The sequence below is a fragment of the Catenisphaera adipataccumulans genome, from assembly GCF_014202755.1.
Taxonomy (GTDB): Bacteria; Bacillota_I; Bacilli_A; order Erysipelotrichales; family Erysipelotrichaceae; genus Catenisphaera; species Catenisphaera adipataccumulans.
In genome coordinates this window covers 1-57671 of sequence record NZ_JACHHK010000006.1, presented here as the reverse complement: position 1 = coordinate 57671, position 57671 = coordinate 1, and the positions used below count along the sequence as shown (strand labels likewise).

54 protein-coding genes, 3 tRNA genes and 1 pseudogene (1 of these 58 running past the window's edge) are annotated in these 57671 nt (G+C 46.6%); 8 read left to right on the top strand and 50 right to left on the bottom strand.

The features are described 5' to 3' along the window. Positions 1 to 2115 carry the 5' portion of an endonuclease MutS2 gene (locus HNQ47_RS08140; protein WP_183328904.1) on the bottom strand. 207 nt of this gene lie to the left of the window's left edge, so only the first 2115 of its 2322 coding nucleotides appear in the window; its start codon is at positions 2113 to 2115; its stop codon lies beyond the left edge, outside the window. Then, a complete protein-coding gene (locus tag HNQ47_RS08135) occupies positions 2099 to 2581 on the bottom strand; it encodes a CvpA family protein (protein ID WP_183328903.1) in 483 nt (160 codons plus the stop codon). Before HNQ47_RS08135 ends, HNQ47_RS08140 begins: the two co-directional genes overlap by 17 nt. Positions 2582 to 2624: 43 nt before the next feature. Here HNQ47_RS08135 and rnhC point away from each other — a divergent pair, with 43 nt between their 5' ends. After that, positions 2625 to 3497 (top strand): ribonuclease HIII, encoded by an 873-nt coding sequence (rnhC, locus tag HNQ47_RS08130; protein ID WP_183328902.1) that lies wholly within the window; start codon positions 2625 to 2627, stop codon positions 3495 to 3497. Here rnhC and HNQ47_RS08125 read toward each other — a convergent pair. From HNQ47_RS08125 to HNQ47_RS08095, 7 genes and pseudogenes are all read right to left on the bottom strand, one after another. Further along, positions 3470 to 3956: pseudogene (locus tag HNQ47_RS08125) on the bottom strand (deoxycytidylate deaminase). The gene rnhC and the pseudogene HNQ47_RS08125 sit on opposite strands and share 28 nt — an antisense overlap. Before the next feature lie 14 nt (positions 3957 to 3970). Then, positions 3971 to 4789: a rhomboid family intramembrane serine protease gene (locus HNQ47_RS08120; protein WP_183328901.1), complete on the bottom strand. Its 819-nt coding sequence runs from the start codon at positions 4787 to 4789 to the stop codon at positions 3971 to 3973. After that, a complete protein-coding gene (locus tag HNQ47_RS08115; protein WP_183328900.1) occupies positions 4786 to 5700 on the bottom strand; it encodes an RluA family pseudouridine synthase in 915 nt (304 codons plus the stop codon). The genes HNQ47_RS08120 and HNQ47_RS08115 overlap by 4 nt, the downstream gene beginning before the upstream one ends. After that, the gene (gene lspA, locus HNQ47_RS08110; protein ID WP_183328899.1) at positions 5676 to 6179 is read right to left on the bottom strand and encodes a signal peptidase II; all 504 of its coding nucleotides are present in this window, start codon (positions 6177 to 6179) and stop codon (positions 5676 to 5678) included. Before lspA ends, HNQ47_RS08115 begins: the two co-directional genes overlap by 25 nt. Before the next feature lie 12 nt (positions 6180 to 6191). Next, positions 6192 to 7787 carry an ABC1 kinase family protein gene (locus HNQ47_RS08105; RefSeq protein WP_183328898.1) on the bottom strand — a complete coding sequence of 532 codons (1596 nt, stop codon included), beginning with the start codon at positions 7785 to 7787 and terminating at the stop codon, positions 6192 to 6194. Then, the gene (locus HNQ47_RS08100; RefSeq protein WP_183328897.1) at positions 7765 to 7941 is read right to left on the bottom strand and encodes a hypothetical protein; all 177 of its coding nucleotides are present in this window, start codon (positions 7939 to 7941) and stop codon (positions 7765 to 7767) included. The genes HNQ47_RS08105 and HNQ47_RS08100 overlap by 23 nt, the downstream gene beginning before the upstream one ends. 96 nt (positions 7942 to 8037) lie before the next feature. Beyond that, positions 8038 to 9480 carry a leucine-rich repeat domain-containing protein gene (locus HNQ47_RS08095; protein WP_183328896.1) on the bottom strand — a complete coding sequence of 481 codons (1443 nt, stop codon included), beginning with the start codon at positions 9478 to 9480 and terminating at the stop codon, positions 8038 to 8040. A 239-nt stretch (positions 9481 to 9719) separates the two neighbouring features. Here HNQ47_RS08095 and HNQ47_RS08090 point away from each other — a divergent pair, with 239 nt between their 5' ends. Continuing rightward, positions 9720 to 9932 (top strand): cold-shock protein, encoded by a 213-nt coding sequence (locus HNQ47_RS08090; protein ID WP_183328895.1) that lies wholly within the window; start codon positions 9720 to 9722, stop codon positions 9930 to 9932. Between the two features lie 55 nt (positions 9933 to 9987). Next, on the top strand, positions 9988 to 10467 hold the full coding sequence (locus HNQ47_RS08085; RefSeq protein ID WP_183328894.1) for an HD domain-containing protein: 480 nt from the start codon (positions 9988 to 9990) through the stop codon (positions 10465 to 10467). On the opposite strand, the gene HNQ47_RS08080 is transcribed toward HNQ47_RS08085, so the two are convergent. Genes HNQ47_RS08080 through sufC form a run of 7 tightly spaced genes read right to left on the bottom strand, consistent with a single transcriptional unit; the run spans position 10464 to position 16838 of the window. Beyond that, positions 10464 to 11510 carry a hypothetical protein gene (locus HNQ47_RS08080; protein ID WP_183328893.1) on the bottom strand — a complete coding sequence of 349 codons (1047 nt, stop codon included), beginning with the start codon at positions 11508 to 11510 and terminating at the stop codon, positions 10464 to 10466. The two genes, HNQ47_RS08085 and HNQ47_RS08080, sit on opposite strands and share 4 nt — an antisense overlap. Continuing rightward, positions 11507 to 12130 (bottom strand): GDSL-type esterase/lipase family protein, encoded by a 624-nt coding sequence (locus HNQ47_RS08075; protein WP_183328892.1) that lies wholly within the window; start codon positions 12128 to 12130, stop codon positions 11507 to 11509. The genes HNQ47_RS08080 and HNQ47_RS08075 overlap by 4 nt, the downstream gene beginning before the upstream one ends. A gap of 1 nt (position 12131) precedes the next feature. After that, positions 12132 to 13535 carry a Fe-S cluster assembly protein SufB gene (gene sufB / locus HNQ47_RS08070; RefSeq protein ID WP_183328891.1) on the bottom strand — a complete coding sequence of 468 codons (1404 nt, stop codon included), beginning with the start codon at positions 13533 to 13535 and terminating at the stop codon, positions 12132 to 12134. Next, the gene (gene sufU / locus HNQ47_RS08065; RefSeq protein ID WP_183328890.1) at positions 13528 to 13974 is read right to left on the bottom strand and encodes a Fe-S cluster assembly sulfur transfer protein SufU; all 447 of its coding nucleotides are present in this window, start codon (positions 13972 to 13974) and stop codon (positions 13528 to 13530) included. The genes sufB and sufU overlap by 8 nt, the downstream gene beginning before the upstream one ends. Before the next feature lie 20 nt (positions 13975 to 13994). Beyond that, the gene (locus HNQ47_RS08060) at positions 13995 to 15236 is read right to left on the bottom strand and encodes an aminotransferase class V-fold PLP-dependent enzyme (RefSeq protein ID WP_183328889.1); all 1242 of its coding nucleotides are present in this window, start codon (positions 15234 to 15236) and stop codon (positions 13995 to 13997) included. Continuing rightward, on the bottom strand, positions 15211 to 16020 hold the full coding sequence (locus HNQ47_RS08055; protein ID WP_183328888.1) for a SufD family Fe-S cluster assembly protein: 810 nt from the start codon (positions 16018 to 16020) through the stop codon (positions 15211 to 15213). The genes HNQ47_RS08060 and HNQ47_RS08055 overlap by 26 nt, the downstream gene beginning before the upstream one ends. A gap of 2 nt (positions 16021 to 16022) precedes the next feature. Next, entirely contained in the window at positions 16023 to 16838 is an 816-nt protein-coding gene (gene sufC / locus HNQ47_RS08050) for a Fe-S cluster assembly ATPase SufC (RefSeq protein WP_183328887.1), read from the bottom strand. Between the two features lie 143 nt (positions 16839 to 16981). Between sufC and HNQ47_RS08045 the strand changes: the two genes are divergently transcribed. After that, complete coding sequence (locus HNQ47_RS08045) at positions 16982 to 18016, top strand: peptidylprolyl isomerase (protein ID WP_183328886.1); 1035 nt, start codon at positions 16982 to 16984, stop codon at positions 18014 to 18016. Next, a complete protein-coding gene (locus tag HNQ47_RS08040) occupies positions 18003 to 18941 on the top strand; it encodes a peptidylprolyl isomerase (RefSeq protein WP_183328885.1) in 939 nt (312 codons plus the stop codon). Before HNQ47_RS08045 ends, HNQ47_RS08040 begins: the two co-directional genes overlap by 14 nt. 20 nt (positions 18942 to 18961) lie before the next feature. Here the strand turns inward: HNQ47_RS08040 and HNQ47_RS08035 are convergent, their stop codons facing one another. The 9 genes from HNQ47_RS08035 to HNQ47_RS07995 form a co-directional block, all read right to left on the bottom strand. Continuing rightward, positions 18962 to 19234 (bottom strand): DUF4176 domain-containing protein, encoded by a 273-nt coding sequence (locus HNQ47_RS08035; RefSeq protein ID WP_183328884.1) that lies wholly within the window; start codon positions 19232 to 19234, stop codon positions 18962 to 18964. An 11-nt stretch (positions 19235 to 19245) separates the two neighbouring features. Continuing rightward, positions 19246 to 20034, bottom strand: coding sequence for a hypothetical protein (locus HNQ47_RS08030; RefSeq protein WP_183328883.1), 789 nt, complete (start codon positions 20032 to 20034; stop codon positions 19246 to 19248). Positions 20035 to 20176: 142 nt separating this feature from the next. Continuing rightward, positions 20177 to 20467, bottom strand: coding sequence for a WXG100 family type VII secretion target (locus HNQ47_RS08025; protein WP_183328882.1), 291 nt, complete (start codon positions 20465 to 20467; stop codon positions 20177 to 20179). Between the two features lie 7 nt (positions 20468 to 20474). After that, entirely contained in the window at positions 20475 to 20768 is a 294-nt protein-coding gene (locus HNQ47_RS08020) for a WXG100 family type VII secretion target (RefSeq protein WP_183328881.1), read from the bottom strand. A gap of 14 nt (positions 20769 to 20782) precedes the next feature. Then, complete coding sequence (locus tag HNQ47_RS08015; RefSeq protein ID WP_183328880.1) at positions 20783 to 21007, bottom strand: hypothetical protein; 225 nt, start codon at positions 21005 to 21007, stop codon at positions 20783 to 20785. Then, positions 21000 to 24341, bottom strand: a complete 3342-nt coding sequence (locus HNQ47_RS08010) for an FHA domain-containing protein (protein WP_183328879.1) — start codon at positions 24339 to 24341, stop codon at positions 21000 to 21002. The genes HNQ47_RS08015 and HNQ47_RS08010 overlap by 8 nt, the downstream gene beginning before the upstream one ends. Continuing rightward, positions 24334 to 25863 (bottom strand): hypothetical protein, encoded by a 1530-nt coding sequence (locus HNQ47_RS08005; protein WP_183328878.1) that lies wholly within the window; start codon positions 25861 to 25863, stop codon positions 24334 to 24336. Before HNQ47_RS08005 ends, HNQ47_RS08010 begins: the two co-directional genes overlap by 8 nt. Then, positions 25860 to 27215, bottom strand: coding sequence for a protein kinase domain-containing protein (locus HNQ47_RS08000; protein WP_183328877.1), 1356 nt, complete (start codon positions 27213 to 27215; stop codon positions 25860 to 25862). Before HNQ47_RS08000 ends, HNQ47_RS08005 begins: the two co-directional genes overlap by 4 nt. Then, complete coding sequence (locus tag HNQ47_RS07995) at positions 27212 to 28174, bottom strand: FHA domain-containing protein (protein ID WP_183328876.1); 963 nt, start codon at positions 28172 to 28174, stop codon at positions 27212 to 27214. The genes HNQ47_RS08000 and HNQ47_RS07995 overlap by 4 nt, the downstream gene beginning before the upstream one ends. Before the next feature lie 79 nt (positions 28175 to 28253). Between HNQ47_RS07995 and HNQ47_RS07990 the strand changes: the two genes are divergently transcribed. Continuing rightward, positions 28254 to 28778 (top strand): hypothetical protein, encoded by a 525-nt coding sequence (locus HNQ47_RS07990; protein ID WP_183328875.1) that lies wholly within the window; start codon positions 28254 to 28256, stop codon positions 28776 to 28778. A 5-nt stretch (positions 28779 to 28783) separates the two neighbouring features. On the opposite strand, the gene HNQ47_RS07985 is transcribed toward HNQ47_RS07990, so the two are convergent. The 10 genes from HNQ47_RS07985 to HNQ47_RS07940 all read right to left on the bottom strand — a co-directional run bounded on the left by HNQ47_RS07985 (position 28784) and on the right by HNQ47_RS07940 (position 40574). Then, positions 28784 to 30097: a hypothetical protein gene (locus HNQ47_RS07985; RefSeq protein WP_183328874.1), complete on the bottom strand. Its 1314-nt coding sequence runs from the start codon at positions 30095 to 30097 to the stop codon at positions 28784 to 28786. 278 nt (positions 30098 to 30375) lie between these two features. Beyond that, the gene (locus HNQ47_RS07980) at positions 30376 to 31335 is read right to left on the bottom strand and encodes a biotin--[acetyl-CoA-carboxylase] ligase (protein WP_183328873.1); all 960 of its coding nucleotides are present in this window, start codon (positions 31333 to 31335) and stop codon (positions 30376 to 30378) included. 53 nt (positions 31336 to 31388) lie between these two features. Continuing rightward, positions 31389 to 34820: a pyruvate carboxylase gene (locus HNQ47_RS07975; RefSeq protein ID WP_183328872.1), complete on the bottom strand. Its 3432-nt coding sequence runs from the start codon at positions 34818 to 34820 to the stop codon at positions 31389 to 31391. A gap of 108 nt (positions 34821 to 34928) precedes the next feature. After that, the gene (locus HNQ47_RS07970; RefSeq protein ID WP_183328871.1) at positions 34929 to 35750 is read right to left on the bottom strand and encodes a GNAT family protein; all 822 of its coding nucleotides are present in this window, start codon (positions 35748 to 35750) and stop codon (positions 34929 to 34931) included. Positions 35751 to 35812: 62 nt separating this feature from the next. After that, a complete protein-coding gene (gene buk / locus HNQ47_RS07965; RefSeq protein WP_183328870.1) occupies positions 35813 to 36916 on the bottom strand; it encodes a butyrate kinase in 1104 nt (367 codons plus the stop codon). A gap of 44 nt (positions 36917 to 36960) precedes the next feature. Next, the gene (locus HNQ47_RS07960) at positions 36961 to 37302 is read right to left on the bottom strand and encodes a DUF1284 domain-containing protein (RefSeq protein ID WP_183328868.1); all 342 of its coding nucleotides are present in this window, start codon (positions 37300 to 37302) and stop codon (positions 36961 to 36963) included. A gap of 2 nt (positions 37303 to 37304) precedes the next feature. After that, positions 37305 to 38456, bottom strand: coding sequence for a sodium ion-translocating decarboxylase subunit beta (locus HNQ47_RS07955; RefSeq protein ID WP_221248083.1), 1152 nt, complete (start codon positions 38454 to 38456; stop codon positions 37305 to 37307). 13 nt (positions 38457 to 38469) lie between these two features. Then, entirely contained in the window at positions 38470 to 38850 is a 381-nt protein-coding gene (locus tag HNQ47_RS07950) for a biotin/lipoyl-containing protein (protein ID WP_183328867.1), read from the bottom strand. Continuing rightward, positions 38850 to 39185, bottom strand: a complete 336-nt coding sequence (locus HNQ47_RS07945) for an OadG family protein (protein WP_183328866.1) — start codon at positions 39183 to 39185, stop codon at positions 38850 to 38852. Before HNQ47_RS07945 ends, HNQ47_RS07950 begins: the two co-directional genes overlap by 1 nt. A gap of 3 nt (positions 39186 to 39188) precedes the next feature. Then, on the bottom strand, positions 39189 to 40574 hold the full coding sequence (locus HNQ47_RS07940; protein ID WP_183328865.1) for a pyruvate carboxylase subunit B: 1386 nt from the start codon (positions 40572 to 40574) through the stop codon (positions 39189 to 39191). A gap of 181 nt (positions 40575 to 40755) precedes the next feature. Between HNQ47_RS07940 and rho the strand changes: the two genes are divergently transcribed. Continuing rightward, complete coding sequence (gene rho, locus HNQ47_RS07935; RefSeq protein WP_183328863.1) at positions 40756 to 42048, top strand: transcription termination factor Rho; 1293 nt, start codon at positions 40756 to 40758, stop codon at positions 42046 to 42048. A 26-nt stretch (positions 42049 to 42074) separates the two neighbouring features. Here the strand turns inward: rho and HNQ47_RS07930 are convergent, their stop codons facing one another. From HNQ47_RS07930 to HNQ47_RS07895, 8 genes are all read right to left on the bottom strand, one after another. Then, positions 42075 to 42761 carry an HAD family hydrolase gene (locus HNQ47_RS07930; protein ID WP_183328862.1) on the bottom strand — a complete coding sequence of 229 codons (687 nt, stop codon included), beginning with the start codon at positions 42759 to 42761 and terminating at the stop codon, positions 42075 to 42077. 84 nt (positions 42762 to 42845) lie between these two features. Further along, positions 42846 to 42935: transfer RNA gene (locus tag HNQ47_RS07925), tRNA-Ser, on the bottom strand. Positions 42936 to 42995: 60 nt separating this feature from the next. Further along, a complete protein-coding gene (locus HNQ47_RS07920) occupies positions 42996 to 44180 on the bottom strand; it encodes a cation:proton antiporter (RefSeq protein ID WP_183328861.1) in 1185 nt (394 codons plus the stop codon). 85 nt (positions 44181 to 44265) lie between these two features. Continuing rightward, entirely contained in the window at positions 44266 to 44808 is a 543-nt protein-coding gene (locus HNQ47_RS07915) for a chromate transporter (RefSeq protein ID WP_183328860.1), read from the bottom strand. Then, the gene (locus tag HNQ47_RS07910; protein WP_183328859.1) at positions 44805 to 45359 is read right to left on the bottom strand and encodes a chromate transporter; all 555 of its coding nucleotides are present in this window, start codon (positions 45357 to 45359) and stop codon (positions 44805 to 44807) included. Before HNQ47_RS07910 ends, HNQ47_RS07915 begins: the two co-directional genes overlap by 4 nt. Before the next feature lie 48 nt (positions 45360 to 45407). After that, positions 45408 to 46145: an NAD-dependent protein deacylase gene (locus tag HNQ47_RS07905; protein ID WP_221248082.1), complete on the bottom strand. Its 738-nt coding sequence runs from the start codon at positions 46143 to 46145 to the stop codon at positions 45408 to 45410. A 58-nt stretch (positions 46146 to 46203) separates the two neighbouring features. After that, positions 46204 to 48768, bottom strand: coding sequence for an ATP-dependent Clp protease ATP-binding subunit (locus tag HNQ47_RS07900; protein WP_183328857.1), 2565 nt, complete (start codon positions 48766 to 48768; stop codon positions 46204 to 46206). 127 nt (positions 48769 to 48895) lie between these two features. Then, complete coding sequence (locus HNQ47_RS07895; protein WP_183328856.1) at positions 48896 to 49567, bottom strand: transaldolase family protein; 672 nt, start codon at positions 49565 to 49567, stop codon at positions 48896 to 48898. 160 nt (positions 49568 to 49727) lie between these two features. Here HNQ47_RS07895 and HNQ47_RS07890 point away from each other — a divergent pair, with 160 nt between their 5' ends. After that, a complete protein-coding gene (locus HNQ47_RS07890) occupies positions 49728 to 50915 on the top strand; it encodes an FprA family A-type flavoprotein (protein ID WP_183328855.1) in 1188 nt (395 codons plus the stop codon). An 18-nt stretch (positions 50916 to 50933) separates the two neighbouring features. On the opposite strand, the gene HNQ47_RS07885 is transcribed toward HNQ47_RS07890, so the two are convergent. The 7 genes from HNQ47_RS07885 to HNQ47_RS07855 all read right to left on the bottom strand — a co-directional run bounded on the left by HNQ47_RS07885 (position 50934) and on the right by HNQ47_RS07855 (position 57520). Further along, on the bottom strand, positions 50934 to 52250 hold the full coding sequence (locus tag HNQ47_RS07885) for an RsmB/NOP family class I SAM-dependent RNA methyltransferase (protein WP_183328854.1): 1317 nt from the start codon (positions 52248 to 52250) through the stop codon (positions 50934 to 50936). Positions 52251 to 52259: 9 nt separating this feature from the next. Further along, positions 52260 to 53252: a M23 family metallopeptidase gene (locus HNQ47_RS07880; protein ID WP_183328852.1), complete on the bottom strand. Its 993-nt coding sequence runs from the start codon at positions 53250 to 53252 to the stop codon at positions 52260 to 52262. Between the two features lie 30 nt (positions 53253 to 53282). Beyond that, positions 53283 to 54446, bottom strand: a complete 1164-nt coding sequence (locus HNQ47_RS07875) for an O-antigen ligase family protein (protein ID WP_183328851.1) — start codon at positions 54444 to 54446, stop codon at positions 53283 to 53285. After that, complete coding sequence (proC, locus tag HNQ47_RS07870) at positions 54447 to 55238, bottom strand: pyrroline-5-carboxylate reductase (protein WP_183328850.1); 792 nt, start codon at positions 55236 to 55238, stop codon at positions 54447 to 54449. It abuts the gene before it with no gap. Positions 55239 to 55298: 60 nt separating this feature from the next. Continuing rightward, positions 55299 to 55374: transfer RNA gene (locus tag HNQ47_RS07865), tRNA-Thr, on the bottom strand. A 98-nt stretch (positions 55375 to 55472) separates the two neighbouring features. Next, on the bottom strand, positions 55473 to 56888 hold the full coding sequence (locus tag HNQ47_RS07860) for a hypothetical protein (RefSeq protein ID WP_183328849.1): 1416 nt from the start codon (positions 56886 to 56888) through the stop codon (positions 55473 to 55475). A 544-nt stretch (positions 56889 to 57432) separates the two neighbouring features. After that, a tRNA-Leu gene (locus HNQ47_RS07855) sits at positions 57433 to 57520 on the bottom strand. Between the last annotated feature and the right edge of the window lie 151 nt (positions 57521 to 57671).

Here is a 57671-nt window from a genome sequence, read left to right as displayed (position 1 = left end):
CACATGCATGCCGATGAGATTCAGCTCCAGCGGCATGCGTTTCTTCGACGATAGCAGATGGAGCTCGGTTTTTTTCTTCTGCACATTCGGCCGTTGGATTTTTTTCAGACGGTTCATTTTTACTTTCATCTTCATTCCGTTCACTGAAACGGTGGCTTCCTGTTTACGGATGTCGGTAATTTCGCCGTGGCTGTTCAATCCATCGAGCTGGACATAGTCGCCGACTTTTAACTTTGGTGTTTCTGCCGGCTCTTCCGGGATCGGCTCCGCCAGTGCATTCAGCTCATGGATCTTTTCGGTTTGTTCATGGAACTTCGTATTTTTCTGTTTCCGCAGTGTACGTACGATGGCATCTGCCTCATTGCGTTTTTCTTCCAGCATCTCATCCAGTTCACGGGCATAGTTTTCATCCATGTCGCGCTTTTTCGCATCCATGGCCTCTTTTTTAGCCTGTGCTTCGCGCTGGACCCGATGGGCATCTTCGATCAAGGCCCGGAAACGTTCTTTTTGTTCATGGACTTCATTCTGCATTTGTTCCAGATGTTCGATTTCTTTTTCGCTCTGCCGGGCATTTTCTTCCTTAAAAGCATAAGCGCGCTTGAGGATACTTTCTTTTAAATGATATTGTGCCGCAATATCAAACGCATAGGATGCCCCGGAAACTCCTGGAATGAACCGATACGTCGGATGCAGTGTCTCTGCGTTAAATTCCATGCTTGCGACCAAGATCCTCGCATCGGTCTGGCCGAATGATTTCACCTGATGATAATGCGTGCTGGTCAGCACGGTACATTCCCGATCCATTAAATATTCAAGAATAGCAACCGCCAGTCCGGCGCCTTCGGCCGGATCCGTCCCGCTGCCCAATTCATCCAGCAGCACAAACGAATTCCGATCACAGTTGTCACAAATACGGGCAATTTTAGAAATGTGCGCTGAAAAGGTCGATAAATTATTCTCGATCGATTGATTGTCTCCGATCACAAACCACAATGATTCATAGAACGGAATATGGGCCGTGTGGCATAAGACCGGAAAACCGGCATGCGCCAATGTCACAAACAATCCGATCGTTTTTAAAGTGACCGTCTTGCCGCCCATGTTCGGCCCGGAAATCATCATACAATACTGTGATTCGTTGAGCGTATACGTATTGGCTACGACGTTTTCCGGATCCAGCAGCGGATGCCGTGCTGCCTCCATATAAAGTTTTCGGCGGTTATTTTCCATCAATGGTACACAGCCGTCTTTTTCATACGCCCAGCGGGCCTTGGCCATCGCTTCATCCAAGTACGTCATCGTTTCCAGATCCGAAAGCAGCGCCAAAGCATTCTTCCGGACCTTTACGGACAGTTCTTTGCAGATGCGGTGTTTTTCCGCTTCGATCTCATCATTGATGTTCTGCAGACGGTTGTTATAGGTGACAAAGCTGCGCGGCTCCGCATAAAAGGCCTGACCGCTTTGACTGCTGCCATGCACCATACCGCCGAATGTATTCTTATCCTGTGCCCGGACCAATACGCACAATCGTCCCTGGATCGTAGTGGTGACGGTTTCCATCAGCTGCTGGGAATGACTTTTGATAAAGTCGCGGGCCGTGGTCTGCAGATGCATCCGGACATCGTTGTATTCACGATGTTTGTTTAATAAAAGCGGACTGGCATCGTCTTTGACCATACCGGCCGCATCAATTTGTTCCTGAATGCTGCGGACCAGCGGACGGCAAAGATCCATCGACTGAGACAATTCATTTAAATGCGGCGCTTCACTTTCATTCAAGGTCCGATGCACCGACTGGCAGGCATTGAGAAACAACCGGACCGCATTCAGTTCGGGTCCGGACAATACCATTTCTTTGCGGGCGCGGACGACCGCATCGCGGATGTCGGAACAGCCGGTAAAATTCACGTAAACAGCTTTTCGTTCTAATTCCATTCCTTCTTTGACCAATTCAAGCGCCTGCTGGATTTCATCGTGACTGTCCAGCGGCATCGCCGAAAGAATCGCATCACGGCTGCAGGAAAAAGAAGCATGTCCGGCAATCTGCTGCAGCACTTTATCATAATCGATCGCCTGATCGAATTCTATTTTACATTCCTCATTGGTTCGTCTCATGCGAAATTGTCTGTATCCTTTCTTTTGCATTATAAATCACACTTTGATCCACATAGTCTTCGCCGTTCTGGAACAGTGCCGAAGTCAGGACCCGGGACACTAATTCCAGAATGATGATCACTTTCAGCACGCCGACTGCCAGGCCAAGCAAATGATTGATCACAGAAAGCGGATTGGTCTTTTTCAGTGATGGGATCAGCAGCCGCACCACGCCGGTGATCAGACGCATGCCTAAATACAAGGCAATCATCCAAAAGACATCGTTCATCAGCGAATCATCCAAAACCTGATGGGCGGATGCCCAGGTATCGTAGGACTGAAAAGCGACATAAAAAGAAACTAAGATCGCAAGTATATCATATAAGATCCGGAAAAATCCTTTCTGATAGGAGCGCAGCAATGTCAGCGCGCAGACCAGAAACAGGATAATATCAATGACTTGATAAGCAGAACTGTTAATAATCATACAAAATATTTTATCATAATTTGAAGTGTGATACACTTCTGTTATGGGAACGATCACCAAAAAAATGAGCAGGCAGGAGATCATGGACCTGAAAAAGCGCCTGGCGCATTCGATTCGTAAAGAATCCCAGCCTGCCTATACCTATTACCAAATCAAAACAGAAGAATGCACGATCACAGCCTATACCAGCGGGAAAGTTGTTTTTCAAGGCAAGGATCTCAGCTGGATGGAACCGGAACAAGAAACATCAAACCGGTATCCGCAGGCTGGCAGCGATGAAGTCGGCACCGGCGATTATTTCGGTCCGGTAGTTGTCTGCGCCTGTATCGTGACTGCAGAAATCAAAGATCAGCTGAAGGCATTGGGCGCAGCCGATTCGAAACAAATCAATGATGCCAAGATCCGGCAGATCGCTCCGGACATTCGGAATTTGTGTCCGCATTCAGTGCTGATCCTGATGCCGGAAAAATACAATCGTGTCCATGAGCAGCACAATATGGTGGATCTGAAATGCCTGCTGCACAATCAAGCGTATGTGAATTTAAAACGCAAAGGCTTTACGCTGCCGAATTTTAGGATCGTCGATCAGTTTGTCAGCGAAGCCTCGTACTATAAATATCTTCAAAAGGAACCGGATGTCATCCGTCCGATCCATTTTGAGACCAAAGCCGAAAACAAATATCTTTCGGTCGCCTGTGCCAGCATTCTTGCCCGCGACACATTTTTACGAACCTGGGATGCTATGGAACAAAAATACGATTTTCATTTTGAAAAAGGGGCCGGTCAGGCGGTCGATGCATGTGCTGCAGAATTCATCCGTCGGTTCGGGACCGATGCATTATCCCAAGTTGCGAAGCTGCACTTTGCGAACACAAAAAAAGCCCTGCATCAGGGCTGCGGTTCCACGTCTGCCTGAACGTGAACTTTGTACGTGAGCTGTACAAGTTCCACGCCGGCGTCGCGGAACATTTTTTTACTGGCGGCATTGCTTGGGATGCCGTCATATTTATCACTTTCATACACCACACAGCGGATGCCGGACTGAATGATCGCCTTGGCACATTCATTGCATGGGAACAAAGAAACATAAATCGTGCATCCTTTCAAGATCCTGGATACTATTTAAGATCGCATTCAGTTCTGCATGCACCACATAGGGATACTTCGTGCCCAGGTATTCCCCGTCCCGTTCCCACGGATACTCATCGTCGCTGCAGCCGCGCGGAAAGCCATTGTAACCCAGTCCTACGACCCGTTTATCACTGTTGACGATGCAGGCCCCCACTTGGGTGTTGGGATCTTTTGAGCGCAGTGCACTTAAATGAGCCATGCTCATAAAATAAGCGTCCCACGACAGCACATTGTTTCGTTTCATTGATTCCCCTTCTTTCATTGTAAATTCTGCTCCAAATAAATCAAATTTTCACCGGTGGTTTCTGAATACATCCGATCGAGATTTTTGGCAACCTGTTCGGCCCAAGCGGCATTGAGATGGTCCTTTTCATATTGCAGGACATCCAGATCGGTGATCAAATAGATTTCATCAGCCGGGATCTCCCGATGGCTCCAGGCGCATATGCATAACGCTGCTGCATAAACGCAGAATAAAGCAGTCACCCGTTTCATCCGGCTGCCGTTTTCGATCAGACACGATCCGAGCAGCAGGCCTGTCAAAAATCCGCCCAGATGCCCCATGTAGGAGATCCCAGGCATAAAGTTGATCAATACGTTGATCACGATCGTCGATACCACTGCCGAACGCATACGCGGATCGTTCAGGCCGCCGAAACGCTTCAGGATCATAAAAAGCGCCGCCATCAGTCCATACAAACCGCCGGACAGCCCGACGGTGACCAGATTGCCTTGAAATGCATATATGAACAAAGAACTGCCGATCACGGATCCGAACAGCAGCAGACTGTATTTTTTTGATCCGAATAGTTTTTCTAAGATCGGCCCCATGATCAGAAATGAATACAAATTCCCAAAAATATGCCACAGATCCACATGCACAAATGCGCATGTCAACAGCCGCCAGATCTCACCGCCGGAAATCAGAGCTTTATAGTAAGCCCCAAAGATGATCGCAGTTTCCGTGCTGTTGAACCCGGTATTGACCGTATGGATCAGTGTAAATACACCCAGGCATAAAATTGTAACGGCAGCTGTGACCGGTGCCTCACGCAACTGCTGCAATGTGCGGTTCATAATATGCCCTCCCGCAGCTGTTGTAACACCTTCTGCATCTCTTCCGGCATATCGGCATGAAACGTCATCGTTTCCCCGGTTGTCGGATGTACAAAGGTCAGCTGATATGCATGTAAAAGCTGTCCGTCGGCTGGGATCGTTTTCCGATAGCCATATTTTGGATCACCGGCAACGGGGTGATCGATATAGGCCATATGGACCCGGATCTGATGGGTTCGTCCGGTCTCCAGCTGACAGCGGACAAGCGCATAATCTTTGAAATTTTCCAGTACTTCAAAATGCGTGACGGCTGGTTTTGAATTTTTTGCGGTCACTGCCATTTTCTGACGATCTTTCACATCCCGACCGATCGGCGCATCGATGGTACCGTAAAGATTGGAAAAGGGATGATGAACAATGGCCAGGTATTCCCGGCGGCAGGTCTTATCTGCCAGCTGGGCGCTGAGTGCCTGATGGGCATGATCATTTTTAGCCGCTACAAGCAGTCCGGATGTATCTTTGTCGATCCGGTGGACAATGCCCGGCCGGATCGTCCCATTGATCCCGCTGAGATCCGTACAGTGGGCCAGCAGCCCATTGACCAATGTATGTTCATAATGTCCCGGTGCCGGGTGAACGACCATGCCGGTTGGTTTATTGATGACGATCAAATCGCTGTCTTCATAGACGATATCCAGATCCATTGGCTCCGGTTTGACTTCTAGTTCTTCATCCGGCGGCACTTGAGCGAAGATCTCATCGTCGGTCTTCACTTTATAGCTGGCCTTTTCCCATTCCCCGTTCACCTTGATCAGCTGTCCGTCGATCAGTTCACGGATCCGGGTCCGGCTGCACGGCAGAACATCTGCAGCGGTTTTATCGAGACGCTGACCGGCCTGAGCCGCCGTTACTCGGAACTCATACTTTTCCATCTTCTTTTCTCCTTTATATCATCGCTCAATGAAATGATCAGAATGGCTAAAAAGCCGCATGTGATACAGATGTCCGCGACATTAAAGACAGGAAACGCATGACCGAATAGATTAAAACTGAAAAAATCACGCACATACCCGAAACGGAAACGGTCGATCCAGTTTCCCAGCGCCCCGGCAAAAACAAAAGTCAGGCTCATTTGGATGCGTACGTCTTGGGTTGTACAGTAAATATATAAAATGGCCGCTTCCGCAATGATCGTCAAGATCGTAAAAAACGGCAAACCGGCGCCTTCTAGAATACTGAAGCCGGCTCCGGTATTTTTTACATACGTTAAATCAAAAAAATTATGGATCACTTCGACCCGTGAATAGACCGAAAGTTGGTTGGCAATGGATGATTTCGTCAGCTGGTCAAGAAAGACCAAAAGTACGGTAAGGATCAAAGATAAGAACAGCGTTGTCTTTTTAACTTTCATACCTTCACCTCCCTAAAACATTTTATTCCGGCGATGCAGAAACAGCATCTTCACAAACAGCCAGATACTCATCGCAAATGCGATCATGAAACCGAGAAAACCGATAGCAGGGATGCCGAGGATGCGCGGTTCCATATTGGTCATGCATAATAACGACGAGCCGATCAATAAGGCAGCGATCAAAATGCAGACGATCAGACGATTGACCATCCGGTCCACTTTGGCAATTGGTTCTGCACTGCCCATCACATTCAGATTGAGTTTCAGCCGGCCGCGTTCTGCCAGACGCAGCAGATCGCTGGTCTGCACCGGCAGATCCATGGTCTTCATCGTGATCCGTGCACCTTTTTTAACGCCTTTTTCGAGGACATCTTTGGTGCTGACCGTCCGCCAAGAATCCTTATGGGTCATCGCTATTTTCATGATGTTGCATTGTGGATCCAGATCCATCAAAGTACCTTCCATCGTCATCATCGACCGTGCCAGCATCGATACGCCTTTCGGCAGCTGGATGCGGTATTTATGGCAGATCGCAAAGACTTCCTGGATCATCTTAGCAATGTCGATTTCTTCGAACGACTGATCGACATACTGCAGCATGAATTGTTCAATTTCCCACATCAGCTGCATATAATCGATCTCTTTTTGGCAGTTGCCCAACGTTAATATGCAGTCGGTGATCGTCAGCACGTCTTTGGTGCCGACGGCTTTGACGACTTCCCGCATGACTTCCCGCTCTTTGGCATCCAGCGTGCCCATCATGCCAAAATCGATCCATACAATTTGATGATTGCGGATCCGGAGATTGCCAGAATGCGGATCGGCATGAAAAAAACCTTTATCGATGATCTGTGTGATGTAATTGTAAGCAAGCTTGTCGGCAATTTCTTTGCAGTCATACCCTGCCTGCTCCAGGGCCATATGATTGTTGATCTCCAGGCCGTCTACATACTCCATCACCAGGACGTATTTGGTTGAATAGTCAGTGTAGATGATCGGCGCATCGATGAATTTGCAGTCTTTGTATGCCTGCTTAAAACGCTGGGCAAAGACCGCTTCGATGGTAAAATCCATCTCCTCTTTGGCGGTTTCCCAGAATTCATCGATCACCATATCCAGATCGACCACAGAACTGACCGCATCGGAAAGATTCATGACGCGGGCAGCCCGGCGCAGCAGCTTGACATCACGTTCCATGGTTTCATAAATACCCGGACGCTGTACTTTCACGACAACGGATTCCCCGGTCGGCAAAGTCGCAGCATGTACTTGGGCAATGGACGCAGCACCCAGCGGCTCTTCGTCAAAGGAAGTAAATACTTCATCCCAAGGCTTATGATAGGCTTCTTCAAGTACTTTCCGCACCGTTTCGATCGGCATTGGTTTGACATTGCTGCGCAGTTTCATTAATTCCCGGCAATAACGTTCCGAGAAAATATCCTGCCGGTTTGACAGGATCTGGCCAATCTTTACGAATGTCGGTCCCAGCTCTTCAAGAATATTCCGAAGCTTGACCGGATCCAGGCCTTCGTTCACTTTATATTTGCGCAGAATGGAAACAATCTGCAGAAAACGGGTGTTGTTGTTACTTGAATTTTTTCTTGCCATGAACGTTTCCTTTCCTGATATGAAGCGGCGTATTGGAAACGGCAGCCGGACGGACCAATGTCCGGAAGGCATCGGTCGTCGTGCAGAAAGCGTCGACTTGCAGTTTCGGTCCGATCATTAAACACTTAAACAGAAATGTTCCCCAGTTGTTCATATAAATTTCCCCTTATAGAGGTATTATAACACGGAAAATTTATTCACAAAGAAAAAACGTTATGTCCTTTATATAAAGGACATAACGCGATGATTCTCAGTCTGTGAACTTGTCGTAGAACTCCATGCTTTCCAAGACCGAGGTATCTTCGATCGGATTGTCATCCAGGCGCAGGGCTTCCAGGAGTTCCAGATCTTTCAGCGGCGTAACATCAGTGATGTAGTTTGCCTTTAATGTCAGTGACTTCAGGAAGATCAAATTCGACAGCGGCGTCAGATCCGTAATGGCGTTGTGATCCAAGCGCAGGTACGAAATATATTTCAGTTTTGACAGCGGCCGCAGATCAGAAATGATGTTGTTGTAGAGATCGACGCTGCATAAGTTTTCCAGTTTCGATAAAACCGAAATATCGCTGACATCGTTGTTCTCCAATGAAAGGATCTCCAGCTGTTTCATGTCTTTCAGACAGTTAATATCTTTGACCTCATTGCGGCCGACGTTCAGATCGACCATTTGTTTGCAGCCTTTCAAGACCGAGATCTCTTTGATGCGGTTGGTGAACAAATCCAGATGTACAAGATTTTTTGCGTTCTTCAAGAAGTTAATGTCTTCGAGCTGGCAGAATTCTGCACTGAAACCGATCAAATTGGCTGTATTTGTAAATTCATTGGTGTGTGTAAGTTCATTTTTCGAAACATTCAAATATTCCAGCGATTTCAGATTATTGAGCAGCCGCATATCCGAGAATCCGGTTTGTTCCATATACAGTTTCTTCAGATTCGGCAGTTCTTTCAGGAAATCAAAGCTGGATGGATGATTATAAGAAAGATCGAGTTCTTCCAGTTCCGGGAATTCCTTCAAGATCGAGTAATCCGTCAAATACGGACAGTTTTCTACGTTCAGTTTCTTCAGATGCTTCATTGAAAGCAGCGGACTTAGATCACTCATCAAGTTCGTCGACAGATCGAGCTCTTCAATGTTGGAAAGATAGGTCAGATCTTCCACATTGTATAAGCGCATACCGCCCATGTGCAGATATTTTAAGTTCTTCAGCGTACCTAAGATCGCATAACTGAACGGTCCGTTTTCCGTGTTGACGTAGATTTCCTCCAGTTTCTTGCAGTGTTCGACATATTCGATGCTGTCAACTTTGGCTTTCTCCAAATTTAAGGCTTCCAGATCGATCATCGCTGCAATCGCTGATACATCCATGGTATATAGGTTATTGTGGGCGATGTTCAGCCTTCGCAGCTGACGGAATCCATGCAGTGCCTGAATATCACGCAGCTGATTGATCGAAACGTCAAGGATTTCCAGGTTGCGGAGGTCTTTGATCGGTTCAAGCGTCTGCACTTTGTTGTCGGAAATGTTCAAGGATTCGAGGTTTTCGGCATATTCCAAGCCCGTCAGGTCCTGGATCTCCAGTCCTTGCAGTTCCAATTTGACCAGATTTTTCATATTTTCCGGCGTTATTTCTTCAGGTTTTACGCGCAAGGTCTGAGCAACTCTTTCGCGCAATGCATCATCTTTGATCAACATATTCCATCCTCCTTTGTGATGTTTTTATTTGTATGTCATTTCAATCAACTAAATCATAACAAAATTTTGTTCCAATGAACAGATGGAACAATTCGAAAAATGGACAAATTGGTCTAAATATGATAAATTAATGTTGGTTAAAGATTAGACTAATTTTTTGACTTTTAAAATAAGTGATTATGTATGCGGATCCTTATCCTAACAGTCAATGATGTGGCTTGATCTGGGAGGTAATTAGCATGAGCACTGGTAAAGTAAAATGGTTTAATGCTGAAAAAGGTTACGGATTCATTACCAATGAAGAGGGCAAAGATGTCTTTGTTCACTATTCTTCCATCAATGCGGAAGGTTTCAAAACGTTGGAAGAAGGCCAGACCGTGACGTACGATGTGATCGATACGGACAGAGGTCAGCAGGCGAACAACGTAACTGTCGTTAATTCAGCCGAATAGTCAGCTTGACCCGCAGGAGCACATTCGGTGCTCTTTTTTATTAGGAGTGTTTGATATGGAAAATTTTGATCGTTATGAAACCGTGCGCGAATACGTTTATGGGGAATATTCAAAAATTGGCAGCCGGGCTTTCCGGGTCGCAGCCATCACCCACACCTCAGCCGTTGACACGTGCATCACACTGCTGGCGATGAGCCGGAATTCAAAAATTGAAAAAGCGAAGATCGCTGCCTTGCTCCACGATTTTGCCCAGTATATGCAGAACTGCGCACATTCGGAACATGCCCGGCTTTCCAGCATTCTGGCGCATAAATATTTGTCCAGCACGCATTTATTCAAAGTATATGAGATCGACGATATTTGTTACGCAATTGCGCAGCACTCGCACAAAGAATCATATGATTCCCCGTTATGTGAACTGCTGAAAGATGCAGATATCATGGCACGTTTTCTAGAGAATCCGAATATGGAACTCACTGGCATAAAAAAACAGCGCCTGCTGGATGCCTGCGCTGATTTAAATGGTTCGGATTAGAACTGAAGATAATGAAGATCAACTTCCTTGATTTGTGTTTGGATCTGTTTCCAGATCTGCACAAATCTTTTTTTATCGTAAACGATACAATCAATATACGAATAACTTTTTCCGATCGCACCGCCGATCACATTGGCCGTTTGTGTCTCTGTGAACGTGCGGTCCAGTTTTTTGGACAGTTTTTGTCTGAAAACTGCATCTTCTTTGCTTCGAAAAAGATTGTTGTAGTAGATATATCCGTATTCCCCGCCTTTGGCTTTCAGATCGGAAAGGACATCATTTTTATTTTCAATGGTTTCTTCGATCAGCAGCGGATGGGTGGTAAAGATGAACTTCATGTCCTTCCGCAGTGAATCGCTCGCAAAATCCTGGATCGGCTGATAGACCGAATAAATATCGATCGGCCGATCATAGGTTCGCCAGTCCTTTTGTTCGACGATCTTCATGATCGTTTCATAAAAATCGATCAAGTTGCAGAACTTTGCGTCCTGTTTGGGTTCATCGATCGAAGCGATGCGCGATAAATAGGCTTCATAGGCACATTCACCGATCGCCGTTTCGATCAGGTACATGCTCATTTCTTTTTTACGCTCATCGTTGCCGATCAGGTGATACCCAGGACAATAGAGTTCCGCCTCCAAAGACTGGTTTTTTTCATTGATTTCATAGAAAACGTAGAAATCATTGATATAGTATTCATACTCTTTGATCTTCAGACAGGCCTGTATGGCTTTCTGCGACATCGGCGGCAGACAGGAATTGATGATCCAGCCTTTCTTGACAGATTCCGGTGCCAGTGCTTTTACATATTCGCACAAGTACTGCGTGGTCTTGTTCGGACCAGTATCAAAGGTCATTTCATAATCATCATAACCGGATTCGACAAAAAATCGGGCCCCGGTCATTTCTGAAACTTTTTCATCGAGCGTTTCGATGATTTGATTCAGCGATTCATAATTCTGTTCCGCCAGGTCTGTACGAATTTGTTCCTCTTTCGTAAGAAAATGTTCCCAGAATGCTTTCACATGAGTGGTTACGCTCATCGGTATTCCTCCAGTTTTGCGGCCAGACGTTCGGCCAGGATGGCATGCGTTTCCGGATCTAAATGCACACCATCATAGGTTCCCGCTGTCACATCCGGATCAAAATAGTCGGCATGCATATCCGCGGCAATTTTCGCAAGTGCTTGCCCGGCGTTTTCCAGCATATCATAACCTTCCTGTCCGAAGCTGTAAACCGTCATTTCGTTTGAACGATAAGCGGGGTTCATCCGCGGCGGCCGCACGATCAAGATCTGCGGTTTCTTCCCCACAACTTGATAAAGGACCGGATCCTTGACTTTTCGCAGCAGCGTACGCATCCCTTTGTATAAGGACATCACATTGGTATGATAGATCCGTTTGGCATCATTGGTGCCAAGCATCACCACAAATACATCGATCGGCACATGGCTTTTGATGACCATCTGTACATTTTTGGTGCCGTTTCGATCCGGATCAAAAGGATCATCGAAACATAAAGTACGGCCGTTGAGGCCTTCTTCTATGATCTGGTCATCCGGCATCCGTTCCCGCAGCACGGCCGGATAACGCCGTTCAAAACGGCATCCCGTCCGGGCGTCATAGCCCCAAGTATTGCTGTCGCCGTAAAGCAGGATCCGCATGTTATCCGATTGAATCGCTCATATCCAGTTTTAACATCTGGTTGAGCTCGACCGCATATTCCATCGGCAGTTCGCGGGTAAACGGCTCCAGGAACCCCATGACGATCATTTCCGTTGCCTGCTGACGTGAAAGTCCGCGGCTCATTAAATAGAACAGCTGTTCTTCGCTGATGTTGGAAACCGTCGCTTCGTGTTCGATCTGCGATGTTTCGCTTTGGGAAATGTTCAGCGGGATCGTATCACTGCGGCTTTTCTTATCGAGGATCAGCGTATCGCATTCCACTTTGCTTTTGGCTTTGTCGGCATTTTTTGTATGACGGACCCAGCCGCGGTAGTTGACTTCCCCGCCGTTACGGGCAACCGATTTCGAAACGATCGAACTGCTCGTATGCGGCGCCAGATGGATCATCTTCGCCCCGGCATCTTGTTTCTGTCCTTTGGATGCGACCGCAATCGAAATGCAGGTGCCTTTGGCATAAGGTTCGGCCAGGATACAAGCCGGATATTTCATATTGATGTGGCTGCCGACGTTGCCGTCGATCCATTCCATATGTCCGTTCTCATATACCTTGGCCCGCTTGGTGACTAAGTTCAGGATGTTGTTGGACCAGTTCTGGACGGTTGAATAGCGGCAGCGGGCATTTTTATGAACGTAAATTTCTACAACAGCTGCATGCAGCGAATCTTTCGAATAAATCGGTGCCGTGCAGCCTTCGACATAGTGCACGTCCGCCCCTTCGTCGACAATGATCAAGGTACGCTCAAATTGTCCCATCTGCTGCGAGTTGATCCGGAAATACGACTGCAGCGGTTTTTCCAAATGTACGCCTTTCGGGACATAAATAAAGGAACCGCCTGACCATACAGCTGTATTCAATGCCGCGTATTTATTGTCCGAATACGGGACCAGCTTGCCGAAATACTTACGGACCAGCTCCGGATGCGTGCGCAGTGCCGTATCCGTATCCAGGAAGATGACGCCTTTTTCTTCGACTTCCTCCAGCATATTATGATAAACAACTTCGCTTTCATACTGCGTAGAGACACCGGCTAAAAATTTCTGTTCCGCTTCCGGAATGCCCAGCTTATTGAATGTGTTCCGGATCGTTTCCGGAACTTCATCCCAGCTTTTTTCCTCTTTTTCACTAGGTTTGATATAGTAGGTGTAATCATCAAAATCGATCTCACTCAGATCCGGGCCCCAGTTTGGGTTCTTTTGTTCCAGAAATGAATGATACGCTTTCAGACGGTTTTCCAACATCCATTCTGGTTCGCCTTTGATCTTGGAGATCGTGCGGACGGTGTCTTCGGTCAGCCCTTTTTTGGTCTTAAAGACACTGACGTCCTTGTCGTGAAAACCGTATTCATATTCATTGGAAAATTCGATGTCTTTGGGATCACTCATCTTTCTTTTCCTCACTTTCATCGATCATCTGGCGCATGGCTTTCCAGCCGATGGTGGCACAGTTGATCCGGTTTGCCTGCTTGCCGACGTTCTGAAAAGCAACTGCTTCTTCCAGCAGATCTTCGTCATACTCTTTCTGGTCGATCATCGCAAAATAGTTCTTAATGATCTCACGGGCCTGTTCGACGGTCTTTCCCTTCATGAGTTCAGTCATGATCGACGTGCTGGCTGTTGAGATGGTACAGGCGACACCGTCAAATCGGACATCTTCGATCTTTCCGTCTTTGATTTTCGACTGGACAGTGATGTCATCAATACATGAATCGCTGGCCATGTGACGGGAATTATAATCGCTGTCGTCTTTTGTCAGTTCCCGGTTGCGCGGGTATTCATAATGGTCCATGATGATATCCCGCATCAGGTTTGGATCGATATCCATTGTCATCTTCCTTTCTTCTCTTAAAAGAATATGTCAATACATTTTTCCAGCGTTACTGTCCGCAGCGCTTCTGCCAGCCGGTCAGCCTCTTCTTTCGTATTGTAAAGATAGAAGCTGGCCCGGACCGTCGCAAACGTGTGCAGAACATCCGGCAGCATCTTTGCACAATGTGTGCCGGAGCGCACCGCAATGCCTTGGGTATTCAAGTAGCTTGCCAGATCCTGAGAAGGTATCTGTTTGCCCTGATCCATGACATTGAACGTGCAGATGCCGCTTTCCGCGTTCTTATTGTATAGAATCAAATTGTCCATATCGGAAACCTGATCCAAAAAGTAATGTTTTAATTCCACTTCGTGTGCATGGATCTCGTCCATGCCGATGCTTTCCAGGTATTTCATGGCCGCTGCCATGCCGATGGCTCCTTCGATCGGCTGTGTGCCGCTTTCAAACTTCAGCGGCGCATCTTTTAAGATCAGCGATCCGCTGCGGTCGAAACGCGCATTGGATTCGCCGCCGTAAAACACGGGTTCCAATGCATCCATGTATTTTTTCTTTCCGTATAAAATACCGATACCGGTCGGCCCGCACAATTTATGTGCTGATAACGCAAAGAAATCCACATCCAGATCCTGGACATCGACCTTCATATGCGGTGCGCTTTGGGCACCGTCGACCACCAGCAGAATGCCGCGTTCATGGCAGAGTTCTGCCATTTCTTTAATGGGTGCCATCTGTCCTAACACGTTAGAAACCTGTGCGACGGCCACCACTTTGACTTTATCATGTAAGGCTTTCTTAAAATTGGAAATGGTAATTTTTCCTTCTTCATCCAACGGAATGAATTCAATCTTCGTACCAGCTTTTTTTCCGGCCTGCAGCCAAGGCAGATAACTGGAAGCGTGTTCGCTTTCATCGGTCAGAATGACATCCCCTTCATGAAGCATCTGCTCGGTCACCATCAGCGCTACTTCATTCAGCGCCTGTGTGCTGCCGGAAGTAAATGCGACTTCTTCTGTGTATTTCGCGTTGATGAATTTCTGAGCCGTCTTTCGTGCGCCTTCAAAAGCTGCATCGACCTGTGCGCTCATTTCATAATCGCCGCGGTGGGCGTTAGCTCCAAGATATGTATAATATTTGGTTACCGCATCGATGACACACTGTGGTTTCAGCGCGGTCGCTCCATTATCCAAATAAGCCAGCGGCCGGCCGGACATTTTTCGTTGTAGAATCGGAAAATCATTCCGTATCGCTTGTACGTCCATTCAATCCCACCTTGCTTTCCATTTCGGCACGAATCCGATCGTGCAGATCCTGATCTTCGATCATATCCAGCACCGGCAGAAAATAGCCGACGCTCAGCAGTCCGATTGCTTGTTTTGTCGTCAGGCCGCGCGACTGAAGATAGTAAAGCTGTTCTTCATCCGGCTGGCCGATCGTCAGCGCATGGCTGGCTTTTACTTCATTTTCATCGATCAGCAGCAGCGGGATCACTTTGGCTGTATGATCTTCGCCGAGGGTCAGTACGCGGGTTGCCTGATGGGACTGAGCTTCCGGACAGTTTTTCTCGATATTTCCGTTGGCGACCATTTCGTAATTCCCGCGGTCCAGCAGCACAGCAAAGTTCCTTATCTCGCCATGCGTATGTCCGGCCGTATGACGGACTTCCAGATCACCGGTCTTCTTTTGATCGGCCATGCACAGCTGGCCGGACAGGATTTCAAAGTCTGCGCCTTCATTCTGCAGTTCGACCAATTGGTTCCAGTGCAGCGGTGCGTTCTGCAGATCAAGCAGGCCCATGCGGCAGACCGCATCCTTCTGCATTTCGATGCGGATATCCACATCAGCAGCCGATTCTGCTTGATTATAGATAAAAAGCTGCAGATGGCTTTCTTCCTGCATCGTGATGTTCAGTTTCAGCGCTTTTGCATCCGGTTTCAGCGTAATAAAGAATGTGCCCTGCGCCTGCGGAGCTACGATCGGATCGTTTTCCAGGCTTCCGGATACCGATATTGTCCGGGCAAATGTCTCCTTCAATATCGTTTCCATACTTATGCTCCTTGTTTGACAGCGCAGCTTCCCAGCGAAATTGGTTGTTTGGTTTCTTCCTTTGCCGCTTTTACATGATATTCTTTTTCGATCCATTCATATCCATCGTGATCGACTTTTTCCACCAGTTCTTGATCGCCGGATACGACGATTTGTCCGTCGATCAGAATATGTGCATGCGTCGGCTGCAGATATTCATAGAAACGCGCATAGTGCGATACGATCAGCAGACCGGTATTCATTTCGCTTTGGCACTGTTTGATCGCATTGCTGACGATCCGCAGGGCATCCACATCCAAGCCTGAATCGATTTCATCAAGCATCGCAATGCTTGGTTTCAGCATCATCATTTGAACGATCTCATTGCGCTTCTTTTCGCCGCCGCTGAAACCATCGTTTAAAAACCGATGCGCCAGATCCGGCTTCATTTCCAGCTGCTCAATGGCTTTATCCATTTCTTTGATGAACTTGAACAAGCCGATCGGCTGCTCACGGCGCGCATTGATGGCGCTGCGCAGAAAGTCGGAATTGGTCACGCCGGAAATTTCCGATGGATACTGCATGCCCAAAAACAGACCGGCCTTGCTGCGTTCATCCACTGGCATCTCCAGTACATTTTTCCCATCTAAAGTGATCGTACCTTGGGTGACAGTGAATTTTGGATTGCCCATGACCGCGGCCAGCAGCGTACTTTTGCCGTTGCCGTTCGGTCCCATCAGGGCGTGCGTTTCACCGGATCTTACAGTCAGATCCAGTCCTTTTAATATTTCTTTTTCTTCCACAGAAACGTGAAGATCTTGAATGACTAATTCGGTCATTTTTATCCCTCTTTTCGCCGTTAATAGTAACAAACTTTACCATAAATCTCAATTGAAACGATTATTCGCGGACAGTTCTTTTTTCATTCATTGCATTTTAATGATATAATTCGTATAATTGCAATGTTTAAAGGAGGATTACCATGCGTGATTTCTTAAGGGACAACTGGTTCGTAGTGGTCATTGCCGTCGTGATCATCGGATTTGTTTCCTATTTTATTTACGACAGTACAAAATATAATGTGTCCGGCACGACTTCCGATGGAGAAGACGTCGTGGCCAGCACCAATAAAGGCGATGTGACGGCAGATGATTTATATGATGAGATGTCTGCCTCCGATTCTTCCCTGCTGTACAATTTGTATCGCAATGAAGTTGTCGATCAATCCATCGAGACGACAGATGATTTGCAGCAGGATGCCGATGATCTGAAAGATCAGATCGATTCCACTGCTGAGCAGCAGGTTTCCGACTATAAATCGTATCTAGGTCAGGAACTGGCTGCTTATGGCTACAACGGATACGACGAGCTGGACGATTACTGCCTGATGAGCGTTAAGCAGAAAGAGATGAACCGCCGCTATGTCAAAAAGCATTATGACGATCTGAAAAAAGCGGTCGAGGATCAAAATCCGCGGACGATCTCCATCATTCAGATCAGTGTAAGCGATCCGGATAACCTGACTTCGGATGAGCAGAAGAAAAAAGACAACATCGACAGCGCTCTTTCCAAGCAAAGCTTTGCGAAAACCGCAACGGCTTATTCAGAAGATTCAACAGCCAGCGATGAAGGCGTATATGGTTATGTGGACGGTAAGACGACTGAAAGTTCCAGCAGTTCTCTCGATGAATCGGTCATCAATGCAGCACTGGATCTGAAGAAAGGTGAAACCAGCGATTGGATCACCGTGACGGATTCGGACTCGGGCACATCTTATTTATATAAGGTCCATGTGGATGAAACGGATCTGAATAAGATTTATAAATCCAAGAACGATACGATCAAGGATCAAGTGCTGAATGCTTTCTTAACGGATAATACAGGATTGGAGTATACCGTTGTTCAAAGTTATGCGAAAAAGCTGGATATCAAACTCAGCAAGAGCACGAAAAAGAAGATCAATGCCTACATTGAAGAACAGAAGAAAGGAGACGACAGCAGCGATGAAGAAAATTAGTATTCTGCTCCTGTGCGGTGCGTTTCTGCTGACGGGCTGCTCCGGCCATGTTACATCTGTTTCCGACGGCGATCAAGAATTGATGACCATCGGTGATACGACGATCACAAAAAATGATGAATATGAACTGCTCAAGACCTATGAAGGTTCCGATGTCATGATGTCCGAAGTGGCATCCATTATCTATAAAAACGAAATCGGCACGACCAAAAAAATCCGTAAGGAAGCGGAACAACAATATGAAGAATTTGCTTCCAGCAGCGATGATCCGGAAGCCGAACTTGAAAGCAAAGGATACAGCAGCAAAGAAGATTACATTGAAAATTATTTGATTCCAAGCATTCAGTCTGAAAAACTGGTCGATAAATATTTTAAAGATGATAAAAAGACCATTAAAAAGAAATACAAACCATCGGTTGCGAAGATCTTGGAATGCGATGATAAAGATACGGCAGAAAAAGCCTTGAAAGAACTGAAAGACGGCAAAGATACTTCTGAAGTATTCGATGAATACCAAAGCGATGATGCAAACTTCAGTGACGAAGAAACATTGGTTTCCACGCAGACATCCAGTGTTCCGACGCGTCTTGTCAATACCTTGTACAAGCAGAAAAAAGCCGGTGTTGTCGATGAAGTGTTCTCAGATAGTTCGGATTCTGACAGTTCAGACAGTTCCGATTCAAGCAGCACAAAGTATTATGTAGCAATTTTAGTGAACAATGATTATGATGAAATCATCGATCAAGTCCGCGAAAGTTTATCTTCAGATTCTGATGTAACCTCTGCATGTATGGAATATTATTTAAAGAAATATGATTTTGAAGTGCATGATCAGGAAATCTTCGATTATCTGAAAGAAAACAATCCAGAATACTTGGTACAATATCCGGAATTAAAAGATTCGGATGATGATTCTTCCAACTAAAAATGAGTGACGCATACGCGTCACTTTTTTAGTGCTTCATATTGCTCTTCCAAATCAAATCGGTAATTGAATTCTTCCGCATCCTGCAGGCCGATGTAATACAGATATTCAATATCCTCCTGATTGAATAAGTAAAAATGTGAACTATCGATCAATCCTTCCGGCCATAGACAGCCGGCATAATCGTAGATTGCCTTCTCGCCAACCTTGTTTTGGATCCGTCCGATGATCATCAGGCGCTTACGTCCTTTATGCAGTGTGACGACCGTTCCCAGCGGCATTAAGTCTTTCATCCTTCACCTCCCTAATATTGTACATTGACTTTAAATCCTAGCCCGGCAATGAAACCGAGATGACTGCCGAATTCCCATTCTCTATTTTTATGATGATACGATATCTGGGCTTCTGCACTGCCGACAGAACCCGAACCTGTTAAAGAGACTTTTGCGCCAAATATCGATAATGACGTTTCTACTTCCCCGCGCAAAGCCGCTGCGCCGACACCGAGATCGAATGTTTGTTCATCGGGAGAGAGCACTGCCTCCGCATTTGCGTAAACAGTACCGACCTGACCGGTCGCATGGGCATGTCCGCGGAGCCATTGATTGCCGGCATTCGCATAGACCGTACCGGATAATACGGATGCTGATGCTTTCCCAGTTAGTTCCAGATGCGGATACAGTTTTTTATTTTTAAATAAAGAAGCTTCTGCCTTCCCCTTGAGATCGACCGCACCGACATCTGCATTGATCCCGCCGTCGACACCGTGCCAGTGAAACGGTTTTCGGCATTCCCCATAGGCCCAGTGTGCTTTTCCGCTGATATATGAAGTTCCAGATGTTCGATGCACGATGGAACGTAAATTGAGATAATGCGAAGTCGATGTCTCCCACTTTGATGATTGGTTGACCGAATGATCCAGTTCTTCATAGGATACGGCTGTGCCGTACAAATAGTCGGCAACAGACTGCAGTTTTGCTTCAATGACAGCTTGACGATCCTGCATCGCTGCTGTCGGCAGCGGCGGTGCAGGACCAGCTAAAATGGATACCTTATGTGCAAGCCTGCGCCATTCATCGGTGTTGATTTTCATAGATTTGCCACTCCTGCAGCTGGATCTTACAGAGTGTATATGTCTTTCGTAAAGCAGAAACCAAAGAAGTTCCGTTTTCAAGATCTGCGCATTGTCGGATACAATCCTCAATGGCAGACATCAAATGAAGGTAGTAATCCATTTAGGAATGGATCGCCTTCTGCAAAGATTGTTCGTTTTCCTGATACACCTGTGCGGTCTGACGCAAAAAAGCCGCATACTGTTCCAAAGCAGATTCATAATTGCGGAATGCCGGAATCAAAGTTTGAAACTGCTGAAGCAAAGCTTGTGAAGCCGGTGAACGCCAAGCTTGATCGACGGTATTCATACGTGCCTGCACATCATGAAAAATTGTCGTGACTTGATTATTTAAAGAGCGCAGGGATGCTGCGTACTGGCGGACTTGTTCCGCAGAAATTTGAACTTGTGCCATTGTTTATCTATGCCAGACGGCGGGCCGAAGCCGCTCGTTCATTTTGAAGCTGTTCATATTGATGTGCGCTGCGTTCCAAATAGGCAGCATACTGACGAATGATCTCTGTCATTTTTTTCAGCTGCGGCTGAAAAGAGTCCAGCTGAGCAATAAAAGCGTTCTGATCGGTTCCTTTCCAGACAGACTGCATCTCATGCATGCGCATGTACATTTTCTGAATGGCTTCTTCGTACTGATTGGCTTTTTGTTTCAGACAGGATGACGTATGCAGAACATCCTGCGTTTGAATTGAAATATTCATAATTTTCCTTTCTATTAAATCCAAAGAATGTGATCACCCGTAACAATTTGATTCTCTTGTAAAGAAATCTGCGAATCCAGCGGCCGGGCTGTTTCACGGCATAAAATCAATTCTGCTTCCGGGATCCTCCAAACCTCTGCCAACTCCATGATCAAAGTTTTAAGGATCATGGTTTCACTGACTCTTACGGTATGTTTTGCCCCGCGATAGATCTCAATATAAATCAATAGATCACGCATCGAGCGTACGGATCACCTCCGTTTTTGTTCCGCTGAACCAAATTGCTTCTCCATTTTCTTCCGGCGGCGGACTGCGATGAAACAAATATGCGAATTCACTGCATCCAGCTCCGATCCATAAAATATCCAGGTCATACTGTATATCCATAAAGTATGGATCTTGAAACCGATTGGATTGATGGAGGCAGTCAATACAGATCACATCATCCTGCCAGGAACTGCCGATATTTAAGATTGGCGAAGTCAGGAGCCATGCTTCAATCAGCCGATCGACTTTTTCCCGACACGAAGCCTGGGCAAACGCAAACAGACATTTCCGCCGCCCATCCCAGGCAATCAGTCTGCCATGTACCGAGATACCAATTTTAAACGGCTGCGGCGCCATGACGGGATAACGAGATCTTTGCAGAACATGCGGTTTTGCAGGATGATAGCACCAGGCATTCCAGCCTTTTTCTGTTTTCAAAATTCCGTGATTCAGCTTCAGTTTTGGGACCGCAAACGCATCGGAAAAATAACGTACAGTATCTAAATCGTGCCAGGACAGGATCATCTGTAAGTCGGCCGTCTGTGTCAGTGTCCGAATCGTCTCATTACAATCCGATGTCATAACGATCCACGGCCGTTTCGTGTGTCTAAGCATTTGAATAAACGAAGCTGCATGCCTGTCGACAAATGCCAGGATCAAACCGCGTTCGATCTTTTCCAACGCCTTTTCATCAATTTCATCATCCACAAATGCTTTTTTGCCGTAAAGACCATAGACATAGACCGGCTGATCTTGATACCAGGCAAGACAACTGTCAAACCATGTTTTCTGCTCCTTTTTATCTTGGCAGAACAATACCGACCGGCATGTATCCAGCCTGAGACGATCCTGCCGCTGCCATTCTGGGCGATCTACAATAATTCCCTGATCAAATTCCAAGTTTTCCATCGACGGCAAAACGATCCAGGCGTGTTTTCTGCCGTGTTTCAATATTTCCCGGGCAGCGCCTTGTAATAAGGTCTCCGCACTTTGCTCCCGGCGATGCAGGATCCTGTCCTCATCATCCAGTTCCGCCCAATCCGGACGTGTCTGTGCATTCGCCGGTGCCTGCATCCAAAATCCATGACCCTTGCGTTCCCATTCGTGTGAACCAACCTGGACAATAAAGGAGCCGACTTCCCTCAAAGCAGCCGCATGATCATTCTGCAGCACTTCCCGGCTGTCCCCGGTATCATTCACGCGGAAACATACTTTCCATCGCGTATTGGACCATATCTGTTCATCAACAACGCCCAACGGTTTCTGCGTACAAAGCACCATATGAATGCCCAATGAACGGCCTATGCGGGCAATTTCTTTCAGTTGGTCCATATATTCTGGGTATTTCATTTTCAGCTGCGCAAACTCATCAACTACGATAAACAGGTGAGACATGCATTCTGAAGCCTTCTGATTAAATGCATCGATATTTGAGACATGCTCGGTCCGCAGGGCTTTTTGTCGTTTGATCAGTTCAGCCTGAACGCTCCGGCAGAATCGATCCATCACAGCGCCTTCTAAATTAGTGACAAAACCAGCACAATGCGGAAACTGATAAAACACATCGCCAAATGCCCCGCCTTTAAAATCAATTAATATATACTGCAGGCAGGATGGATCATTTTTCACCGCTAACATCGCCAGCATCGCTGTCAGCCATTCGGATTTTCCGGATCCTGTAGAACCAGCTACTAAACCATGCGGACCATCCTGCTGATCGCTAAAATCCAGCCAAATGATCGATCCGCTTTCATCCATGCCGATCGGGATCTTCAGACAAACCTCTTTTTTCCAATCTGCTTTCAAAAACGGCTTCACATCAAACGGATGATCCGACAACGGCTGTGCCCGCACTTGGCGAACAACAAGCGGCTGAACCAAAGGAATCTCGTCGACAGACACCATAAGATCAAAATCTCCAGGCTGCAAAGAAACTTGGATTTCTGCTTCTGGTTTCACAGGCAATGCAGGAGATGATCCATCACTGACTGTACGATAAACATGCTGCGGATCCCAAGGAATGCGTGATACATCCGACGGTTCCCGGATCCATAGTCGATATCCTTGCTCCTGGCATGCCGGATCTGCCAACACGGAATCCAAGCGCTTTTTCGTTATCCAGACCCATTTAACGTTTTCGTTCTGCCAGCGGCTCTGCGCATACAGATACAACGCATCTTCAATCGATGCACTGTCCAGCCGGATCCTCATGCCCGGCTGGAGCAATACCGGCTGAACAATTGTCCGCATTGCCTTCGCTGCCTGTTCCTGCAATGCATGAACCAACGCATGATCCGTATGCTCATAATCTATATGTGAATAAGAAATGATCACTGCCGGCTTCTTTTCCGTTTTGATCCAGATGGGTAATGATCGACCATAGTGATCCGCATCAAATGCGAAACAGGCTTTTTTCAGCTGCTCAAAGGAAGTCTGCATATCCAAACGAATCTGCTCTGCTTCCTGGCAGGACTGCCGTAAGTAATTCTGATATTTCTGCTCACTGTCTATTTTCTTCCGGTACGCCGCTTTCCATGTATGACGGCGATTCAGCAAGCCATAAACAAGAAATGCAGCACCCATGGACAGGCTGTTGAGCACGGTCGAGAAGATCTGATCCTGGAATTCCGGATTAGTGAGCCAGGTCACAAGCGCTGTTGAAATCCCGAAGAAACAAATCATCATCGAAGAGCCGACTGCTTGAAACCAGTTCCCTTTTTCCACTTCCGGAATGATCCTGGGAATTTCCCATTGTCGCTGCACTGGTTTTAAAACAGTAACAGGCGGCATAGAATGGGGCTGCAGTTCGATTTTCGGCATCGACGAAGGAAAAGATAACTTTGAATCGATACGTATCGTGCTGATCAAAAAGGTTTCCACGATCAAGATAGAATGAAAACCGATCAAAATTTGATCCCCATTTTGATACTTGATTTCATGGATCCGACGGCCATTGACATATGTGCCGTTCGTGCTGTTTAAATCTATGACTTTTCCTTGAGAAAAACGGAGATGATGCCCAGATACGCAGTTCGAAACGATACGGTATGTACATTCGGGATTCCGTCCCAGTTCTGTTTCATCCTGAAACGGCACCGCGCTGCAGTACGGCTGATGCTCGGAAAAATGGATCTTCAGATCATCGATCGCTGTTGTTTGTCCCTTGTCAAGGATGACCACCTTTTTCTTGTGTTTGATTTCCAACTTACAGCTGACAATACGAAAGACAAAATCACGGTATGTCTGCATCTGCCGGATAGGAAGGATCCGACAGAATTCTGCCGAATATAAAATGATGTCATGCATGCAGCGCTTTGAGAACGAGCTGGATGATTTCCTGCCATTTTGGCCGTCCCGCCATTTTTTCAATTCGGAACACACGCCGGACCGTTTGATCTTCCGTCTGAAGTTTTACGACGGTCTTTTTCTTCAATTTGAATTCATAATATCGATTGCCGATACGGTCTGTTTTCCATTTCGTTTTGATCTTCTTATGATTAATGGCAAAAAATCTAGGTGTCTTGCCATCTGGATCCAGCCAAACAATGCGGATCTTACTTCCTTTATGAAGATGTTTCGGAACCATAAAGATGATCTGGCTTTTCTTCTGCGGCTGATGGATTTCCTGACGGACATGCAGATGATTTTGATCATCTAACGTCCAGGTACGGATCTGCACGGCATCGCCAGTGATCTTGGTCTTCGTTTGTACTTTTTTTGTCACAGGTTTCTTTTCTTTTCGCCTCAGCAGCGATTCATCCGGGGTCGGCAGCAAAGATGCTTTGATCCACGTATATACCGATGTGTTGATATTTCCAAATCGGTCCTGTACGGTACAGCGAACTTGCAGAATATCGCCCGGATCCATCTGCTGCAGCTGCTGCGTCAGATCAAGGATCGATACCGGCATTCCATTCAAGCTGCCTTCCAGCTGTACAGGCTCTGTCGTCTGAAACTGCAGACTTCTGACCTCTGTAAAAGTCATATCAGACGGCATCATATCCCCGTTGAACAAGATCGATAAATGAGGCGGTATACGTCGTATTTGCACATCGATATCCTGTGCTGCCGTATGATCAAAAACATCCGTTACGACGGCCCGGACATGATATGTATGATCCTCACCGTCCGCTGCTTTGAGGACCAGTTCCGATGTCCAAGGCTGAAGCTGACCGTCGACTTCCAAATAGGACGTTTTGATCCAGGGAGCATCCGACGTACAATGTACAGTCACATCCTGATTGCTCGCAAGTGCTGAAGCCTGCAAAGAAACCGAAGGCAATTGATTCGTATAGTGAAAGGTGTAAGAAGAAGATTTTAAGTAGGGTGCCTGCGGATACGATACGTGAACAGTATAGGTGCCGGTTTTATCCGGCTGATACGAATAAACACCGGCTGCATCTTTCAATGTTGTTTGATCGATCTGCACCTGCGGCGTCAGCTCCGGCAACTTGCTCCATTTCAGCGTGACCGGCCGATCGAATACATACTCAGGAATATCTATATCCGGTTCGCCGAGCGATATAGAATGGATCCGTATCTCCTGTGTTGTCACAATACCGCTTTGATGACGCATGACAATCGTAATCGTTTGATGCTCCGGTGTGATCGGAATATCGAGTGCATCCTGCTTCACACCGTCCAAATAGACGGTATAGTCCTTTAAATCCGCATCCGCCAAATGCAGCGAAACCGTCATCGGCTCCGGACAATAGATCGTGCTGGCCGCGGGCTCACCGTTGATCGTCGCAAAGACCGGTTCATCGTCCTTCTTTGCATCCGCTGCCGTCGCCTGCACTGGTCTTGGCGGAAGATGTAAAACAATCATGTTGCTTGCCTCCAAAGTTGATATAGTTCATTCCATTTGGCATCTGAAGCATATTTTTTCGGCCAGGTTTCCGGAATCGAGATCGATATGCCCTTAGCTTTGAGAAACAGACAGTACTCAAGATACAGACAGGCATGATTCGCATCGCTTTTTGTTTCAGCTTCCAATTTTGTCAGATGCCGCATATCCTTCGCATTTAAAACAATTGCATTTTCCAATAAGGATTTTTCAAAGACATCAAGATACGACAGCCGCTGCTGATTCGTTTCCGCCTGAATTTGTTTCAAATACGCATGATAAAACGAATACGGCAAAGCCGGTTCGCTTGGCAAAGTTGACTTTATCAGCAGGATCGTCTGCGGAATTTCATTTTGAATGGAGGTCGGGATCTGTTTGAGTAGATAACGGCAGAATCCAGGATCTTCCGACTGTACGGCTTGATCCAAAAGAAATAAAGCTGTATGCGGATCTTTATAAACCGAATCATCGATCCAGTTATTTTCGATCCATTGATAAAGATTCTCCTGAGCCTTTTCTTCCGCTGTGCCGCTTTTCTGTTCCAATGTATAGAAATAAGCATTCATAAAACGTTCCGAGTTCGGCAGCAGCCGATATTTTGTCAGCGGATCCGGTTTCAGGACCATATCCGACAGTCCGAAGACAGACAGAACAAGACAAAGACTGACCATCATGATCCGAGAACCAATTTTTACCGTCCGTAAAAAACGCCGTACCGAACGAGCGGAACGCAGCCCGCCGCGATGCAGTATCCTGAACAACAACCGAAACCCAAACGAATGAGGGTACAATGTTTTCAGCATCAATGCCAATGCCTGATGATCCAGACAGAAGTCCAATTTTTCTTGTCTGCGCACAAGTTCTGGATATGAACTTAAAATAGCTTGGCGGCTGCCGATCGGTATACAGGCATTAAAATCAATTAAATACAGATGATGATCCCGCCAAATGAGATGTTCTGGTTTAAGATCCATATAAACAAAACCGATCCGGTGCACAGACTCCAGCCGTTCCAGCGATTCAGTCACGATTTGATTTCGATATCGGTATCTTTCTTTCACCGGCATTTTATTTAAGCTGGTCCCTTCAATATAAGTCTGTGTCATCATGAATTCATTCTCGGTTTCTAAGGCATCCATGATCTCCGGCACAAATGGATCTTGTATCTGTGTTAATACATCGATTTCAACATGAAACTGATGGATCCGCAGCGGATCTGCCGATTTTAAGATCGATTTGGTGACCACGAAACGGCCGGTGACCTGATCACGGGCCAGGCATACATTGCTGTACAGAGTCCTATCCAAAAAACGGACCGGTTCATAACGTTTCATGATTCATGAAAAATGCCTTCGACATCCGCAAACCGTATTTTCATCCCTTCCTTCAGACGCATCCTGCGGATCACTTTTTTTTCGTTTAAATACGTGCCGTTTTTACTTTTCAGATCCTGAATATAGCAACGATCGTTCTGACAAAGGATCTTGGCATGTTTTAAAGAGACGCCTGTACTGTTCAGACGGATATCACAAGACATCGCCCGGCCGACAAGTATCCATTCACTGATCAAATCGTACCGCTCGCCGTTGATTTCTAGATAAGCCGATTGTTTATCCAATGTTCCGATGATCTGGGTTTTCTCTGTACTTTGAACCGGCGCTTCGGTTTTTGTGTCATATAAATGGTGCATGGGCTCCTGCACGCGGAATATATCATTCGTACGGCGCCGGAAGAAAAAAGCATATCGAACCGGATAATAGCGCTGACGCATATTTTTCAGTCCGAGGATCACATCCGGGAGAGAAAACTCCGGTGCATCGATCACCTTCATCAAATAGCCTGGGATCTCAAATGCCGTCGTGGTCTGAAAAAGAGAGCTGAGTGTCTTGATCCAATTCTGCATTCGTTCTTTCTGTTCCATCCAAAGTTCAGTCTTGACAGGAACAACGATAAAACGAAACGCATCGCCAAACGGAGCAACAAAGACAAAATCCGGATCAAAGAGAACGGGCTTGTTGCGGTTGACGGCCATCATATCATCCATTAACTTCAGCAGAAAGCAATACCCTTCTTCTTTTTCAAAAATATGCTGGGCAAAAACATCGTGCAGTGTGATCATGGAATCAACCGTATAAGAAATTACCGCATTTTTCTCATCATGCAGGACGCAGCGCACACATAATTCATCCACCTCAGCTTTAGGAAATACGCTGACATCCAGCCAGGACGGGTCTTTCAGCTGCAGCTGCAGCAGATGATCCGACCGGAACACAACACGGACCCATTCTTGCATCTTTCCACCTCTTGTCTTTGTTTCAAGCTTATATACGAGAACAGGTGACAAAGAACAAAAAATTGCATACAATACAAGCATGAAAAGAAATTTTGGCGCCCTGCATGTTTATCTCATCAATCCGCTGCTGAACGCTGCCGCATTCTTCTATCTGGATATTTTCTATGACAATTTCACGTACATGGAATTTACGCTTCATCATTATTTCTTTGTTCTGGCCTGGACCTTGTCAACGGTGTTCGGTTTCTTTTTCTACCCGCTTGCTGCCTGGGACCGGCTCCATATCCCCTACAAACGATGGTTTCATGCAGCGGCATGTGCGCTGCTGGCTGTTTCCGGATTGATTCCTTACGGCGCACAGTATCCGTCTTTCAGCAGCACGATGCATGTGACTGTCATTGAACTAGGTCTGCTTTTTCTATGCATCGAATGGCTCGTCAAACTAAAATATCTGCCGATCCCAGTGCTCCTGCACGGTCTGGTCCTGCTCTCTATCTGCTTTTTAAGTGTGATGTACTGCGGGCATGTTGCTGCGCTGACAGAAATCATTGTCTCTGTGCTTTTTAATATTGCTCTTTATCGATGGCAGGCACAAAAAAAATGAGAGCTTCAGCTCTCATAATTCATATCTGTATCAATATGCATTCCTTGGATCTTCTCCAGGTATTTTTGTGCACGTTTCACAAAGCTCATCTTATTGCCCAATTCCGTGACTTTTTCAAAATACATTTTCGCTAATGGATAATCTTCTTCGACAAAGGAGATCAACCCAATATAATAACTGGCATCGACCCGCTGAAACGGAAATTTAGCTTTTCGATAGGCTTCCAGATAATACTTTCTGCAGACATTCAATTCACCGTTCATTAAATCGATCTTATTTTGTATGCTGCGCAGTTCTTCGCTTTGGATCATCACTCCGGTCCGGCCGTAACGCAGCTGGATCTTGGCTGCTTCTTCTTTGCAGCGCTGCAAGGCATCATCGTCTTTCAGCAGATAATCCACATATGCCATCAATGACCAGTACTGAAGCATGCTTGCCTGATCTTTGCGCGGGTATGTGATCAGTACATCTTGTGCCAATTCAGCATCATCCAGATAAATCAGGCTTTGTGCCAACAAGGTCTGCTGCCGCAGTTTCAAACGCCGTCCGCGTTTTGAATATAAGAATACCGCAGATGCACACGCTTCCGGATCACACTGTTCGTATAACAAGGCTGCCATCGGAATGACCGCGTTGGCCCGATAGTGCAGCAGATAATTGAATGCGAACATAAAGAACAAAAACGCGATCAGAAGCACCCAGAAATTCGAAATCATCACAGTGACAACGATGACGGCGACTACCCCAAGTGCATAGATTGCCGTAACGCGCCGTTCAGTATGACGGACCTCATCTACGATCGGTTTGACATCTTCACGAAATTCATGATGCAGACGATACACTTTCAGAATTTCATTTTCGGCTGTCAAGGAAGCTTTTCGGAAATCAGACTGCACGGATGTCCGCAGGGTCACCATGCCGTAGATGCAGACGATGATCATTGGGATCACCAGAATGGCTCCGATCATAAACATTAGATCCGGCACCAGAAAGACCAGGAATAAAATGACAAGCGGATGTACATTATACTGGCTCATGAGCCATTGTGCCAATAGAATCAAATTGAAGAATCCGGAAATGGAAAGCCCGGAAACAATGTAAAAGATTTCAGGATGTGCCATCAGATACTTCGACATCGCCGCCGACTGCGCCGATGTCAGCTGATTCACACCAGATTGTTCATATGTATTGATCACCATGTTCACCAGTTCTCGATAAGAATCCAAGTTTGCATGGAGCGCCAGCGCCATCAGCAGCACGCCGCCGGCAAAAGAAATCAGTAAGGTAATCAAATGTGACTTACAACGATACTTCCACATATACCCTCCGTTACAGTTTTATGTCACCGAACTGCGTAAAAACGCAAGCGGATTGTCTTGAAAATCATTATACCTAAAAAAAAGTGTATGTTATTTTAGGTCAAAATGCAAGCTATCCTCTTCAATTCACAAAATCTAACAAAAAGGGAATCACTTTTCCCTGATTCCCTTCGTATTCTTTCTGAATTGGATCAAGACCAACATAAATACATTTATCTCCCGATCAAATACCTGGCTTAAACAATGATCTGATCACAATGAACAAACGGCAAAGGACATCACTGCGCTTTTTCCCGAATATGAATTTCTCCGGAAGACAGAACTTTCCGCGTTCCGTCGGATGTTTCTATGACTAAATTGGCCCGATCATTAATATCCACAGCTTTCGCTGCATAGGTACAATGCGGTTCGATCACATTGATTTCTTTGCCAAGCAGACAGGAATATTCTTTATAACGCGGCAGAAATGTATTTTTATCGATCGTTCGGTAATATTTCAGAAATGCATTCAGCACATCCCGCAGAAAAAGATTGCGGTCGACCCGGCGATCCGAAAAGTCCTCAATGCATCCAGCAATCGAACGAATCTCTTCCGGCATGGAATAAGAATGCACATTGATCCCGATACCAACAATAATATATTCCAGCTTTGCCAGATTCATTTCCACACTGCCTTCACATAAGATCCCACAGACTTTTTTTTGTCCGATCAAGACATCGTTCACCCATTTAACACGCGGCTTGATCCCATAATTCTTTTCGATGGCATCAACTACCGCCATGCTTGAACAAGCTGTCACCTTTAAGGCCTGATTGATCGGCAGATCCGGTTTGAGAAACATTGAAAAATAGATCCCGTTCTGACTGGGCGAATGGAAATCGTGGCCGTTACGGCCTCGCCCTGCGGTTTGTTCATTGGCGGCAAGTACGAATCCATCCGGCAGATCATTCGCATTTCGTTTTAATTCATTGTTTGTGGAATCCACTGAATTCACGACTTGAACATGATAAAACGGATCCAGTCCATCTTCGATGATCGCTGCATTGAGCACATCGTTATTCATCGTCAGCTGATAACCGCGGCGGGTCTGCGATAAAATCTCAAAACCATCTTCTTTTAAGCGTTTCACCTGTTTCGAAACACTGACCCGGGAAATGCCCAATTCATCCGCGATCGCCTGTCCGGAGACATATTCGCCCTTTCGTTCATTTAAAATGCGTAAAATTTCATATTTCATAACCTAATGATAGCACAAAAGAAAAGCTGGTGAACAAACACCAGCTTATCTTTCTATTCTAAGACAAACAATAGCTCTCCGGCTTTGACATTGTCGCCCTCTTTGACGCGGACCTCTTTGATCACACCGTCCATGCGGGCTACAACAGCGGTTTCCATCTTCATCGCTTCGATGGTTCCCAGCGTATCGTTTTCTTTGACCTTGTCTCCCGGCTTGACATTGATCTTGGTCACTAAACCAGGGATCGATGCACCGGACTGTGATTTGTCAGTCGGATCGGTCATCACGGTTTCGCGGCCTTCGACAACGATCGACTGGTCGCGGACATCAACTTCTCTTCGGTTGCCGTTCAGTTCAAAGATCACTGTACGTGTACCTTCGTCCGGATGGGCATCGCCCATGCCAAGATAACGGATGACCAACGTCTTGCCGTCTTCGATATTGATCAGGTTGCGTTCGCCGACAGCCAGACCATTGAAGAAGACATGTGAACCCATCCGCATCAGGTAACCATATTCCTGCTCATTCTTCCAGTAGTCTTTCATGACTTTCGGATAAATACAATAGGAAATGATCTCGCGCATATCAAATTCATGCGGACACAATTCTTTGACTTCTTCACGGGCTTTATCAAAGTCAACTGGCTCAAGCAATTCGCCTGGTCGGCAAGTGATCGGTTTTTCGCCTTTCAGGACGACTCTCTGCAGATCCTTCGGGAAACCATGCGGCGGCTGTCCCATCATGCCTTTGAAGTATGTTACGACGGAATCCGGGAAAGTCAGGCTTTCGCCTTTTTCCACGATGTTTTCCGGAGTCAGATCGTTTTGTACCATGAAGATCGCCAGATCGCCGACCATCTTGCTTGATGGCGTGACCTTAGTGATGCCGCCTAACATGACGTCGACCTTCTTGTACATTTGTTTCACTTCTTCAAAACGGCTGCCCAGTCCCAGTGAATTGACCTGCGGACGTAGGTTCGTATACTGACCGCCTGGGATCTCGTACTTGTAAATGTCGGTATCGGTCGTCTTCAGACCATGATCGAATTTCTCGTAACGCAGACGGACATCGGCATAGTAATTGGACAGTTCTTCGATACGATCCAGATCCAGACCCGTATCGCGCTCCTGGCCTTGAAGCGCTGCCACGACTGCGTTCAGCGACGGCTGCGAGGTCATACCGGCCATCGATGCCACCGCACAGTCGACGATATCTACACCGGCTTCTGCTGCCATTAAGTACGTAGCCACCTGGTTGCCCGATGTATCGTGTGTATGCAGGTGGATCGGCAGTTCTACCTCATTACGCAGCGCATGCACCAGTTCTTTGGCAGCATACGGTTTCAACAGACCGGCCATATCTTTGATAGCGATGGAATGAACGCCGCGTTTTTCCAGTTCTTTTGCCATCTTGATATAGTAATCCAGCGTAAACGTTGTGTTGGACGGATCCAGAATATCTCCAGTATAGCAAATCGTGCCTTCACAGAATTTGCCCTGATTCAGGACTTCATCGATTGCCACTTCCATACCTGGCATCCAGTTCAAGGAATCAAAGACGCGGAACACATCAATACCATTGATGGCACTCTGCTTGATAAATTCGCGGACAACATTATCCGGATAATTTCCGTAGCCCACGGTACTGGAACCGCGCAGCAGCATCTGGAACGGAATGTTCGGGATCAGACCGCGTAACAGCCACAGACGCTCCCAAGGATTCTCATGCAGGAAACGGAATGCAACATCAAAGGTTGCACCGCCCCACATCTCCAGCGAGAAGCAGTCGCGCAGGATCTCAGCAGTACCCGGAGCTCCCTTGACCATATCACGTGTACGCATGCGCGTCGAAAGCAGTGACTGGTGCGCATCACGCATCGTCGTATCGGTAATCAGCAGTTTTTTCTGATTGCGGACCCATTTACTGAATTCACGCGGACCCATGCGGTCCAGTTGTTGTTTCAGACCTGGCTTCGGATCGCCCGTATGTTTCGGGAAGCGCGGGGTGTCGTATTGATGACGCTCGGCATCCGGATTGTCGACCTGGATCTGCGCAATATATTTCAATACACGAGTCGCACGGTCACGGGAACCGGTCACATCGAACAATTCCGGTGTCTCATCGATAAACTTCGTATGACATTTTCCGGCTAGGAACGTCGGATGGGTCAAAATGTTGGAAATAAACGGAATATTCGTCTTCACACCGCGGACGTGTACTTCGCTGACTGCCCGTAAAGCACGTCGGCAGGCGCCTTTGAACGTATTATCAAAACATGTAACTTTTACCAGCAGCGAATCATAGTATGGAGAGATCACGGAGCCGGTTTCGGCATTCCCGCCGTCCAGTCGGACACCATAACCGCCGCTGCTTCGATAGGCGGTAATTTTACCATGATCCGGCGCAAAGTTGTTCTGCGGATCTTCGGTCGTCACACGGCATTGGATCGCATAGCACTTTTTCTGCACATCTTCCTGACAAGTCAGGCCGATCTCCGGGCAGTCCAGCGATTCGCCTTTCGCAACTAACAGCTGCGCACGCACCAGATCGATACCGGTAACCATTTCTGTTACGGTATGTTCCACCTGGATCCGCGGGTTCATTTCAATAAAGTAGTAATCGCCGTTCTTGTCCACTAAGAACTCTTCGGTTCCGGCATTCACATAGCCGACTTCTTTGGCGATCTTAACTGCATCGGCACGAATCTTTTCCAGGACACTTTCGTCCACCGACCATGCCGGCGCATACTCAATGACTTTCTGATAACGTCTCTGCAGTGAGCAGTCACGTTCGTACAAATGATACACGTGGCCATGCTGGTCAGCCAGGATCTGGACCTCAATGTGTTTCGGCTCTACCAAGAATTTTTCGATAAAGATATCATCATTTCCGAATGCTTTTGCGGCCTCGGCCTTGACCAGCTCAAAAGCCGGTTTGACTTCTTCTGCCGTATCGCAGCGACGCATACCACGTCCGCCGCCGCCGGCTGCCGCCTTCAACAAGACCGGAAAACCGAATGATTCTGCTTTTTCCAATGCTTCATCTGCATCTTTCAATGGTTCTGTGGTTCCCGGAATGATCGGAACACCGGCCCGGATCGCAATGTCTTTTGCGCTCAGCTTATCTCCCATCTGCGCCAATACCTTGCTGGAAGGACCGATAAAAATGATACCGGCATCTTCACATGCCTTGGCAAACTCGGCGTTCTCTGACAGGAAGCCATAACCTGGGTGGATGGCATCAACGCCGCGGCGTTTTGCTAAATCGATAATTGCCGGAATATCCAAATACGCACCGACCGGACTGTCATTTTCTCCGATTAAATACGCTTCATCCGCTTTGATGCGGAACTGCGAGTCCATATCCTCTTTCGAGTAAATGGCAACTGTGTGGAGTCCTAAATCATGGCACGCTCTGAAGATACGAATGGCAATTTCACCGCGGTTAGCAACTAAAATCTTACTAAAGGTTTGTACCTTCGCCATATCTGCGCTACCTCCTTGTAACTTCTCTTAAATTTATTATACGAGAAAACGAGAAAAAAATGAATTGCTATATTTGGACTAATAAGAAAAAAAGCCGCTTTTCAGCGACTATTTCCGTCCAAACAACTTTCGGATCAGTGATAACACAGCTCCGCCCATCGCAAAGTAGATCATCAGCGGTACTTGCAGGAAATAAAGATTTGCCTGCTGCAGTACATTATTATTCATACCATAGCGATCGACAGCGTATTGAAGACCGTAATAGAAAATAATGATCAAAATAAATGCCAGCAGACCGCGGCCGACATCAACTTTTTCAGTCACGCCGTCTTTCGTAACTTTTTTCCGGGATAAAGTCCAGAAAATTTCGATCAGTGTAAAGACCGCAAACAAAGCCATCGCTCCGGTCAGCACCAGGTTATCAAATGAAACAAGACCGTTGATCACATTGAGAACCACCTGCATGCCGCCGTTTACATATACGCCAAAATACATAAACAAGATAAATACACAGAACATTGCCAATCCGGATAAATTCTGGAAGATCCGCATGATGCCGCGCGACGTGTTCTTTGCTTCTGTTTTGGCGCGCTCACTGATCATCGGCGGTTTTTCAATATGATCGGCAGCTGCCTGATATCCTTCGCTTTCCGGTACCACGGATGCAACTAAATCGCGGTCCCCCGGATGTGTATTGAACCAGGTCTGGATCTGCGTTGAATTCGGTACAACTTTCCAGCCATTTTTACGGACCTGATTGACAGCCAGGGACATCAATTTCTCACGGACATTGTCGGCCAGTTTCCGTTCGCTGTATATATCTGAAATTTCACAGATGCCGGTCTGCGTCTGCGGAAAATCAATACCCGCAATAGTATTATCCTGATCGTCTTTGAGCAGGACTTTTTCTTTATAAACTTTGATAAGCACGAAGTTACCTCCTATTCCGCTTTATGTTAAAAACATACACGTATTTGATCAAAAAATCAAATTCAATCCCAGTCAAAGCCAGACCAAACTGGCTTTCCGGTGTATTCTTTCAGCTGTTCTTCCCCGCGCAGGACACGCAGTGCCCCCTGCGCCATGGCATCTTGTTCAAATTCTCCCGGGTACGCATAAACCGGTGCGATCCAGCCGCAGTCTTTCCGAATGGTATTCGTGATATCATCAAAACGCAGCAGACCGCCCGTCAGAAGAATGGCATCCACCTGTCCTTTCAAGGCTGTGCTCATGGCACCGATGTATTTTACGATCTGATAGATCATCGCCTGCCAGACCAGTGTTGCCTTTTCATCCCCTTCATCGACCATTCGATGAATGACATCTGCATCCGAGGTATGAAAATAAGAACTCAGTCCGCCGGCCTCATAACACAGTTTCCGGATATCCTCGGGCGACTTGTCCTTGAAATACAGCAGCATGTCCGTCACCGCCATGCTGCCCATGCGGGTCGGCGTAAACGGTCCTTCGCCGCCGCCGGCGTCATTCCCGTCGATCATCCGGCCGTGCCGATGGGCGGTAATGGAAATCCCGCCGTCAATATGGCAGACAATATAGTTCACTTGATCATAGTCCTGATGCATCACGCGGGCATGATGTTTAGCACAGGCTTTCTCATTCAGTGCATGGGAAACCGCTTTCCGGTAAATCCCAGAAACACCCGTCAGACGGGCCTCATCGCACAATTCATCTACGATCGGCGGATCCATCATAAAGACACGGCCGCCGTATTCGTCTGCGACCATGCGGGCCAACTGTACGCCCAGCATCGAGACATGATACAGACCGCCTTTGGCTTCACGGGTATCTTGGAGGAGCTGATCGCTGACTTCGTAGATACCGCTTTCTACCGCATAACAGCTGCCGCCGCGGCCGACCACTGCATCGACTCCAGTCAAATCAACATGATTGTCTTCGATAAACTTCTGGATGACCATCATGCGGTACATCAGCTGATCGTTGATCTTTGGAAATTTGATCAGCACCGATGAATCATGAAAAACATTCGTCGAAAGTAAACAAGTTGCATTTTCATATAAAGCCAGTTTGGTCGAAGTCGACCCTGGATTGATCACAAAAATTTTGTATTTTTTCATATCGTACCTTCCCATGAGCATTATAGAAAAAGGAATCTTGAAATTCAAGATTCCCTGATTCGTTTACATAACGGATACCATTCGCATCCTTTGCAGATTTTTGAAAACAAAGTCTGATTCATCGTGTTCCAAGAATAGCCCTGCTTCAAATACTTCCTGACTTTTTTATCAATTTTATCCGGAATGACCGAGGAACAATGATCGCCGACGCGACGCGGACACGATGCACAAATCGTATCACAGTCTTCGATCCATTCGATTTCAGCTTCCGGCAGCTGTTCAAGAACTTCATTGAAATGATCAACAAATTCTTCACTGTAGCCTTCGCCGATAAAATTCTTCAGGCACAAACCGTGATGATAACGCAGCCGGATGACCTTTTTCATAACTATCCAAAAATATTCAAAAAGAAACCAGCAGCGACCGCTGAACCGATGACACCGGCTACATTCGGTCCCATCGCATGCATCAGCAGGAAGTTGGACGGATTGGCTTTCTGGCCTTCTACTTGAGAAACACGGGCTGACATCGGCACGGCACTGACACCGGCAGAACCAATCAGCGGATTAACTTTTCCACCTGTTACTTTGTACATGATCTTACCAAAGAGCAGACCGCCGACGGTACTCAGCATAAAGGCAACCAAACCTAAGCAGATGATCTCGATCGTTCGGATCGTCAAAAATGTATCCGCAGTCGCTTTACAGCCGACCGACAGACCTAAGGCGATCGTTACAATATTTGTCAAAGAATTCTGCGCAGTATCGCTCAATCGATCGGTCACACCGCTTTCCTTCAGCAGGTTTCCGAACATCAGCATACCGATCAACGGGGCGGTATCCGGTATCAGCAGCACAACAAAGATCATGACCGCGATCGGGAAAATGATCTTTTCGGCTTTGGAGACCGGCCGCAGCTGTTCCATCTTAACTTTGCGTTCTTTTTCCGTTGTCAAAAGGCGCATCAACGGCGGCTGGATCATTGGGATCAAGGCCATATAAGAATAGGCTGCGATGGCAATCGCCGGCAGGTAATCTTTGGCCAGACGGCTCGCAACCAGGATCGCTGTCGGACCGTCAGCGCCGCCGATGATACCAATTGCCGCAGATTCCTGCGGGCTGAAATGAAAGACCAGCAGCGCCATCAAGAAGGCAGTGAACACACCAAACTGTGCCGCCGCTCCCAGGATCAATGAAGACGGGCGGGCGATCAGCGGTCCAAAATCCGTCATCGCACCGATGCCCAGAAAGATGATCGACGGATAGATCGCATATTGGACACCTTGGTACAGGACCCACATAAAACCAATATTGTTTCCTTCGCCCGGACCGTTCAGAATTCCGGTATTTGGGAAATTACAAATCAATACACCGACCGCGATCGGCACCAACAACAATGGTTCGTATTTTTTAACGATGCCCATATAAAGCAGGACACAGCCGAGAATGATCATGATCAGCTGCCGCGGATCCACGGCGATGCCCGCAAATCCGGAGGTCGATAAAATACGGCCTAATACGCCAAAGAAAGAAATTTCCATATCAATTCCCTCCTTACTGAATGGTTGCTAAAACCGCATCGGTTTCCACGGCTGCACCTTTTGCGACGGTCACAGACGTAATGGTGCCGTCTTTCGGTGCAACGATCTCATTTTCCATTTTCATTGCTTCAAGAATAAACAGGATATCACCGGCCTTCACGGACTGTCCGCTGGAAACTTTCACTTCCAGGATCGTGCCCGGCATCGGGGATTTGATCGGATCTCCTGCTCCGGCAGGTGCTGCCGGTGCGGCAGCTTTCGGCGCCGGTGCTTCTTGTTTTACATTTTGTTTTGGTGCAACAGGTTCAGCCGGACCGGCGTAAACAGCCGTTGCTTCGCCTTTTTCGACTTCTACTTCATATTTTTTTCCGTTTAACGTTACTATGTACTTCATTATTTTTCCCCTTCCTTAATCAAACGAATCCGTTTGAAAATCAGTTGATTCAAAGGAATTGATGTTTCATCACTGACAATCGCCATGATACAGGCGGCCGTTTTCTCATCGACATCGATCAGAGAAACCTCACCGGTATATTTACCATCCGCAGCCGGCCGTTCCAATACTTCATAACTAGCCGGAGAGACCGGTTTCTTGGGCTCAAACTTACGGACGATCCATGACACAAAGTTGACGACAGCGACCAGCGCCAGCAGCATCAACATGACGGTAATGAAACCATACAGTGCGACCAGCAGACCTTCGCCGGTTGTTAACTGCGTAATATGCATGGATTACTCGCCTTCTTTCATGATCGTATAGCTGACATGCAGCGCTTTGCGTTCTTCACGCGTTTCAAAGAATTTTTCTGCCTGGGTCGGGAAAGCGACATAGCTCAGAACATCCTCTTCATTGCGGGCACGGGTACCCAAATACTGCACGGCCTTCGGGATTTCCGGTTCGATGGTTTCCGCAAAGCGGCCTTCGATCGGCTTTTGGCCGTTCAAAGCCTTGGCAACCAGTTCCTGATTGACTTCACCCGGCGCACGGCCGTATTCACCGCGCAAATAAGCGCGAACCTCTTTGGAAATATTCTTATAACGCTCACCGGAAAGAACATTCTGTACCGCTTGTACACCGACCATCTGCGACATTGGTGTGACCAGCGGCGGATAGCCTAAGTCTTTACGCACACGCGGTGTCTCTTCCAATACTTCATCCAGACGATCCAATGCATTCTGCGCCTTCAGCTGAGCAATTAAATTCGAAAGCATGCCGCCAGGGATCTGGTAGTTCAATGCGTTGATATTCGTGCCCATGACCAGCGGATTCAACGTTCCGTTGTCGATGAATTTCTGACGGACCGGGACGAAGAAGTCATTGATCGGTTTTAGTTTTTCCATGGTCAGTCCGGTATCATAGCCCATTTCATTCAGCGCATAGACCATGGATTCGGTCGCCGGCTGAGAGGTACCGCCGCTCATGGATGAAATAGCTGTATCGATGCCGTCTGCGCCGGCCTCGACTGCTTTCAAATACGTCATCGGCGCCAGACCGGTCGTGCTGTGAGTATGTACGATGACCGGGATCGAAACGTTTTCTTTTAATCCTTTCACGAGTTGATAAGCAACTTCCGGAGTCATGATACCAGCCATATCTTTGATGCAGATCGAATTGCATCCCATCTTTTCCAACGAAATTCCTAGCTGGATAAAATTTTCTATGGTATGGATCGGGCTGGTCGTATAGCAGATCGTGCCCTGTGCATGACCGCCGTTCTTGAGACATTCATCCACTGCCACTTCTATATTTCGGTAGTCATTCAATGCATCGAAAATACGAATAATATCGATTCCATTCTGGATCGCTTCCCGTACAAACGCCCGTACGGTATTGTCCGAATAATGATGGTATCCTAAAATATTCTGACCGCGAAGCAGCATCTGCAGTTTCGTTTTCTTGCATTTTGAACGAATAAAACGGAGACGCTCCCATGGATCCTCGTTCAAATATCGAAGACAAGAATCGAAGGTAGCCCCTCCCCAGCACTCTAAAGAATAATATCCTGCGTTGTCCATCGTCTCTAAAATATCCGCGAAATCCGAACGCGGCATTCGTGTGGCAATCAAAGACTGCTGAGCATCACGCAAGACTGTTTCCGTGATCTGTACTTTTTTCATAATCCTTCCACCTCTGAATCTAAAAAAACATTTACACTTACTATAAACGGATATTTAATTTTTGTGAAGTGATTTTTACGAAAATTTCCCATTTTTTTACATAATTGAAAACAAATTCGTTCGTATTTTTCGACAAATGGGATAAATATGATAAAATCGTTCTGAATGAGGAGCATGAACCATGACAAAAGATGAATATACATCCCTTTCTTTGGCTGAACTGCGCAAGATCGCAAAAGAAAAACAAATCAAAGGGATCTCAAGAATAAAGAAAAACGACTTGATCGAACAGCTGGTCAACTTCGATCTCGCCCAAAAACCAAAACCAGAAAAGAAACCGAAACAAGAACATCACGAAAAAGCTGAAGGCATCCTGGAAGTCATGCCGGATGGCTTCGGTTTCATTCGCTGTGAAAACTACCTGCCCGGAGAAAATGATGTCTATGTCTCTCCCTCGCAGATCCATCGCTTCCGACTGAAGACCGGCGATATGTTGTGCGGGGACAAACGGCCAAAAAAAGCGACAGAAAAATTTCAGGCCTTGCTTTATATCTCTTCTGTCAACGGTATCTCACCGGAAGAAAATAAAAAACGGCAGAATTTTGAAGATCTGACCCCAATTTTTCCGGATCATCGCATACAGTTAGAACGGCAGACAGATAACTTGTCCATGCGTGCGGTTGATTTTCTCGCTCCCGTAGGCAAAGGCCAGCGTGGGATGATCGTCTCCCCGCCGAAGGCCGGTAAAACCACTTTACTGAAAGACATTGCCATTTCGGTACAAAAGAATCATCCCGAAATGCACATCATTATCCTGCTGATCGATGAACGGCCGGAAGAAGTGACCGATATCAAAGAAAGTGTTGCCGGTGAAAATGTCGAAGTGATCTACTCGACCTTTGATGAACTTCCGGAGCATCATAAACGTGTCAGTGAAATGGTCATCGAACGTGCCAAGCGTCTGACCGAAGCCGGCAATGATACGATCATCCTGCTCGACAGCATCACCCGTCTGGCCCGAGCTTATAATTTAACGGTGGCACCGAGCGGCCGTACGTTATCCGGCGGGCTCGATCCGGCTTCCCTTTATATGCCGAAGCGCTTTTTCGGCGCCGCACGCAATACGCGTGAAAAAGGCAGTTTGACGATCTTAGCGACTGCTTTGATCGAAACCGGAAGCAAAATGGATGAGGTGATCTTTGAGGAATTCAAAGGAACAGGAAACATGGAACTTGTGCTCAATCGAAAACTGCAGGAACGGCGCATGTTCCCGGCCATTGATTTCATGAAATCCGGCACCCGCCGCGATGACTTGCTGCTCAGTCCAATTGAGATGGAAGGTGTCCGCATCCTGCGGCGTTCCATGAGTTCCATGCGCAATGATGAAGCTACGGAGTGGGCCCTTTCCTTGTTTGCCCGTACGAAATCCAATGCCGATCTGCTGCAGTATCTGCTGCAGCACCGAAAAGCATAAAAAAACTGTGCTCATGCACAGTTTTTTCATACGTTCTTTTTGATCGTTCCCTGCTCCAAACCGTGGATGACAGCCGGCAGTTCCGATAAATCTTCAATACGCGGCACCGGGGCCGTTCCCGGCCAGCTGAGACTGCGGATCCAGATCGGCTGGATCCCTGTGCGGTAAGCACCGTAAATATCATTGGAAAAGGTATCTCCGACATAGACGGCCTCACTGGCTCGGGCCTTCATTTGACTTAGGGCCTCCTGAAAGATCCTTGGATCCGGTTTTTTCACACCGACCATTTGGCTGGTGATGACTTTATCAACCAAAGTATCGACATGAATGTTCTTTGTTTTGCGCTTCTGATATTTTTCATACCCATTGGTCAGGATGCAAAGCCGATAGCCTTCCTGGCGCAGTTCTTCCAGCACATGATAAACATTTTCTTTCGGTAATGCCAGCTTGCTTTGGCGGTCGGACCACCAGATCAGAAAGTTTTTGATCGGCAGTTCGATGCCGTATCGTTTCTTCAGATTCTCCACGATAAACTGCTTATTATAGTTGCCGCGCATATCCCAAAGCATGCAGTCCTGCAGGACGGCTTCCCGCTGAATGAGGTCATCGATCGGACAATATGTATCGATCAGTTCTGCGAATGTCTGATAGCTGTAAGTCTGACGGTCGCCTAAGGTGTCGTCAAAATCAAAAAAAATGACTTTGTATTTCATCGTTTTCTCCTTTAATAAGATGTAAATAAGACCTGAACGTAAATTTCAATCAAAAAAGCCCTTACTTAAGGGCTTTATTTTCAATGGCGGAGAGTAAGAGATTCGAACTCTTGGTACCCTTTCGAGTACACAGCCTTTCCAAGACTGCACCTTAAACCACTCGGACAACTCTCCAGTGCCTTTTAATAATACAAATTATTTTTCGCGATGTCAATAAAAAAAGGACCGCAGTCCTTAATCAGCGCTTAATTTATGTGACTGTGCGTACAGCCGTTTCAGCAGGATCGGCACCACGATCGAACTGAATAAGATCATCAGGATGACCGGTGTAAAGAAATCCGATGTCAATAAATTGACCGAAAGTCCTTTCTGAGCCGTGATCAGCGCAACCTCGCCGCGCGTCATCATGCCGACGCCGATGATCAACGATTCATGATTGTTAAATTTACAAAGCTTTGCACACAAGCCGCAGCCGATGACCTTGCCGAGGCATGCAACGATCACGAAGCAGATACTGAAGATCAGCAGTGTTGCATTCATCGAGCTGAAGGATGTCTTCAATCCGATGCCCGCAAAGAAGACCGGCGAGAAGATCATATACGAAGCAATATCTACACGACGCTGAATATACGAAGCGTCAAATAAGTTGCACAGCACGATGCCGGCAACGTAGGCCCCCGTAATATCCGCCAAACCAAAATATGTTTCGGCAATATAGGCCATCAATAACGCATAGCACAAACCGATGATCGGGATCCGGCGGGTGTGCTCGTACCGAGAATCCAGCCATTTGAAAATATTGTAGACAATGATGCCTGAGATCAGCGCGAACGCAAAAAACAGCAGGGATTTGATCACGATCGTACCAGTATTGGCAGAAGAAGACTTCAATCCGATCACAAAGGTCAGCACAATGATGCCGATCACATCGTCAATGATCGCCGCACTGGTAATGGTTGTTCCGATCAGGCCGTTCAGCCGTCCTAGTTCCTGCAGCGCTGCCACCGTGATGCTGACGGAAGTGGCTGCCATGATGGTACCGATAAACAATCCCTTGATAAAAGTATCACTGCCGACCGGGCCCCAGCCATAAAATGCCATATATAAAATGCATCCCAGGACCATCGGCACAAATACACCGGAACAGGCAATAGCCGTTGCTTTGGCACCGGTTTTCCGCAGTTTCTTCATATCGGTTCCCAATCCTGCTTCAAACATTAACATGATGACGCCGATTTCAGCCATCTGATCGATAAACAGCGATTCATGGACCCACCCAAACAGACACGGTCCGACGATCAAACCGGCCAGGATCTGTCCGACAACAGCGGGAGCACCATAATGACGTAAGGTGACACTCAGAAATTTAGCCGCAAAAACCAAGATAGCTAGATCTCTTAGGAATAAGTAGCTGTCCATATTTTCATCTCCATCCCAAAAAACCAAAAATAATATAGAACAATTTAAATATCTTGTCAATTCAACATTTCAGCTTTCTTACAGGCTATAAAAGACAAACCGCTAAGTAAGCAGAACCACTTAATAACATGACCAGGATCGGGTCCCACTTCCATTTCCGCAGCGCCGCAAACGATAAAATAAACAATACAAACATCGCTGCATTGAACCGTCCCCGCGGCCAAACTGCCGGAATGAGGATCAGTAAACCGGCGGAAAGGATCATCGCCGCAACCGCCGGACGGATCCCTTTGAGAATGCCCTGCAGTGTCTGCATCCGCCGGTATTTCTTATAAAGATAGGCTAAGATGCTCACAAAAATCAACGGCACAAAAATACTGCCCACGGTTGCAGCAACCGCGCCTGGGAGGCCGGCGACCCGTTGGCCGACAAACGTCGCCGCATTTGTGATGATCGGTCCCGGCGTCATCTGCGACAGCGTGACCAGATTCGAAAAATCCGACATGCTCATCCAATGATGCTTCAGCACAACTTGTTCCTGGATCAGCGGCATCGCTGCATACCCGCCGCCGAAAGATAATGCGCCGACATGCAGAAACGAAAGAAAGAGTTCCCATAGTGTGCTCATACCGATTCCCTCCTGCTTTGCAGAAAACCGACCGCTCCGGCGGCCAATATGCACCAAATCACGGAAATGCCGAAACAGAAATTGGCGATAAAAGCAAGCATCATCACAACGATCTGGACCGTATCATGACCGCGTACGATGCCGGATGCCATGTCATAGACTGCTGAAATGATGACCGCAGACATGCCGGCCGCCATACCAGCCAGTAATGTTTTGATGTAATAGTTTGAAATAAATGCTTGATAGAAAAACGAAATGACCGCCATGATCAAAAACGGCGGTATGACAGCTCCCGCAACCGCGGCCGCCACGCCCTTCCATCCGCCGAGTTTATACCCGATGACGATAGAGCCATTGATCGCAATGGCCCCAGGGGAAGACTGCGCGATCGCCACTAGATCCAGCATTTCTTCCTGATCGATCCAGTGAAGCTGATCGACAAATTTTTTCTGCAGCAGCGAAACGATCACATAGCCGCCGCCGAATGTAAAAGCCGATAAATATAACGTAGACAGAAATAAAGTTCTGTATACATGCTCTTCTTTTTCCATACTGATTCCCTTCAAAAAAACGATACCACAAAGGTATCGTTTCTCCAATTATTTTTCATCCAGAAATGCAGTCGCTTCGCTCAGCACCTGACCGATGGAATCATGAATGACCAGATCGGCTTTATGATCCATCGAAGTTTCATCCCGGTTGATCAAGACCATATGCCGGCCGTTAAAATATTGAATAAAGCCTGCAGCCGGATAGACCACCAGACTGGTACCGCCGATGATCAGCAGATCCGCCTGCGCAATGGCTTCCACCGCATGATAAATGGTATTCTCATCCAGACTTTCTTCATATAAAACAACATCCGGCTTGATGATCCCGCCGCAGGCATCACAACGCGGAATGCCCTTGTCGTCCCGCAGTGCCATTGTTTCTTCTAAATTGAACTGCTTCCGACAGTCCATGCACGTATTGCGCAGGATCGAGCCATGCAGTTCATAGACCGTCTGGCTGCCGGCTTTCTGATGCAGACCGTCAATATTCTGCGTAACGACAGCTTTCAGTTTGCCGGCACGCTCTAATTTTGCCAGCGCGTAATGTGCCGCATTCGGTTTTGCATCAGGATAAACCATTTGATTAAAGTAAAATTCATAGAATTCTTCCGGGTTGGAACGGAAAAAACTATAGCTGATCATGTATTCGGCCGGATAACGGTATTTCTTTTTGTATATGCCGTTATCGCTGCGGAAATCTGGAATGTTGCTTTCCGTGGATACACCGGCACCGCCGAAAAATACAATATTATCCGATTCTTGGATCCAATCTGATAAAGTGGACATGTTCATCACCTCTTGTTTTTATTATACAAAAATGCGAGGATTTTTTCCTCGCATTCTCTTATTTTTCCTGAATGACCGTGAAGGTATATTCTCCGTTGACAAAGTCGATATTGATTTGAGCATCTTTGACGACGCCTTCTTCAATGATCTTCTTCGCGATCTCAGTTTCGATCTGCCGCTGGATATAACGCTTCATCGGACGGGCACCGAAGACCGGATCCACGCCCATCTTCGCAATCTGCGTATAGACCGCATCGGAAACATTCAGAGTAATATCCCGCTCAGCCATTCGTTTGGACAGCTGGTTGATGAACTTATGCGCGATCGCAACGAATGATTTTTCATCCAAAGCGTGGAAGACCACGATTTCATCGATACGGTTGATAAACTCAGGTTTAAAGTGACGTTTTACTTCTTCCAGATATTTATCATGCCGCTCCTGATCCGTGATATTTTCAAAGGCATACTGGCTGCCCAGATTACTGGTCATGATGATGATCGTGTTCTTAAAGTCAACGGTCACACCTTTCGAATCGGTGATGCGGCCATCATCCAGAACTTGCAGCAGGACGTTGAATACATCCGGATGGGCTTTTTCGATCTCATCAAACAATACAATACTGTACGGATTCCGGCGTACGGCTTCCGTCAGCTGACCGCCTTCATCATAGCCGACATATCCCGGAGGGGCACCGATCAGACGGGAAACACTATGTTTCTCCATATATTCCGACATATCGATCCGTACGATATGACGTTCGTCGTCAAACAGCTGTTCTGCCAATGTTTTGGCAACTTCTGTTTTACCGACACCTGTCGGACCAAGGAACATGAATGAACCGATCGGACGGTTTTCATCCTGGATCTGTGCCTTGCTGCGCAGGATCGCATCGGTTACCAGTTCCAGTGCTTCATCCTGACCGACGACCCGTTTCTTCATTTCGTCTTTTAAGCGAAGCAGCTTGTTCCGTTCAGATTCAACCAAACGGCTCACTTCAACACCGGTCCATTTCGAAACGATCTTCGCGATCAATTCTTCGTCTACTGTTTCCTGGATCAGCGCATCGTCTTTTTTCAGACTTTCGGCTTTCTTGATCCGTTCTTCCAATTCCGGGATCACGCCGTACTGCAGTTTGGCAGCTTCTTCATAACGCGCTTCGTTCTGAGCCTGTTCCAGATCCAGACGTGCCTTTTCCAATTTTTGTTTATCTTCCTGCGAATGCGCCAGAGCCGCTTTTTCGTCTTCCCAGCGCGAATGCATTTCATCGCGTTTCGACTGCAGGCGGCCGAGCTCTTCCTCGATTTGTTCACGGCGTTCGACAGCTTTTTTATCTTCTTCATCTTTCAATGAAGTCAGTTCGATCTGCAGCTGCAGGATCTTTCTTTCCAATTCATCCAATTCCTGCGGCATGCTTTCCATTTCTACTTTCAGCGTTGCACATGCTTCATCGACCAAGTCGATCGCTTTATCCGGAAGGAAACGATCCGTGATATAACGATCCGAAAGTGTTGCAGCAGATACCAAGGCTTCATCCAGGATACGGACACCGTGATAGCTTTCAAAACGATCTTTTAAACCACGCAGAATACTGATCGTATCATTGACGGTTGGTTCTTGGACCATGACACGCTGGAACCGACGTTCCAGTGCCGCATCTTTTTCAATGTACTGGCGATATTCTTTAAATGTCGTCGCACCGATACAATGCAGCTCACCGCGCGCCAACATCGGTTTCAATAAGTTGGCTGCATCCATCGAGCCTTCTGTCTTGCCTGCGCCGACCAAGTTATGGATCTCATCAATAAACAAGATGATCTGACCATTGGCTTTTTTGACTTCATCCAAAATTGATTTCAGACGCTCTTCGAACTCACCACGGTATTTTGCACCGGCGATCAATGATCCCATATCCAATTCGATCAAGCGTTTGTCACGCAGCGATTCTGGTACATCGCCTTTCATGATCCGCCAAGCCAGGCCTTCAACGACCGCTGTCTTACCAACACCAGGTTCGCCGATCAGCACCGGATTGTTCTTGGTTTTCCGCGACAAGATTTCCATGACACGGCGGATCTCATCATCTCGTCCGATGATCGGATCGATCTTGCCGTCCCGCACATCCTGTACCAGGTCGCGGCCGTATTTTTTCAAACTTTCGACATTCTCTTCGGAATTAGGCGTATCATATTTTTTTCCGTTACGACGGTCCAGTTCCGCCTGCTGGCAGTCCTTCTCGTTCAAATGGAATTCCCGCACCAGCCGTTTAGAGATATAGGAATGGTTGAACATCAATGCCAGCCAGACACTGGCAACCGATAAGTAAGTTTCATCATGCGCATGAGCCCATTGTTCCGCTTTGTCCAATGATCTCTGCACTTCACTGGAAAAATTCAGATTTGCCGAAGAACTGCGGGCCATATGACCTTCTTCTTCTGCAATAATTTCCAAGGCACGGTTCTTATCAACATTCACACGCTCAAACAGGCCATCCAAGGTTTCTTCTTTGAAAATGGCCCCCAGCATATCTATCGTATCGACCGTCGGATGCTGCTTCGTTTTTGCGTTTTCCGCAGCATTCATCAATACTCTTTGAAGTCCTTCAGACATTTGTTCGTAGTTCATAGAAAGCACCTCCTTTAGCACTCTTCATCTCTAACTGCTAACAGTATAGCACAACATTTAGCACTGTCAATAGTTAAGTGCTAATTTTTTATAAAAAAAGAACTGAACTTTTCGTTCAGCCCTCCGATTATTTTTCAAACAAAGTCGTACGTCCGTACGCCTTCTGCCAATTCATCGTAAATTCCCCGACAGCAATTTTTGTGCCTGGGTGATCGATCATGTTCCATACAACATCCGGCGGTAAAGTCTCTGCCTGGATACCGGCTTTGATCAGTTCGTGTGCCTGACTGGTATTCTTAAAGCTTGCCGCAACGACTTTCGTCGGCATATTGTTGATGCGCAGCATTTCGATCAGATCTTTGACCTCGGCAACACCGTCTCCATAATTGCACATACGGTTGACATATGGAGCCAGATAATCTGCACCATTCATTGCTGCTAAGAAAGCTTCATCAGCGGAATAGATCGCAGTAGCTAACGTGCGGATGCCGCGTTTTTTACATTCTTTGATGGCTTTCAGACCTTCACGTGTAACAGGGATCTTCACCAACATGTTCTTCGGACGAATCTTGCTGATGCGCTCAGCTTCTTCCATGATCCCTTCGTAATCCGTCTTTACGACTTGAATAAAGAACAGCTGATCTTCACTTAAATAGTCGGCAATTTCCTGAATGACCGTTTCCGGATCTTTTCCTGATTTTGTGATGATCGTTGGGTTTGTCGTCACACCGGTCACCGTTAACAATTCATCCAATGCTTTGATTGCTTTAATATCGGCAGTATCCAAAATGAGTTCCATATGTCTCCTCCTTATTGACAAAATCATTATAGCATAAAGAGGCGAAGATACAAGCATTTTTTTATTATTTTTTATTATTTTTTATTATTTGAATCGATTTTTGAATTTGTCTAGACAATCCCGTCCAAACCATTTAGACTATTCATGAGGTGAAAATAGAATGAAACAAGCTGTTCAAATCAAAGAGAACGTGTATTGGGTTGGTGTCCGCGATCTCAACAATCGTCATTTCCACGGTGAGCTTTACCCGATCGAAGAAGGCACAACATACAATGCCTATTTGATCGTTGATGACCAGGTAACATTGATCGATACGGTCGAAGCAGAATTTGCCGATGAATGCATCGAACGCATCGTATCTGTATTAGGCGATCGGCCAATTGACAATATTATTCTCCAGCACGCAGAGCCGGATCATTCCGGTGCTTTTGTAAAAATTTACGCGAAATATCCAAATGCGAAAGTGTATGCGTCACAGGGCGGTGTCCGCAACATGAAAGCGCAGTATTTCGGTGATGTACCGATCCAGGTGCTGAAAACCGATGATACCATGAGCACAGGTAAATATACGTTGACTTTTGTCGAGATGCAGATGATCCACTGGCCGGATAATATGCTGACGTATTCGCCGGAACTGAAAGTTGTATTCTCGAACGATGCATTCGGTCAGCACATCATCAATTATCAGATGACCGATGAAAATCTGGACCGCTGGTACTGCATCGAACAGGCGAAGGAATATTTTGCGAATATCGTGCTTTCTTATACCGCACAGGTCAAAGCAAAGCTGAATTTGATCCTTTCCAAAAACTGGGAGATCGAATACATCATGCCGGCACACGGTATCATCTGGAAACAATACATTCCGGATATCCTGGCAGCCTACCAGAAATTTGCGAATCTGGAAAACAAGAACAAAGTATTGATCGTCTATCAGTCGGTCTGGAATCATACCCAGCAAATCGCCGAAAGCATGGCAGAAGGTTTTGCTGCCGGCGGTATGGAAGTAAAAATTTATAAACTGAGCGAAACCAAATCGTCCATCGTCTTCCGTGAAGCAATGGATTCGAAACTGATCTGCTTAGGTTCCGGTACCTACAACAACGATATGTCCTACAGCGTGGCAGCCTTTTTGGAACACTTACGGGCAGCGAAGTTAAAAGGCAAGAAAGGCCTGACGTTCGGTGCCTACGGCTGGTTCCCGAAAGTGCCGTCGATCTTGGATGAAAAAATGGCCGAAGCCGGTCTGGAAATGGTGCAGAACGCAATTGGCCAGAGCTTCAGTCCGAACCAGGAACAGCTGGATAATTATTACGAAACCGCAAAAGAAATCGCAAAGAACTTATAAAAAAGATTCCGATGATGATCATCGGAATTCTTTTTTTATATGCGAATGAGGCGGCAGGCGCAGTCCCTTGGGCAGCTTGTTTTTGATCTGCCGGCCGTCGCTTTTGCCGTAGCCGATCGGATAGCCGTTGACACAGACTGCTGTAAATCCTTTAGAATGTGCCAAGACAACGGGCATACCATGATAAAAGGCATCTGCTTGTTCTTCATTCAGCTCTGCTTTCATTTGATAAGCATCGATCCAATCGGCATTCATATAAAAAGCATGGGCTGGCTCGAAACGATTCTTTAACACATCCCCCACATAGATGCCCTGCCGTAAAGCCGGCAGTTTCAAAAATGGATGTTCCATCGCAAAGACCGCACTGCCTTTGACCTGAAAATAAGCCGGCAGACGGCCGATCTGCTGTTTAATAAATGTCCGTGCCGAAGCATCCGGCCGGTCGCTTTTCACAATCGGCAGACGGCCGATGCCGCCGCCTGTTTTCACCAACTTTGCGACGAAATGCCCTTCTCCGCCGTCCATCGGAAAGATCCGCCGACATTCGCTCAAGCCAAAGCCCGGGCGGCCGAAAGAAGCTTCGACCGGCACCAGTTTCATGTCCGGATACTGTGCAAGAAACCAACGGATCACTTCTTCATTCTCTTCTTTGGCATAGGTACAGGTGGAATAGACCATCGTCCCGTCTTTTTTCAGCATGCGATAGGCAGATTTCAGAATTTCTTTTTGGCGGTCGGCACAAGTCAGCACACGTGCCAGCGACCAATCTGCAGCCTCAGCATGTTTTTTCATCATGCCTTCTCCGCTGCAGGGTGCATCGACCAGCACTTTATCAAATGCCTCTGCCGTTTTCTCACAAAGTTTCTCAGGCGGTAAATTGGTCACCGCCATATTCATCACGCCCATACGTTCCATATTCGAAAGCAAGGTCATGGCACGATGCCGGGAGATCTCATTCGAAACCAAAAATCCGGAAGTCAGCCGATCCGCGATCTGGGTACTTTTTCCGCCCGGGGCGGCACACAGGTCCAGCACCGTATCGTCCGGCTGCACGTCCAATGCCGTCACCGCAGAGGAAGCACTGGGCTCCTGCAGATAAAACAAACCGGCAATATGGCCGATCGTATGTCCCATCGGTCGGTCGATGTAATAGATTTGATCAGAAAACGGCGCCTTCTGCAGGCGCATGCCTGCATGGGCAAAAAACGTTTCCGGATCGATTTTATGGGTCTGGATACGCAGGCCTCTGTACATCGGCTGCGATAGTGTTTTAACAAACGCATCGTATTCATCGGGGATATACGATCGGATCCGTTCTAAAAATTCCTCATTCATGTTTTTCTCCTAAAAAACTTCCTCGGGACGTACCCGGCAGCCAATGGCCGAACAAGCCGCCGGTGTATCCCAGCCGCATCCAAAACTGAAGTCCGCACCTTGCCGAAAATACGCAGCAGCTTGCGCAGCGTCGGTCTTCAGCTCGATCACTTCAATATGTGTATGCGGTCCGGTTGAATTGCCGCTGTTGCCCGAATAAGCAAGCAGATCACCTTGATGTACCTGCTGGCCGGGAACGACCAGGATTTGATTGGATAAATGGCATAAACTGACCGCATAAAGTTTACCGTTGACCGCCGCAAGCATACAGATCGTATTACCGCCGCCGTAGGGCCAGCCGCAGTAATTTCCCAAATAACCGCAGTTGCTTGGCACCGGATCGTCTGCATAAAGGATCAATCCATTGGCACCGGCCACGATCCGGCTCATCAGCGGTGCAGCGACATCCATGCCTAAGTGCATCCCGCCGCTTGGGTACGCCCATGTCCCGGCACTGATTGTACCACGTTCTATATAAGGAATCCAAGATAGACTGTATTCACCTACGTCTTCATCGCCTTCCAACAGGCAAGCATCAGAAGCCGGTTTTTGTTTACGATAAATCCCGCCGAAGGACGGTAGATCATGATCGCCGGGGATCACACGATCCATATTTGCCTGTCCCCCAGGCTTGATATCCCGATACTGCGCCTGAAATCTCTTTTCCAGGATCGCTTGGGCATCCGTTAAACGTTCCAGCTGCCGGCTGCAGGCGCGGATGGCTTGCCGATCGCTGCGAATCGTTTTTGGATTAGTTTCCGGATCGGCCAGATGACGATGAAGGACGATTTCCTGGTAATCCTGATAACGGATCCAAATATCCTGTGTACGTCGGATTTTTTTAGACAGCGCCGGTGCATCCGCCGACGAAACGGTTTTTACCTGATTTTCCAAATGATCGATCGGTACTGTGCTCAGCGAGGCCGATAAAAAAAGACAAATCAAAGTCGGTAAGAATTTCATGGTTCTCCCTTCTCTGTCTGTCTTTCTTGTCTATGCAGATTGTTTTCGATACATAAATCCACTGTATAAAATAAACAATAAATACAAATCATCTTTGATCGGATACAGCGTACCATCAACGAGCCCATGCACACCGACGATCACCAACATGCCGACCATAAAACCGAACAGCAGCCGATCTGCAGACAATGTCCGGCGGACAATTTTAAAAATGTAGAGAATATAATAAGCGAAAAAAGCACAGCCTATTATGCCGAATGAAACGAGCGCATCTAAATAAATATTGTGGCAGTGTACTGCCTTATGTGCATGAAATGCCAAATAATTGCGATGATAGGTCCACGGGCCGTTGCCGAACAGCGGATATCTTTTAAACATGCGGATCCCGGCCCGCCAGATCTTGAACCGACTTTCGATCGTGCTGAAATCATTGAAACGCGGGATCAAGGTCGGATGGGTAACAACCGCACCAAGAACAGCGGCCAATGCTGCCGCATACACCACCATCAATTTTTTCTCTTTCGCAAAATAAAGCAATATCGGGATCACAAAGATCAGCGGGACCAACGCAGCCCGGCAGCCGGTCAATAAAATAATGCCAAAATTGGCCAGTGCGATACAAACATACCACACACGATGCAGAAGCTGCTTATTTTTTAGGAAACAATATAAACATGTCGCTAAAACATACTCGCACATCAGCGCAAACAAATTGGCATTCTGAAACGTTCCGGTGATCCGGCGAGACGGACTGTTCTGGATCTTGAATTCCCAAAAAGAATAGCCGCCCAGCTGCGATACATAGCGGAACTGAATGAGCCCAAGAATGATCATCGGCACCGAACAGATCAGCACCCATTCCGTTATATAATGGAACAACTTCGGATGAATGACCTGCGAATAATAGCCGACGCTCACCATCAACAGGAAGAAACCGGCGGTCACTCCGAACCCAAGCAAATTCCGATAAACAACGCACACGATTGCTTCCAGAAGCAGGAAACCATAGACCCATTTCTTACCGACTTGTCTGCGGATATACGGCCATAATTCGCCTTTCAGTAATAAATACGAAAGAATCACGACATTGGTCAAAATAAAGACCAAATGCGGCAGAAAAATCGACGTGACCATAATCATGATCAGCCAGTCATTTTTCTGAAAAGATCGTAGATCTTCACGAATAGTTTTCATTTACTTTCCTTTCGCTTTTTTTGTACAAGCTGCCATCGCATCCAGTACCGCAGCCCGGAATCCTTTTTCTTCCAGGACTGCCACTGCTTCGATCGTCGTGCCGGCCGGCGAACAAACCATATCTTTTAATTCGCCTGGATGTCTGCCGGTTTCCAGCACCATCTTTGCGGATCCTAGAACCGCCTGGGCCGCAAAACGTACGGCTTGTGCCCGCGGCATGCCATCCCGTACAGCGCCGTCCGCCATCGCTTCGATCATCATATAGACATAGGCCGGTGAAGATCCGGAAACCGAAGTAACCGCATCCATCATGAACTCTTCTACTTCTTCACAGCGTCCGAACGCATTGAGCAGCTTTTTCACTTGTTCCGTTTCCGCTCTGGATACCAATTCATTGGTCGTAAAAGCCGTCATGCCTTCAGATACCATGGCTGGTGTATTTGGCATCGTGCGGACCAGTTTGACCGGTTTTCCGAATGCATTTTCCAAAGCTTCCAGTGTAAAGCCCGGCGCAATGGTCACGATGATTTGATCATCGGTCATTTGATCCCGGATTTGTTTGATCACTTCCGGATATACCTTAGGTTTTACACATAAGAAAACGATATCTGCTTCGGCGGCTTCATTGTTGTTTTGTGTAACATGAATACCGTAGGCCGCCTGTGCTTTTTCCAATGCCGGCATCGAACGATTGGAAGCAATGATTTCATCTGGCTTTACGACCTGTGATGCAACAATGCCGTTGATCATCGCATTGGCCATGTTGCCGCATCCGATAAATCCTAATTTCATTTTCTTACCTCTTTTTCCTTCAAAAAAAGCATCACAGGAACGTGATGCGATTCAGACAAATGGTGCCGAAGAGAGGACTTGAACCTCCGACCTACGCGTTACGAGTGCGTTGCACTACCAACTGTGCTACTTCGGCAACTGCTTTTATATAGTACATGAAGTCTGTTTAAATTGCAAGGATGAAATAAAAAAACCGTTTTTTGTTAAAACGGTTTTTTATCATCTATAGCCTCCTTATGCAGGCATCTGCGTATTATAATAATCATATTGTCCCTGCGTATCGGTCTGTGTACTATCTGTTTGTGTGCTGTATGTATCCGTGGCTTGCTGGGAATCCGTCTGCGCTTGGTCAGACTGCGTTGTCTGCGTATCCGTACTTTCTGAGTCTGTGCTCGTTGAAGTATCCGTTTCCGTTTCTTCTTCGTCGGTTGTTTCGTATTCTTGGATCAATGTTAAAAAACTTTTATCCGTCTTCTTTTTCGAGAGATCGTTCACTTTATCCTGCAGATAGGAATTCAACTGTTTGTACATATCCTTGTATTGGACGACCAACGATTTTGTCGAATCATCATAGGTATCCCAGTCATTAAGATAAGCAATGATCGTCTGATAATTTTCATCTTTCTCCAAAGATTTATTCGTCTTTTTCTGTTTCAGTTCTTTGATCCGTGCCGTCAGTGTTTTTCCTGTCTGCTCCTTAAAATAAGCGTTGATGTCGGTTTTCTGCTGCTCGTTCAGCTTTTTATACTTTTTCTGCATCGGCGAACTGATCAATTCATTTTTCTCCGTATCCGAAAGCATATCCCACTCATCGGCATATGAAACGAACTGATCGTAATATTTCTGCTGCTGTTCTGTCACCAGATGTGCCGGATCATAAACAATTACTTTATAAGAATAGGCACAAAGCAATAAAGCCCCTGCCAGGAATACGGTCAGGATCACGATCCATTTCATTTTCTGCCGCGGTGATTTTGGCGGTTTTTGTTTACGGTGCAAAGCAAACCGCCGGGTGCTTATTTCTGCCGCAGGTTCAGTTCCTGCGTTATTCTCTTCTTTTGTCGGTTCTGCTTCCGTTGGATCGGCAGGCTCTTCCGACTCAAAGAACTCCTGCACGGCAGATTTCGGTCTTGCTTCTTGATTTTTTTGTATTTTTTGAGATCCTGGTTTTCCTTCTTTATCCGCTTTGGGTTTTGCCGGTTTGGATCTTGTTTTTCTCCGTTTCCAAAATGGCTGTTTTTTATTCGGCTTTGGTTCTGCCTGCTCCGCTGTCGATTCGTTTGTCTCTGTCTTTTCTTCTTTTTCTGCGCGTTTTGGCTGAACACCATGCAAAGCTGTTTCCACGACAGCCTGCTGGGTCATTTCATCATCCATACGGAAAGAGGCCGTATCAAACTCGTCCATTTCCATCGGATCATGAAAACGAATACTGTAGTCGCGCTCTTCCTGTTCGATCGATTTCTGACCGCGCTCTTTACGAAGCCGGTCCAGCGCACTGGAAAGTTTTTGTTCCGCATCTTCCCGATCGGTTTTCGGGCCTTCATCGACCGGATCATCCGCGTGGATGACAGTTTCGGTTTTTTTATCTAATAAAGCTTGTGCAAAATCATCGATTTCGTAAGGGCTGTTTTTCTTTTCTTCTTTGCTCATAGAACTTCCTCGATAATCTATTTTATCACATCTGCCGGGTAAAAAAAGAAAACTCAGGGAATTTTATAAAAGAAAAGGCATCGAATCAAATCGATGCCTTTTCTCCCTGCTCATTGAATGATTTATCCCTCTTATCAATTCAGGTTCATTGCCTATCCTTTTGATCTGCCGCCAATGCAGATACAGGCAAAGTATGAGGATTTGTCCAGCCTTTTCGAAAAAAAGTCTGAACTATCCCTTTTTGAATGTTCATGCGTATTTTGATGTTTACCAAAATACTACTAACTATACACAATTTTTATAAATTTTGAAATAAAAACGTAAAAATTTATATTTTTTAACATGAATATTTCATAAAGATAATACTAAAGTATGAGATAAAAGTATGATATTTCTTAAAAATTCGTCGACTTTTTAGGTTATATTCGCATTTTCATAAAATAGATCCATTCAAAAGCCACCGGATCTTCTCCATATATTAAGAAATTTATATTTACTCTGAGAAATAAAAAAGCAGATCATCTGATCTGCTTTTCAAGTATCATGGTGCCCAAGACCGGACTCGAACCGGTACGAGCTCATCACTCGGTGGATTTTGAGTCCACTGCGTCTACCAATTTCACCACTCGGGCATTGCTTAATAATTATACAAAAGAATCATAACGAATGCAAGTGTGAATTTATTGCGTTCTATACTTTAGTAAAGGGGTCATAAATTTTTCTGTCCCTTCATTTTGTCTTTACCTAAAGGGAATCTTAATGGTTTGCTGATCAGGCGGAATT

Excerpts from the sequence above, each read along its gene's own strand:
- HNQ47_RS08025 (WP_183328882.1), bottom strand. The coding sequence starts at position 20,467 with ATGGCACAAGTTCAAATTTCTGCGGAACAAGTCCGCCAGTACGCAGCA.
- rho (WP_183328863.1), top strand. The coding sequence starts at position 40,756 with ATGACAAAAGATGAATATACATCCCTTTCTTTGGCTGAACTGCGCAAG.
- HNQ47_RS07975 (WP_183328872.1), bottom strand. The coding sequence starts at position 34,820 with ATGGCGAAGGTACAAACCTTTAGTAAGATTTTAGTTGCTAACCGCGGT.
- HNQ47_RS08060 (WP_183328889.1), bottom strand. The coding sequence starts at position 15,236 with ATGGACGTACAAGCGATACGGAATGATTTTCCGATTCTACAACGAAAA.
- HNQ47_RS07880 (WP_183328852.1), bottom strand. The coding sequence starts at position 53,252 with ATGAAATTCTTACCGACTTTGATTTGTCTTTTTTTATCGGCCTCGCTG.
- HNQ47_RS07995 (WP_183328876.1), bottom strand. The coding sequence starts at position 28,174 with ATGCAAGAATGGGTCCGTGTTGTGTTCCGGTCGGATCATCTGCTGCAG.
- HNQ47_RS08120 (WP_183328901.1), bottom strand. The coding sequence starts at position 4,789 with ATGAACCGCACATTGCAGCAGTTGCGTGAGGCACCGGTCACAGCTGCC.
- HNQ47_RS08000 (WP_183328877.1), bottom strand. The coding sequence starts at position 27,215 with ATGAAACGTTATGAACCGGTCCGTTTTTTGGATAGGACTCTGTACAGC.
- HNQ47_RS08055 (WP_183328888.1), bottom strand. The coding sequence starts at position 16,020 with ATGGAAACGATATTGAAGGAGACATTTGCCCGGACAATATCGGTATCC.
- HNQ47_RS07885 (WP_183328854.1), bottom strand. The coding sequence starts at position 52,250 with ATGAATGAGGAATTTTTAGAACGGATCCGATCGTATATCCCCGATGAA.
- sufB (WP_183328891.1), bottom strand. The coding sequence starts at position 13,535 with ATGAGTGATCCCAAAGACATCGAATTTTCCAATGAATATGAATACGGT.
- HNQ47_RS08100 (WP_183328897.1), bottom strand. The coding sequence starts at position 7,941 with ATGAACAACTGGGGAACATTTCTGTTTAAGTGTTTAATGATCGGACCG.
- sufC (WP_183328887.1), bottom strand. The coding sequence starts at position 16,838 with ATGACCGAATTAGTCATTCAAGATCTTCACGTTTCTGTGGAAGAAAAA.
- HNQ47_RS07890 (WP_183328855.1), top strand. The coding sequence starts at position 49,728 with ATGAAACAAGCTGTTCAAATCAAAGAGAACGTGTATTGGGTTGGTGTC.
- HNQ47_RS07980 (WP_183328873.1), bottom strand. The coding sequence starts at position 31,335 with ATGAAATATGAAATTTTACGCATTTTAAATGAACGAAAGGGCGAATAT.
- HNQ47_RS07985 (WP_183328874.1), bottom strand. The coding sequence starts at position 30,097 with ATGTGGAAGTATCGTTGTAAGTCACATTTGATTACCTTACTGATTTCT.
- HNQ47_RS07955 (WP_221248083.1), bottom strand. The coding sequence starts at position 38,456 with ATGGAAATTTCTTTCTTTGGCGTATTAGGCCGTATTTTATCGACCTCC.
- HNQ47_RS07905 (WP_221248082.1), bottom strand. The coding sequence starts at position 46,145 with ATGTCCACTTTATCAGATTGGATCCAAGAATCGGATAATATTGTATTT.
- HNQ47_RS07950 (WP_183328867.1), bottom strand. The coding sequence starts at position 38,850 with ATGAAGTACATAGTAACGTTAAACGGAAAAAAATATGAAGTAGAAGTC.
- HNQ47_RS08030 (WP_183328883.1), bottom strand. The coding sequence starts at position 20,034 with ATGAAAATCAACACCGATGAATGGCGCAGGCTTGCACATAAGGTATCC.
- HNQ47_RS08040 (WP_183328885.1), top strand. The coding sequence starts at position 18,003 with ATGAAGAAAATTAGTATTCTGCTCCTGTGCGGTGCGTTTCTGCTGACG.
- HNQ47_RS08045 (WP_183328886.1), top strand. The coding sequence starts at position 16,982 with ATGCGTGATTTCTTAAGGGACAACTGGTTCGTAGTGGTCATTGCCGTC.
- lspA (WP_183328899.1), bottom strand. The coding sequence starts at position 6,179 with ATGAAAGTTAAAAAGACAACGCTGTTCTTATCTTTGATCCTTACCGTA.
- HNQ47_RS07915 (WP_183328860.1), bottom strand. The coding sequence starts at position 44,808 with ATGAGCACACTATGGGAACTCTTTCTTTCGTTTCTGCATGTCGGCGCA.
- HNQ47_RS07960 (WP_183328868.1), bottom strand. The coding sequence starts at position 37,302 with ATGAAAAAGGTCATCCGGCTGCGTTATCATCACGGTTTGTGCCTGAAG.
- HNQ47_RS07860 (WP_183328849.1), bottom strand. The coding sequence starts at position 56,888 with ATGAGCAAAGAAGAAAAGAAAAACAGCCCTTACGAAATCGATGATTTT.
- HNQ47_RS07945 (WP_183328866.1), bottom strand. The coding sequence starts at position 39,185 with ATGCATATTACGCAGTTAACAACCGGCGAAGGTCTGCTGGTCGCACTG.
- HNQ47_RS08075 (WP_183328892.1), bottom strand. The coding sequence starts at position 12,130 with ATGCGGATCCTGCTTTACGGCGACAGCAATACTTGGGGCTATGACGCC.
- HNQ47_RS07920 (WP_183328861.1), bottom strand. The coding sequence starts at position 44,180 with ATGGACAGCTACTTATTCCTAAGAGATCTAGCTATCTTGGTTTTTGCG.
- sufU (WP_183328890.1), bottom strand. The coding sequence starts at position 13,974 with ATGGATATCGATCCAAACCTGATGCGGGATATCATCATGGACCATTAT.
- HNQ47_RS08035 (WP_183328884.1), bottom strand. The coding sequence starts at position 19,234 with ATGAAAGACTTAATGCCGCTGGGAACGGTCGTCACACTGCATAAAGGA.
- buk (WP_183328870.1), bottom strand. The coding sequence starts at position 36,916 with ATGAAAAAATACAAAATTTTTGTGATCAATCCAGGGTCGACTTCGACC.
- rnhC (WP_183328902.1), top strand. The coding sequence starts at position 2,625 with ATGGGAACGATCACCAAAAAAATGAGCAGGCAGGAGATCATGGACCTG.
- HNQ47_RS07875 (WP_183328851.1), bottom strand. The coding sequence starts at position 54,446 with ATGAAAACTATTCGTGAAGATCTACGATCTTTTCAGAAAAATGACTGG.
- HNQ47_RS07940 (WP_183328865.1), bottom strand. The coding sequence starts at position 40,574 with ATGAAAAAAGTACAGATCACGGAAACAGTCTTGCGTGATGCTCAGCAG.
- HNQ47_RS08115 (WP_183328900.1), bottom strand. The coding sequence starts at position 5,700 with ATGGAAAAGTATGAGTTCCGAGTAACGGCGGCTCAGGCCGGTCAGCGT.
- HNQ47_RS08005 (WP_183328878.1), bottom strand. The coding sequence starts at position 25,863 with ATGATTGTTTTACATCTTCCGCCAAGACCAGTGCAGGCGACGGCAGCG.
- HNQ47_RS07900 (WP_183328857.1), bottom strand. The coding sequence starts at position 48,768 with ATGAACTACGAACAAATGTCTGAAGGACTTCAAAGAGTATTGATGAAT.
- HNQ47_RS07990 (WP_183328875.1), top strand. The coding sequence starts at position 28,254 with ATGAAAAGAAATTTTGGCGCCCTGCATGTTTATCTCATCAATCCGCTG.
- HNQ47_RS08090 (WP_183328895.1), top strand. The coding sequence starts at position 9,720 with ATGAGCACTGGTAAAGTAAAATGGTTTAATGCTGAAAAAGGTTACGGA.
- HNQ47_RS08095 (WP_183328896.1), bottom strand. The coding sequence starts at position 9,480 with ATGTTGATCAAAGATGATGCATTGCGCGAAAGAGTTGCTCAGACCTTG.
- HNQ47_RS08020 (WP_183328881.1), bottom strand. The coding sequence starts at position 20,768 with ATGAATATTTCAATTCAAACGCAGGATGTTCTGCATACGTCATCCTGT.
- HNQ47_RS08015 (WP_183328880.1), bottom strand. The coding sequence starts at position 21,007 with ATGCGTGATCTATTGATTTATATTGAGATCTATCGCGGGGCAAAACAT.
- HNQ47_RS08080 (WP_183328893.1), bottom strand. The coding sequence starts at position 11,510 with ATGAGCGTAACCACTCATGTGAAAGCATTCTGGGAACATTTTCTTACG.
- HNQ47_RS08010 (WP_183328879.1), bottom strand. The coding sequence starts at position 24,341 with ATGCATGACATCATTTTATATTCGGCAGAATTCTGTCGGATCCTTCCT.
- HNQ47_RS07930 (WP_183328862.1), bottom strand. The coding sequence starts at position 42,761 with ATGAAATACAAAGTCATTTTTTTTGATTTTGACGACACCTTAGGCGAC.
- HNQ47_RS07910 (WP_183328859.1), bottom strand. The coding sequence starts at position 45,359 with ATGGAAAAAGAAGAGCATGTATACAGAACTTTATTTCTGTCTACGTTA.
- HNQ47_RS08135 (WP_183328903.1), bottom strand. The coding sequence starts at position 2,581 with ATGATTATTAACAGTTCTGCTTATCAAGTCATTGATATTATCCTGTTT.
- HNQ47_RS07895 (WP_183328856.1), bottom strand. The coding sequence starts at position 49,567 with ATGGAACTCATTTTGGATACTGCCGATATTAAAGCAATCAAAGCATTG.
- HNQ47_RS08105 (WP_183328898.1), bottom strand. The coding sequence starts at position 7,787 with ATGGCAAGAAAAAATTCAAGTAACAACAACACCCGTTTTCTGCAGATT.
- HNQ47_RS08085 (WP_183328894.1), top strand. The coding sequence starts at position 9,988 with ATGGAAAATTTTGATCGTTATGAAACCGTGCGCGAATACGTTTATGGG.
- proC (WP_183328850.1), bottom strand. The coding sequence starts at position 55,238 with ATGAAATTAGGATTTATCGGATGCGGCAACATGGCCAATGCGATGATC.